Source organism: uncultured Cyclobacterium sp., assembly GCF_963977555.1.
Lineage (GTDB): Bacteria > Bacteroidota > Bacteroidia > Cytophagales > Cyclobacteriaceae > Cyclobacterium.
Genome location: NZ_CAXBPD010000013.1, coordinates 1 through 57,671 on the forward strand (window position 1 = coordinate 1; position 57,671 = coordinate 57,671).

At 38.7% G+C, this 57,671-nt stretch carries 54 protein-coding genes (1 of these 54 running past the window's edge); 23 read left to right on the plus strand and 31 right to left on the minus strand.

Annotated elements, in window-relative coordinates; all coding sequences use genetic code 11:
- Positions 1–496: 496 nt before the first annotated feature.
- Positions 497–1,444 (plus strand): hypothetical protein, encoded by a 948-nt coding sequence (locus AAC073_RS15875; protein WP_339924773.1) that lies wholly within the window; start codon positions 497–499, stop codon positions 1,442–1,444.
- Positions 1,445–1,730: 286 nt separating this feature from the next.
- Entirely contained in the window at positions 1,731–1,859 is a 129-nt protein-coding gene (locus AAC073_RS15880; RefSeq protein ID WP_339924774.1) for a hypothetical protein, read from the plus strand.
- A 401-nt stretch (positions 1,860–2,260) separates the two neighbouring features.
- Here the strand turns inward: AAC073_RS15880 and AAC073_RS15885 are convergent, their stop codons facing one another.
- The gene (locus AAC073_RS15885; RefSeq protein ID WP_339924775.1) at positions 2,261–3,412 is read right to left on the minus strand and encodes an agmatine deiminase family protein; all 1,152 of its coding nucleotides are present in this window, start codon (positions 3,410–3,412) and stop codon (positions 2,261–2,263) included.
- Positions 3,413–4,031: 619 nt separating this feature from the next.
- Between AAC073_RS15885 and AAC073_RS15890 the strand changes: the two genes are divergently transcribed.
- The 5 genes from AAC073_RS15890 (at position 4,032) to AAC073_RS15910 (ending at position 7,923) form a co-directional block, all read left to right on the plus strand.
- The gene (locus AAC073_RS15890; RefSeq protein ID WP_339924776.1) at positions 4,032–4,721 is read left to right on the plus strand and encodes a YafY family protein; all 690 of its coding nucleotides are present in this window, start codon (positions 4,032–4,034) and stop codon (positions 4,719–4,721) included.
- Positions 4,722–4,798: 77 nt separating this feature from the next.
- Entirely contained in the window at positions 4,799–5,761 is a 963-nt protein-coding gene (locus tag AAC073_RS15895) for an alpha/beta hydrolase (protein ID WP_339924777.1), read from the plus strand.
- 464 nt (positions 5,762–6,225) lie between these two features.
- Positions 6,226–7,035, plus strand: a complete 810-nt coding sequence (locus tag AAC073_RS15900) for a helix-turn-helix domain-containing protein (RefSeq protein ID WP_339924778.1) — start codon at positions 6,226–6,228, stop codon at positions 7,033–7,035.
- An 87-nt stretch (positions 7,036–7,122) separates the two neighbouring features.
- Positions 7,123–7,362 (plus strand): hypothetical protein, encoded by a 240-nt coding sequence (locus AAC073_RS15905; RefSeq protein ID WP_339924779.1) that lies wholly within the window; start codon positions 7,123–7,125, stop codon positions 7,360–7,362.
- Between the two features lie 12 nt (positions 7,363–7,374).
- Positions 7,375–7,923, plus strand: a complete 549-nt coding sequence (locus AAC073_RS15910; RefSeq protein ID WP_339924780.1) for a cupin domain-containing protein — start codon at positions 7,375–7,377, stop codon at positions 7,921–7,923.
- 243 nt (positions 7,924–8,166) lie between these two features.
- Here the strand turns inward: AAC073_RS15910 and AAC073_RS15915 are convergent, their stop codons facing one another.
- The gene (locus AAC073_RS15915; RefSeq protein WP_339924781.1) at positions 8,167–8,760 is read right to left on the minus strand and encodes a TIGR00730 family Rossman fold protein; all 594 of its coding nucleotides are present in this window, start codon (positions 8,758–8,760) and stop codon (positions 8,167–8,169) included.
- A gap of 294 nt (positions 8,761–9,054) precedes the next feature.
- Between AAC073_RS15915 and AAC073_RS15920 the strand changes: the two genes are divergently transcribed.
- From AAC073_RS15920 to AAC073_RS15955, 8 genes are all read left to right on the plus strand, one after another.
- On the plus strand, positions 9,055–9,636 hold the full coding sequence (locus AAC073_RS15920) for a non-canonical purine NTP diphosphatase (protein WP_339924782.1): 582 nt from the start codon (positions 9,055–9,057) through the stop codon (positions 9,634–9,636).
- Between the two features lie 26 nt (positions 9,637–9,662).
- Positions 9,663–10,283 carry a uridine kinase gene (udk, locus tag AAC073_RS15925; RefSeq protein WP_339924783.1) on the plus strand — a complete coding sequence of 207 codons (621 nt, stop codon included), beginning with the start codon at positions 9,663–9,665 and terminating at the stop codon, positions 10,281–10,283.
- A gap of 170 nt (positions 10,284–10,453) precedes the next feature.
- Positions 10,454–10,831, plus strand: coding sequence for a hypothetical protein (locus tag AAC073_RS15930; RefSeq protein WP_339924784.1), 378 nt, complete (start codon positions 10,454–10,456; stop codon positions 10,829–10,831).
- 108 nt (positions 10,832–10,939) lie between these two features.
- Complete coding sequence (gene secDF / locus AAC073_RS15935; RefSeq protein ID WP_339924785.1) at positions 10,940–13,897, plus strand: protein translocase subunit SecDF; 2,958 nt, start codon at positions 10,940–10,942, stop codon at positions 13,895–13,897.
- 291 nt (positions 13,898–14,188) lie between these two features.
- Positions 14,189–14,860, plus strand: coding sequence for a hypothetical protein (locus AAC073_RS15940; protein WP_339924786.1), 672 nt, complete (start codon positions 14,189–14,191; stop codon positions 14,858–14,860).
- A gap of 80 nt (positions 14,861–14,940) precedes the next feature.
- Entirely contained in the window at positions 14,941–16,194 is a 1,254-nt protein-coding gene (metK, locus tag AAC073_RS15945) for a methionine adenosyltransferase (RefSeq protein WP_339924787.1), read from the plus strand.
- A 216-nt stretch (positions 16,195–16,410) separates the two neighbouring features.
- Positions 16,411–16,992: a DUF1572 family protein gene (locus AAC073_RS15950; protein WP_339924788.1), complete on the plus strand. Its 582-nt coding sequence runs from the start codon at positions 16,411–16,413 to the stop codon at positions 16,990–16,992.
- Positions 16,993–16,995: 3 nt separating this feature from the next.
- Positions 16,996–17,754 (plus strand): EcsC family protein, encoded by a 759-nt coding sequence (locus tag AAC073_RS15955; RefSeq protein WP_339924789.1) that lies wholly within the window; start codon positions 16,996–16,998, stop codon positions 17,752–17,754.
- A gap of 7 nt (positions 17,755–17,761) precedes the next feature.
- Here the strand turns inward: AAC073_RS15955 and AAC073_RS15960 are convergent, their stop codons facing one another.
- Positions 17,762–18,856, minus strand: a complete 1,095-nt coding sequence (locus AAC073_RS15960) for a Gfo/Idh/MocA family oxidoreductase (RefSeq protein ID WP_339924790.1) — start codon at positions 18,854–18,856, stop codon at positions 17,762–17,764.
- A 2-nt stretch (positions 18,857–18,858) separates the two neighbouring features.
- Positions 18,859–19,470, minus strand: a complete 612-nt coding sequence (locus AAC073_RS15965) for a hypothetical protein (RefSeq protein WP_339924791.1) — start codon at positions 19,468–19,470, stop codon at positions 18,859–18,861.
- A 304-nt stretch (positions 19,471–19,774) separates the two neighbouring features.
- Between AAC073_RS15965 and AAC073_RS15970 the strand changes: the two genes are divergently transcribed.
- The gene (locus tag AAC073_RS15970; RefSeq protein WP_339924792.1) at positions 19,775–20,521 is read left to right on the plus strand and encodes a hypothetical protein; all 747 of its coding nucleotides are present in this window, start codon (positions 19,775–19,777) and stop codon (positions 20,519–20,521) included.
- A gap of 183 nt (positions 20,522–20,704) precedes the next feature.
- Here AAC073_RS15970 and AAC073_RS15975 read toward each other — a convergent pair whose 3' ends face one another.
- Together AAC073_RS15975 and AAC073_RS15980 are read right to left on the minus strand one after the other, a co-directional pair.
- Entirely contained in the window at positions 20,705–22,288 is a 1,584-nt protein-coding gene (locus AAC073_RS15975; RefSeq protein ID WP_339924793.1) for a VCBS repeat-containing protein, read from the minus strand.
- Positions 22,289–22,421: 133 nt separating this feature from the next.
- The gene (locus AAC073_RS15980) at positions 22,422–22,862 is read right to left on the minus strand and encodes a response regulator (RefSeq protein ID WP_339924794.1); all 441 of its coding nucleotides are present in this window, start codon (positions 22,860–22,862) and stop codon (positions 22,422–22,424) included.
- A 451-nt stretch (positions 22,863–23,313) separates the two neighbouring features.
- Between AAC073_RS15980 and AAC073_RS15985 the strand changes: the two genes are divergently transcribed.
- From AAC073_RS15985 to AAC073_RS15995, 3 genes are all read left to right on the plus strand, one after another.
- Positions 23,314–24,045: a 4'-phosphopantetheinyl transferase superfamily protein gene (locus AAC073_RS15985; protein WP_339924795.1), complete on the plus strand. Its 732-nt coding sequence runs from the start codon at positions 23,314–23,316 to the stop codon at positions 24,043–24,045.
- A 406-nt stretch (positions 24,046–24,451) separates the two neighbouring features.
- Positions 24,452–24,823 carry a BlaI/MecI/CopY family transcriptional regulator gene (locus tag AAC073_RS15990; protein WP_339924796.1) on the plus strand — a complete coding sequence of 124 codons (372 nt, stop codon included), beginning with the start codon at positions 24,452–24,454 and terminating at the stop codon, positions 24,821–24,823.
- A complete protein-coding gene (locus AAC073_RS15995; RefSeq protein WP_339924797.1) occupies positions 24,820–26,070 on the plus strand; it encodes a M56 family metallopeptidase in 1,251 nt (416 codons plus the stop codon). The genes AAC073_RS15990 and AAC073_RS15995 overlap by 4 nt, the downstream gene beginning before the upstream one ends.
- A gap of 96 nt (positions 26,071–26,166) precedes the next feature.
- On the opposite strand, the gene AAC073_RS16000 is transcribed toward AAC073_RS15995, so the two are convergent.
- Both AAC073_RS16000 and AAC073_RS16005 read right to left on the minus strand, forming a co-directional pair.
- Entirely contained in the window at positions 26,167–27,000 is an 834-nt protein-coding gene (locus AAC073_RS16000) for an alpha/beta hydrolase (protein ID WP_339924798.1), read from the minus strand.
- A gap of 165 nt (positions 27,001–27,165) precedes the next feature.
- Positions 27,166–28,356, minus strand: coding sequence for an MFS transporter (locus AAC073_RS16005; RefSeq protein WP_339924799.1), 1,191 nt, complete (start codon positions 28,354–28,356; stop codon positions 27,166–27,168).
- A 955-nt stretch (positions 28,357–29,311) separates the two neighbouring features.
- Here AAC073_RS16005 and AAC073_RS16010 point away from each other — a divergent pair.
- Positions 29,312–30,544, plus strand: a complete 1,233-nt coding sequence (locus tag AAC073_RS16010; RefSeq protein WP_339924800.1) for a DEAD/DEAH box helicase — start codon at positions 29,312–29,314, stop codon at positions 30,542–30,544.
- A gap of 451 nt (positions 30,545–30,995) precedes the next feature.
- Here the strand turns inward: AAC073_RS16010 and AAC073_RS16015 are convergent, their stop codons facing one another.
- The 14 genes from AAC073_RS16015 to AAC073_RS16080 all read right to left on the minus strand — a co-directional run bounded on the left by AAC073_RS16015 (position 30,996) and on the right by AAC073_RS16080 (position 42,882).
- Complete coding sequence (locus AAC073_RS16015) at positions 30,996–31,673, minus strand: ATP-binding cassette domain-containing protein (protein WP_339924801.1); 678 nt, start codon at positions 31,671–31,673, stop codon at positions 30,996–30,998.
- Positions 31,666–32,340, minus strand: coding sequence for a molybdate ABC transporter permease subunit (gene modB / locus AAC073_RS16020; RefSeq protein ID WP_339924931.1), 675 nt, complete (start codon positions 32,338–32,340; stop codon positions 31,666–31,668). Before modB ends, AAC073_RS16015 begins: the two co-directional genes overlap by 8 nt.
- Positions 32,340–33,110 (minus strand): molybdate ABC transporter substrate-binding protein, encoded by a 771-nt coding sequence (gene modA, locus AAC073_RS16025; RefSeq protein ID WP_339924802.1) that lies wholly within the window; start codon positions 33,108–33,110, stop codon positions 32,340–32,342. Before modA ends, modB begins: the two co-directional genes overlap by 1 nt.
- Positions 33,111–33,322: 212 nt before the next feature.
- Positions 33,323–33,817 carry a MepB family protein gene (locus AAC073_RS16030; RefSeq protein ID WP_339924803.1) on the minus strand — a complete coding sequence of 165 codons (495 nt, stop codon included), beginning with the start codon at positions 33,815–33,817 and terminating at the stop codon, positions 33,323–33,325.
- A gap of 17 nt (positions 33,818–33,834) precedes the next feature.
- The gene (locus AAC073_RS16035; RefSeq protein WP_339924804.1) at positions 33,835–34,386 is read right to left on the minus strand and encodes a GNAT family N-acetyltransferase; all 552 of its coding nucleotides are present in this window, start codon (positions 34,384–34,386) and stop codon (positions 33,835–33,837) included.
- A gap of 73 nt (positions 34,387–34,459) precedes the next feature.
- Complete coding sequence (locus tag AAC073_RS16040) at positions 34,460–35,749, minus strand: ectonucleotide pyrophosphatase/phosphodiesterase (RefSeq protein WP_339924805.1); 1,290 nt, start codon at positions 35,747–35,749, stop codon at positions 34,460–34,462.
- 517 nt (positions 35,750–36,266) lie between these two features.
- Entirely contained in the window at positions 36,267–37,076 is an 810-nt protein-coding gene (locus AAC073_RS16045; protein ID WP_339924806.1) for a DUF1206 domain-containing protein, read from the minus strand.
- Between the two features lie 278 nt (positions 37,077–37,354).
- A complete protein-coding gene (locus AAC073_RS16050; protein ID WP_339924807.1) occupies positions 37,355–38,002 on the minus strand; it encodes a DsbA family oxidoreductase in 648 nt (215 codons plus the stop codon).
- Positions 38,003–38,110: 108 nt separating this feature from the next.
- Positions 38,111–38,668 carry a carboxymuconolactone decarboxylase family protein gene (locus AAC073_RS16055; RefSeq protein WP_339924808.1) on the minus strand — a complete coding sequence of 186 codons (558 nt, stop codon included), beginning with the start codon at positions 38,666–38,668 and terminating at the stop codon, positions 38,111–38,113.
- 54 nt (positions 38,669–38,722) lie between these two features.
- Complete coding sequence (locus AAC073_RS16060; RefSeq protein ID WP_339924809.1) at positions 38,723–39,286, minus strand: TetR/AcrR family transcriptional regulator; 564 nt, start codon at positions 39,284–39,286, stop codon at positions 38,723–38,725.
- Positions 39,287–39,401: 115 nt separating this feature from the next.
- The gene (locus tag AAC073_RS16065; RefSeq protein WP_339924810.1) at positions 39,402–40,442 is read right to left on the minus strand and encodes a nucleoside hydrolase; all 1,041 of its coding nucleotides are present in this window, start codon (positions 40,440–40,442) and stop codon (positions 39,402–39,404) included.
- A gap of 288 nt (positions 40,443–40,730) precedes the next feature.
- Entirely contained in the window at positions 40,731–41,690 is a 960-nt protein-coding gene (locus AAC073_RS16070) for an NAD-dependent epimerase/dehydratase family protein (RefSeq protein ID WP_339924811.1), read from the minus strand.
- A gap of 392 nt (positions 41,691–42,082) precedes the next feature.
- Positions 42,083–42,493 (minus strand): hypothetical protein, encoded by a 411-nt coding sequence (locus AAC073_RS16075; RefSeq protein WP_339924812.1) that lies wholly within the window; start codon positions 42,491–42,493, stop codon positions 42,083–42,085.
- A complete protein-coding gene (locus AAC073_RS16080) occupies positions 42,490–42,882 on the minus strand; it encodes a hypothetical protein (RefSeq protein WP_339924813.1) in 393 nt (130 codons plus the stop codon). The genes AAC073_RS16075 and AAC073_RS16080 overlap by 4 nt, the downstream gene beginning before the upstream one ends.
- A 610-nt stretch (positions 42,883–43,492) precedes the next feature.
- Here AAC073_RS16080 and AAC073_RS16085 point away from each other — a divergent pair.
- Both AAC073_RS16085 and AAC073_RS16090 read left to right on the plus strand, forming a co-directional pair.
- Complete coding sequence (locus AAC073_RS16085) at positions 43,493–44,284, plus strand: DUF1080 domain-containing protein (RefSeq protein WP_339924814.1); 792 nt, start codon at positions 43,493–43,495, stop codon at positions 44,282–44,284.
- The gene (locus AAC073_RS16090) at positions 44,281–45,633 is read left to right on the plus strand and encodes a Gfo/Idh/MocA family oxidoreductase (protein WP_339924815.1); all 1,353 of its coding nucleotides are present in this window, start codon (positions 44,281–44,283) and stop codon (positions 45,631–45,633) included. The genes AAC073_RS16085 and AAC073_RS16090 overlap by 4 nt, the downstream gene beginning before the upstream one ends.
- A gap of 206 nt (positions 45,634–45,839) precedes the next feature.
- Here the strand turns inward: AAC073_RS16090 and AAC073_RS16095 are convergent, their stop codons facing one another.
- The 6 genes from AAC073_RS16095 to ytxJ form a co-directional block, all read right to left on the minus strand.
- Positions 45,840–47,096, minus strand: coding sequence for a serine hydrolase domain-containing protein (locus tag AAC073_RS16095; protein WP_339924816.1), 1,257 nt, complete (start codon positions 47,094–47,096; stop codon positions 45,840–45,842).
- Positions 47,097–47,307: 211 nt separating this feature from the next.
- Positions 47,308–47,925 carry a hypothetical protein gene (locus AAC073_RS16100; protein WP_339924817.1) on the minus strand — a complete coding sequence of 206 codons (618 nt, stop codon included), beginning with the start codon at positions 47,923–47,925 and terminating at the stop codon, positions 47,308–47,310.
- A gap of 350 nt (positions 47,926–48,275) precedes the next feature.
- A complete protein-coding gene (locus AAC073_RS16105; RefSeq protein ID WP_339924818.1) occupies positions 48,276–48,911 on the minus strand; it encodes a hypothetical protein in 636 nt (211 codons plus the stop codon).
- Positions 48,912–49,399: 488 nt separating this feature from the next.
- Positions 49,400–49,648 (minus strand): hypothetical protein, encoded by a 249-nt coding sequence (locus tag AAC073_RS16110; protein ID WP_339924819.1) that lies wholly within the window; start codon positions 49,646–49,648, stop codon positions 49,400–49,402.
- Positions 49,649–49,996: 348 nt separating this feature from the next.
- Positions 49,997–52,846, minus strand: a complete 2,850-nt coding sequence (locus AAC073_RS16115; RefSeq protein ID WP_339924820.1) for an outer membrane beta-barrel protein — start codon at positions 52,844–52,846, stop codon at positions 49,997–49,999.
- Positions 52,847–53,067: 221 nt separating this feature from the next.
- Positions 53,068–53,406: a bacillithiol system redox-active protein YtxJ gene (ytxJ, locus tag AAC073_RS16120; protein ID WP_339924821.1), complete on the minus strand. Its 339-nt coding sequence runs from the start codon at positions 53,404–53,406 to the stop codon at positions 53,068–53,070.
- Between the two features lie 157 nt (positions 53,407–53,563).
- Here ytxJ and AAC073_RS16125 point away from each other — a divergent pair, with 157 nt between their 5' ends.
- A complete protein-coding gene (locus AAC073_RS16125; protein WP_339924822.1) occupies positions 53,564–54,958 on the plus strand; it encodes a DUF4403 family protein in 1,395 nt (464 codons plus the stop codon).
- Positions 54,959–54,966: 8 nt separating this feature from the next.
- On the opposite strand, the gene AAC073_RS16130 is transcribed toward AAC073_RS16125, so the two are convergent.
- The 3 genes from AAC073_RS16130 to acs all read right to left on the minus strand — a co-directional run.
- On the minus strand, positions 54,967–55,641 hold the full coding sequence (locus AAC073_RS16130) for a 3'-5' exonuclease (protein WP_339924823.1): 675 nt from the start codon (positions 55,639–55,641) through the stop codon (positions 54,967–54,969).
- A gap of 1 nt (position 55,642) precedes the next feature.
- Positions 55,643–57,589, minus strand: coding sequence for a DUF294 nucleotidyltransferase-like domain-containing protein (locus tag AAC073_RS16135; RefSeq protein ID WP_339924824.1), 1,947 nt, complete (start codon positions 57,587–57,589; stop codon positions 55,643–55,645).
- A 78-nt stretch (positions 57,590–57,667) separates the two neighbouring features.
- On the minus strand, positions 57,668–57,671 hold the end of the coding sequence (gene acs / locus AAC073_RS16140; RefSeq protein WP_339924825.1) for an acetate--CoA ligase. The gene runs 1,895 nt beyond the window's last position; only the last 4 of its 1,899 coding nucleotides appear in the window; its start codon lies off the right edge, out of view; it ends in the stop codon at positions 57,668–57,670.

Sequence of the window (57,671 nt, forward strand, 5' to 3'; positions counted from 1 at the left end):
AAAACTAAGCGTAGAAAAATAACACGAAAGCCCAATAACTAAGCATTCTGACGGCTACCCTTCGCGCCCTTCGACCCTTCGACTCCGCTCAGGGACCACAGGCTCAGGGACCATTCTCGGGGTCCACTTAAGTGCCTTGGGAATTAGGATTACTATGGGGAATGGTTTTCTCCTTTTACTTTTTTAGCGTTGGGAGAATGAAAAAGTTACTGATTTTAAGTTGTTCTTTGGCCTAGGGTTCTTTGTTTTAGTAGCCATTATTCATTAGGTAAAGGGTTTTGGAGGGAGTTTGAGGCTGATTTACCTTTTGGACCTACCTGTACCATTAAGCTATGGCTTTATCATTTGCTAATCATCTATTTTAGATACAGGTGATATTAATATCTCAAACTTAGAAAAATCCGCTGAATTAAAAGCGCTAAGTAGTTCTGGTTTTCTCTATCCAATGGCTTACCTTGCTAATGGGCCTATTTTTGAGTATCATAATCCAAAAAAAATGAAACTATACAGCTACCTCCTTCTGCTATCAGGCATACTTGTTTCTGCCTGTAGTTCTCCAAAAAACAATTCGACCGTATCTGCAAAACAAGCAATTGCGCCAGAAATCACCCATTCCTTTTTTATCGCAGGCCCAGATTTTACGGGAATTTTGGGGGAGGCAGGAGAAGTCCTTTGGGATGCTGAACGTACAGCGGCGAGAGATGGCTATGTTTTGGACAATGGACATGTATTGATTTGCTGGTCTGATGAAGTACTTGAGTTTGACAAGGATAAAAAGATCGTATTTCGATATGATAAGTCAGCGGTAAACAAAGAATTGGGTACAGCTGTTCGCCTGGACAATGGCAATACCCTCATTACAGAATTAGGAGATAAGCCTCGAATATTGGAGGTAAATCAAGCGGGAGAGGTAGCTGTAGCCGTTCCTCTGCAACCTGAGACCGACAATGCACACATGCAAACCCGTATGGCTCGAAAATTAGCCAATGGAAACTATCTTGTCCCTCATTTATTGGCTTTTGCAGTTAAAGAATACAGCCCTTCAGGTGAGGTATTACAGACTTTTCGTACAGATTTACCCGAATTAGGTGGGCGAGAAGCTAAAAATTGGCCATTTACAGCAATTCGTCTTGATAACGGTAATACCCTGATCAATTTGACGAATGGGAATAAAACTGTTGAGGTGGACGCTGCCGGAAAAGTAGTTTGGAAAGTAAGCAATGAAGATTTTGAAGGGAGCCCTTTTCAAGATCCTTGTGGTGCCCAACGATTACCCAATGGAAATACGGTGATTGCGAGCTATGGCGCGAAAGAGGGGATCAAACTTTTTGAGTTAACCCCTGAAAAAGAAATGGTATGGAAGTACGAAGGAGAGAACAGGGTGCATCATTTCCAGGTTTTAACAACAAATGGAGAGGCCTTGAGGGGGACTCCATTGAAATAAGAAACGGAATAGGCCCCTTAAAAAAAGAGAAATTTTAAATTTGGAATGATGGTGCGCAGATTAAAATAAAAGCAATACATAGATGTAATGGAAATCCTTGCCAATTTAATTGAATTTGCTTGTAAGCAATTATTTCAGTGAGGGCATGTGGGAAATATTTATATATCAAAGATGCAAATTACCCTCCCAGCTGCGTATACCTAAAAGTAAGAAAAAGACATTGTAGTAAGACTACAACTTAGCATCCAACAGGATATTCTTTCCAAGCTGGTCAAGTAGGATGCCTATGGAGATATCCTATTTTGCCAAAGAAGGAATGGCCAGTCGCAGGGTGGGTTTTCACAGAATGGGAGTTCAGCAAATCGAAGGTGATAACGTCGAAAACTTAATTAGCAATAGCAGTAAAACTTACTAAAGCCTTTATTATTTGAAAGTACATTGACAATTCTGTTCTTCATATATAACCATAAAGCTAAATTTAACAGCATTGCACTGAGCTCACCCCAGATTATCAATCTTGACTAGAGAACGGTAATTATTAAATAAATTTTATTTCGACACTCTGGTATAGCGGTCAGGATTGATTTGATCCCTTTACATTTTAGGATGACATTTCATTAATAGCTGTACTTAATGGACAAGTATCTGTAATTTGGTTTAATCAAAACACGTAATCTATCACTGAAAAAGTTATCCATGATGGCAATGTCCTTGAACAATGGCCGTTGCCTATAATTGTAGAACAAGGAGACCTATACCCGAATGCTACGGTGTTTGGAAATGAAGATATGATTTTAAGTATTTCTGGGTCTCGCTTTATCCTTTCAATCTTTTAAGGGCATTATTGATTTTAAGCCTGAGCTTGGATGGCTTTTTCACTTTGGGCTTGTGCATGGTGATACAGTGCAGCCCACCACCACTGTAATTTAGTTCGGTGGCATTGAGCATCACCACTTTTCTGCTTTTAAAAACTTCCTGAAAAGCTTTTCTAGCCTCTTCATCTTTTTGCCGGATAAAATCAGGATCACCCGGATTGTAATAGGCTGGTATCACCACCAAATTATTTGTCAAGACAAAGTTTAAATAGCTGGTAACTGGCGTATAAAAGATTGGCTGCCCGTTATAATTGCCTTGATCAAATATAATAGGTGCCTGCGGTACCCTGATGATCTTAAAAGGCTTACCCTCCTGGTCCCTAGCATTTTTCAGGATTTGATAGCTTTCTTCTAACCTGTCATGCACCACCTGATAGAATGGATCCAAAGAAAGCGCTGCTGGATCTACCTGAGCCAGCAATATGGTTTGGGCATCAGCAAAGCGGCAGAATTCATCCACATGCCAATGAACGCCATTGCCATAAATATTGTCGATCACTGGTCCATGGTCAAACAGATCATCTTGCGGAATACCCTTTTTCAGCCAGATGACGTTTTTTTGATTTAACTGTTTTTTGTATTCGCTTTCAATTTCTTCTAAACTAAGGCCTGGATTAATGTATTTTTCATGTCCTTCTATCAAAATAATAGTTCCCCTGCCATTGATCTCTCGACCTCCTCCGGCACTGTACAACTTGCTCCTCATAAAAGGGATTCTCATTTTTGTTGCATACTGCTCATTGAAGAGGTTGTATTCCTGGTTTTCTTCATGGTGATATTGAAAATTAACCATTTCCTGCTGACCTTCCTCGTCCTGCATGAGTATTGGACCATAATCCCTGATCCAGATATTGTCCTTTTCCAATTTAAAGGGAGCCATTGTGACATTTTCTAAATTAATGGCTGCTTGCTTAAAAAATTTTTCTAGATTTTCAGGCTGGTGATTGCTTTGGTTGTAGAATAGCGTGACATGATCGACTTTGGCGATTTCTCGAATAAGCTTGAGCGTTATCTCTTGGAATTGGGGTGTCCAGCAGATAAAGGTGCTTTCCTGCGGATCAAATTCTCCCATAGGAATGGAAGAAATTTTCATTTCATCGTCCTGCTTGCAAGCATAGAAAAAAATGCAGGATAGTAATACAAATAGACAGCTACGCAAACCTTGAGTCCCTGTCAACCCGGCCGTGTTTTTCAATTCAGGCCCAAGCTTGGTGTCGTTTTTTATACATAAGCTAATAGAACCAGTCTAAACGATCTGATTTTAGAAAGCAATTTACATTAAGATTCTGATTAAAATCTAAATTTAATGAACAAGCAAGAAAGTATATAAATCGAACCCAGGTGGATAGAAGGTACCATTCCTAAAATCGGGTATCCTGTCTTTCCTATTTTTCCAAATTTCCCCACCCTAAAATTTATTCCAATGCCTTGGGTAAAAAAACAAAATGAGACTCCCCTACCGATGGATTCCCAAAACTTTCCTCACAAATAGCCCTTACTAAAACTTCCTATTCTGACTTTTTCTAGCCTAGGATCAAATTCAGGCGCTAATGAAAGGGCTGGTGAAACCACCTAAATTTAGGGTGTCACGTATGGAATAATTTGGTATCTTCGATAACAGGTACCCGTACATGGTACACAGCTGCACCAGACTTCATATAAAATACACGTCTAAATTGCTAACTATTGTAATCCATTAATAACATTCAAGGGTGGTAAATTCTGAATTAAATAGATTGTCACGGCTAACGGCAATCCTAGTCCAATTCCAGACTAAGAGGGTGATCACTGCTACTGATTTATCCCATAAATTTCAAGTTAGCAAAAGGACCATTTATCGGGATGTGAAAGCATTAGAAAAAGCAGGTATTCCTATTTTGACAGAAGAAGGAAAAGGATACACGCTAATGGAAGGCTATAAAATACCGCCGGTAATGTTCACCGATAAACAAGCAAATGCCTTAATACTTGCAGAACAATTAGTTCTCAAAAGCAATGATTCTTCTTTTGTAAAGGATTATTCGGAAGCCATTGATAAAATAAAATCAATTTTAAGATATGGTGATAAAGACAAAGCAAATTTACTTGCAGACAGAACTCAATATAACCAGGTCATAGCTCAAGAAAGAAACAGTAACAATCTTTCAGATTTGCAAAATGCACTTACCAATTATAACCTTGTAAAAATTGAATACACCAATAAGGAAAATGCTGTAACGAGTAGATTAATTGAGCCATTTGCCATATTGAATTCCGAAAATTGGTATTTGGTTGCATGGTGCCGTTTGCGCAATGCATTTCGGTTTTTTCGTCCAGACAGAATTCAAAAAATGGAAATTCTATCAGAACAATTTGAACCCCATAACATGACTTTACAAGAATATTTTGACAAATACCATTAATTCTTTTTAACCCTTGACAAAGGGTTGTCACCCGTCACTTTTAGGTTTGCATTCTATTAAAATTAAAAACCAAAAGAATGATAAACGTAATTAACAATGGGTTTAATCCAGCCCAATTTCCAAAATCTAAAATGATTTCAGTCAATGGTATAGAACTCGAAGTCTTTGAAGCAGGTCTGCAAAATGCAGGAAAACCTATCGTACTCTGTCACGGCTTTCCAGAACACGCCTACTCCTGGCGTCATCAGGTACCTGTCCTGGTGGCTGCTGGTTACCATGTTATCGTTCCTAATCAAAGGGGTTATGGAAACTCATCTTGTCCAACTGAAGTAACTGACTATGACATTGAACATTTAACAGGAGACCTCGTAGGACTTTTGGATCACTATGAATACGAAAATGCTACCTTTATCGGGCATGATTGGGGAGCAAATGTGGTATGGAGATTGGCTCAATTGCATCCTAAGCGGGTTAATAAAATAATCAACCTGGCGCTTCCTTATCAAGAAAGGGGAGCAAAACCTTGGATTGAGTCCATGAGGGAAGTATTTGGTGAAGACTTCTATTTTGTTCACTTCAATCAACAGCCCGGTGTCGCAGACACTATTTTGGAAGAAAACACATCTCGATTTCTTAGTAATATATTCCAAAAAAACATGGCTCCTACACTACCAGAACCAGGAATGCTAATGATTAATCTTGCAAAGGCAGAAAAACCACTTGGTGAACCCCTAATGAGCAAGAGCGAATTAGCTGTTTTCATTTCCTCTTTCGAAAAATCAGGGTTTTCAGGAAGTATCAACTGGTACAGAAATCTTGATAGAAACTGGCACTTCCTGAAGAATGTAGACCCTATCATTCAACAAGACACACTAATGATCTATGGGAATCGTGATGTGATTCCAAAGTTTGAAAGATTACCAGAATTCGTACCTAATGTGGAAGTGGCTAGTTTGGATTGCGGTCATTGTATTCAACAAGAACTTCCGGAAGAAACCAATCTATTGATTTTAAAATGGTTAGAAAAGCATAATTTCTAAAAGCAATACAAACGTATTGTTCTAAGAGCAGAACAGATTGATAATAATGGTTGAAAAAAATCATCTGACAACACAGGCCGTTTGGCTCGTTTATTATGGCCTTCAACAAAAGTTGCTACAGTAGGTCGGAGATAAGATATCGATAACACTCTGGTTTCTCCAATCGCCGAACAAACTACGCAAAAGCTTAATGTCTGGAGTTTTTGAAAAATACCAAGAACTCCAGCACATCAAGGATACTAATAAAACTCGGAAAATGCCTAGGCACAGGTTTTCAACGGCTGAAATAATTTGGTATATTCGATGGCAGATGCCCTAGTAGGTCACACACATTGGAAAAGCGCATTGTGCGCTGAACTGATAGATCTGATCATTATTGCTCCAAACAAAGATTGCGCGGGAAGAAAAGGGAGTTTCTTAGAAAACCTCAGTTCAGTTTAACGAACCCTAGTTAGCATATAAGAATGGGACCACAGACGATAAAAATATCCCCTATACTGAATAAAGTTACTTCGGGACAATGCGAAAAAGAATATTATACCTTATGCTGGATTCAAAACGGTGTTAGTCATATCGAAATAAATAAAGCGAAATACAGAAACGTTTCAAATTCTGTATTCTTTCTAACCCCAGACTTCGATTGGAAAATTTATAAAAATGAAACCAGCAGCAGCTCGGGATACCTGCTTTCTTTGCCCAAGTTTGTTTTGGACTACCCCGCTTTTAAAAACCTTCATATAACTCAAGTTCGACTTTTTAAGTCCATTGATGAAATCCCTAAAATAAATCTTTCTCCAGGCATTGAAAAAAGGGTGCAATCGATTCTCGAAATGCTCGATGAACTTACCAGCACTAACTTGGCACATAAAGAAGACGCGATACTATCACTTCTGAATACGTTTTTCGTGTATTGTGACGGCAAATGCAACATCAAAACCTACATTTCCGAAAATAGTCAAAAGGCTGTATTGGTGTATAAATTCAAAAAAATTATTGACAAAAAAATTTCAGAATTCCATGAGGTTTCTTCGTATGCAGAGCTACTTTGTATTTCAGATAAATACCTAAACGAATGCGTAAAAGAAGTATTAGGAACAAATGCCAAAAGCCTGATTGATGAAAAACTTATCATGACTGCTCGGCATGAATTAAAATTTATAGATAAGACCATAAAAGAAATCGCCTTTCAGCTTGGCTTTTCTTCTCCAGACTATTTCAGCTACTTTTTAAAAAAGCACACCAAATCAACCCCTTCCCAAGTGAGAAAGAATTAATCCTTCTCATATTCTAAGGTTTTACCGACTTTTTCACATTTTTCATAGCCAAGACCTCTTGTATTTTTGCTACCAAACAAGAGAACTATGAAAAACACCAGCGTTAAAGGAGCAACAAGCAACTTCGGCGGTGCAGAACAAACGCTTCTTCAAAACAATGGCTTCGAGGTGGCTGCTGGCGCACCCTACCATATTAACAGTATTAAAATAGAAGATACTGTTTTTGGCAAAGCGTTTATTAACAAATCCAATCAAGGTGATTTCATCTCTTTTGCAGTGCTTGATGGCAATTTTGTCTGCGATTTTTTAACAACGAATCTTCACTAAAAATCTAATGATATGAACAGGAAAAAATTTGTACAAACATCCTGCTTAGGGATAGGAGCAGCTATAACTCCCTATTTTGCCAGTTGTATGGAAGTTTTTGAAAAAGAAACTACTTTGGCCCAATTAAATCCCAAAATCATAAAAAACAATAAAGGAGAAACCTTAAATGTTTTGGGGGATATACAAACTCATAAATTGGTTGGAAGTGAAACTGATAACCAGATTGTAGAATGGGTAGATGATGTGGAACCTGGAGTAGGCATACCTCCACATATTCACAGCAGAGAAGATGAAATTTTCAGAGTCATCCAAGGAGAAATCGAAATAATGGTCGGAGGGAATACCACCATTTTAGAGGCTGGAGATACCGCCTTTGCTCCAAAAAACATAGCTCATTCCTGGACAGTAGTCGGCACCAAAAAAGCAAAAATGATTACTAGTGCCTTTCCTGCCGGTATTGAAGTGATGTTTAGAGAATTGGCGAATTTGCCATCTGGCCCGCCTGATTTTGAGAAAGTAGCCCAAATTTGCGAAAACCACGGGGTTTCTTTCGTAAAATAAATTTACAATCAATGTAACGGGGGACACCGCAGGCCTTAAGCCTGCGGAGAACGCCTGACTTGAGTCGCTCCCAAGGCATAAGCATTTGCCTCGCCAGTCTTGGTTGACTACAGTCCGGCAAGAATGAAGACTATGGGAAATAGTCAATCATCTTAATAAAGACCCGTTTTAGTTCAGCATTTTTTTAAGGACGATATCCCTGCCTTTCCATTACACCAATACTGACAAAATCACCAGGTCACCTTACCGTTGTTTTTTATTTCTAAGCCAATCAGGAATACCAGTGGGTTCAAAAGCTTCCATTTTATCCAGTAATTCCACAGGGTCAGCAGCAACAATTAAATTACTCAATTGATTGGGCTTCAAAAAGCCCTGCTCACCGACATGGGTTAAAAAATCCAATAACTTGTCATAATAGCCGGATACATTGTAAAGGGCCAAGGGTTTCTGAATGTACATCAACTGATTCAGTGTCATGATCTCAAACAGCTCCTCCAAGGTACCTATTCCACCAGGCATGGCTATAAAACCATCTCCTTTTTCGGCCATGAGCCACTTCCTGTCCCGCATCGTTTCTACTACAATTAAATCTGTGCAGCCTTGATGTGCTACCTCTATGTCCACTAGTTTTTGAGGAATTATCCCATAAACAGGGCTTTTAGAAGTTAGCATCTCATCGGCAATCACGCCCATAAGCCCTACTTTCCCTGCGCCATAAACCAGCCCTAACTTTCTCTTAACCATTTCTTTGGCCAAAACTTTGGCTTGACTCGTATATTCTGGAAGTATTCCAGTATTGGATCCGCAATAGACAGTGATGTTTTTTAATGGAAACATAATATAATAGTGTTTTGATACCTCAAGCCTAGTTAATAATAGCCAACCTTAAAAAATAGAAATCTATGATATTACCGTACATTCTAGAAGCAATTTATAATACAAGATTTTGTTGTTTTCTCTTTCATTTAAGATTCAAAGCTATAAAGAAATAAACAAACCCTGTAAATTTTACGGGCTATTGGTAACAATAAAAACGGTCCTATATGAGAAATTAGAACTGAAAAATTTCTTTTCATTCAAAAAAGTAGCCTTTAGCGAAGTTTTTTGAAAAAGCTAAGGTAATTTCGCATTATGAAAATCTGTTTTGCTACGAATAATTCGAAGAAACTGAAAGAGGTAAGGGCTGTTTTGGGCAAAGAATTCGAAATTGTCTCCCTTGAGGAAATCGGATGTAGGGAAGAATTACCTGAAACCGGTGACAAGCTAGAGGACAATGCTTTTCAAAAAGCCCGTTACGTCAAAACGCATTATGATGTAGATTGTTTTGCCGATGATACTGGATTGGAAGTAGCCGCTTTAGACGGTGCTCCTGGTGTATATTCTGGTAGGTACGCTGGAGAACCAAGAAGTGATGACCGGAATGTTGACCTACTTTTAAGAAACATGGCTGAGAAAAAAGATCGAAAAGCTGCTTTCAGAACCATTATTGCTTTGATTATTGGAGACGAGGAGTGGGCATTTGAAGGCAAAGCTGAAGGAGAACTAATCACTGCCAGGTCTGGAGAAGGTGGATTTGGTTATGATCCTATATTTAAACCACTGGGGTTTGACAAAACATTTGCCGAGTTATCCCTGGAAGAAAAAAACACCATCAGCCATAGAGGTAAAGCGGTAAGGTTATTGGCTACGTTTTTAAAAGAAAAATCTTCGTAACAATTGAATTCTGAAATTCTCAATTTATGACCAAACCATTTATCATAGGAATTACTGGTGGAAGTGCATCAGGTAAAACACACTTTTTAGACAAGCTTTTACATTCTTTTGAGCCGGGACAGGTATGTTTGATCTCTCAGGACAACTACTATAAACCGAGGCATCAGCAGCCTATGGATGAGCGTGGCATACATAACTTTGACAAGCCAGATTCCATAGACTTTGAACAATATGCCGAGGATATCCGGAAGATTCAGGACGGTCAAACGATCACACGGCAGGAGTACACCTTTAACAACCCCAACAAAAAGCCAAAAATGTTGACTTTCACTCCCGCCCCTGTGGTCGTTGTTGAAGGTATTTTTGTTTTGTATTACCCTGAGCTCGCTAATCTACTGGACTTAAAGGTTTATATAGATGCCAAGGAACACATCAAACTGAAAAGAAGAATTGTAAGAGACAAAGTCGAGCGCGGTTATGATCTTGACGACGTACTTTACCGGTATGAAAGGCATGTAATGCCTACTTACGAAAAGTACATTGCACCCTTTAAACATGATGCAGACCTGATCGTACCTAATAACAGCGATTTTAAAAGAGCACTAGAGGTAATCAAAACTTTTTTACGCGCCAAAATAGGCAGCTAACGCAATTTATTCCTCCTGATTTGTTCCTCCTTTATTACTATTTGCTGTCCTAATTTCTGACCTAGCCGGAATAAAAAATCATAAAAGACTGAATTACAGCTGGTTTGACAAACAAAATTAAAAAGGACAGCCATGCCTTAATTGAAAAAACTTTTTTATATTTGCAACCCATGAAACTGAACAGGAAAAATAAAGGATTAATGCGCCAAAGGCTTACATTACTGATAGTAATGCTTTTTTGCGTATTTGTTTCCAGTTCGGAGATAGTACTAAGCCTTGATTCCAAAGAAAACGCTTTAGAGGTACAATTGGATATTTCATCTGACAGTGAAGACGGAGAATCTGACGATACCCGCACTTTTATTCACTCAGGTATAGATGCAGTAGTACCATTTGTTATGTATGCCCTTAATTTTGCATACCACTTCATTTATGAAATTATTATTGCCGACCGGCCACAAACTAATTTTTTATTAGGAACTGATCTTGAATACAATCAATTATTCAAAATTCTTTTTGAGCAGATTATTTCTGTGAATGCACCCTGAGTAATACCCATCTTTAAATTTTTCATTTACTGCCAACAATGAATCTTGGATTCAAATGGAAAATGCTTTAAAAAATCTGAAACAACATTTAATATCTAATTTACGAACATGAAAAATAAAGGGATAATCGTCTTTTTTACGGTGGTCATTACAGCCTTATGCCTGTACTATTTATCTTTCACATTGGTTTCCAACAATGTGCACGAGAAAGCCACTACCTATGCAACTGACCAATCGGGCAATGTCGATTTTGACAAAAGACAAACCTATTTGGATTCTATCTGGAGAGAACCTGTTTACAATTTCTTGGGTCTACCATTTACTTATCAAGAAGTTAAAAATACTGAGCTTGGATTAGGACTAGACCTTCAAGGAGGTATGCATGTAACACTGGAAGTTTCACCAGTGGAAATTGTAAAAGGCCTTGCTGGAGGCAGCAAGGATCAAGTCTTCAACGAGGCTGTTGACGTTGCCAGAGAGCGCGCCAAAACGGTAAATGATAAATTCGTGAACATCTTTTACCAGGCTTGGCAGGAAAAAGCTGGTGACAAGTCATTGAACACTATTTTCGCTACAGCGGCAAATAGAGGAAGAATTTCTTTGGAAACCTCTGATACTGAAATCCTAAATATCATTGACAGTGAAGTTGAAAATGCGATTGACAGGTCTTTCAATATTCTAAGAACAAGAATTGACCGTTTTGGTACTTCTCAGCCAAACATTCAAAGAATTCAAAATACCGGAAGAATTCAAATTGAACTTCCAGGTGTAGACAATGCTGAAAGGGTAAGAAACCTTCTTCAGGGTGTTGCCAAGTTGCAATTCTGGCAAGTAGCAGAAATGGATGAGTATGGTGATGCCTTACAGCAAATCAATGCTTTCCTTGTAGAAGAAGCAAGAAGCCAAAAGGCAGCAACTTCCTCCACTGATACCCCAGCCGCTTCAGATACTACAGGATTAGAAAGTGACCTTGAAAGACAACTTGCTGAAGGTGCTACAGATGCAGATTCTTTAGGAACAGAAGCTTCACCTCTCTTTGCTTTGCTTAAAGCGAATTATGGATTGGTTTATGAATTGAGAGATACCATTGCCATCAACAGGGTAATGAAAAGAGATGATGTGAAAGCATTGTTACCAAGAGATGTTAAATTCATGTGGTCTGTGAAACCTCAGGTTCAGGACGGAATGGAATTATTGGAATTACATGCAATTAAAGCCCCAAGAGGAACGGATCAAGCGCCTTTAGAAGGTGATGTGATTACGGATGCCAGACAATCATTGGATCAAGCCTCAAGACCAGCTGTAAGCATGCAAATGAATGCAGAAGGTGCTAGAAATTGGAGAAAATTAACTTCCGAAAACATAGGCAGAAGGATTGCGGTAGTCTTGGATAATTATGTATACACTGCCCCTACAGTACAAGGAGAAATTCCTTCCGGGCAATCTGAAATCACAGGAAATTTTTCAATGGAGGAAGCCAAAGATTTGGCCAATATATTGAAATCAGGTACGCTTCCTGCTCCTACTAATATCGTAGAGGAAGCCATAGTAGGTCCTACTTTGGGTGTTGAAGCTAGAAATCAAGGAATCAATTCCATGATTGCTGGTTTGGTTTTAGTAGTATTGTTTATGGTCGCTTACTACTCTAAAGGTGGTTTTGTGGCAATTGCTGCATTGCTTTTCAATATCTTCTTTATTTTAGGTATTCTTGCCCAGTTGGGTGCTGCACTTACTTTACCAGGTATTGCCGGTATCGTGCTTACAATAGGTATGTCAATAGATGCAAACGTACTGATATTTGAAAGGATAAAAGAAGAGCTTAAAAATGGCGCAGGCATACTACAGGCAATTAGCAGTGGTTATGACAAGGCTTTTAGTGCTATTCTCGATTCAAACGTGACAACCTTCCTAACAGGAGCAATCTTGTATGCATTGGGTCAAGGTCCAGTTAAAGGTTTTGCTATCGTTCTTATGATTGGTATTGCTTCTTCTTTCTTCTCTTCTGTATTTATCACTAGAGTGATTGTTTACTGGATGAGTAAAAAGGGTGATAAAAGCAACATTTCCTTCGCAACACCGTTTGCTAAAAACTTATTCAGCGACCTTAATATTGACTTCTTAGGCAAGCGTAAAGTAGCCTACCTGATCTCTACAGGTATTATCGTAGTCGGTATGATATTGGCTTTAACGTCTGGTATCAAGTTTGGCGTTGACTTTACAGGAGGACGCTATTACATAGTTGAATTCAGTGAGTCAGTGCCAGCTTCAGAATTAAAAGTAGGACTTGACAGTGAATTTGATGGCGCGGTTGAAGTAAAAACTTACGGTGCTAATAATGTTCTGAAAGTTACAACCTCATATTTAGTAAATGAGGACAATGACGAAGCGAACAGGGAAGTTGAAGACAAAGTTAGAAATGGTATCGCTGCTGTCACAGGATTTAGTTACCTGGATGATGCTACCAAACTTTCGGGGGGAGACTTCTCCATTACAGGATCAAATAAAGTAGGTGCAACTGTTGCAGATGACATTAAGAACTCGTCTTTGGAGGCCATGTTCTTCTCCCTAGTCGCCATCTTCCTTTATATCTTATTGAGATTTAGAAAATGGCAATTCTCACTTGCGTCTATCATTGCCTTGGTACATGATACATTCTTTGTAATTGCTGCTTTCGCTATCGCAAGTGCTTTTGGTGCTACCTTTGAAATTGACCAGGTATTCATTGCTGCTATGTTGACGGTGATTGGTTATTCCATAAATGATACCGTAATTGTATTTGACAGGATCAGAGAAAACATTGCCAACAGAGGGACAAGTAAAATGGTCCAGATGTTCAATGATGCAATCAATCAAACAATGGCCAGAACACTTATTACCTCAGCTACTACCCTAATCGTAGTGTTGGTATTACTGATATTTGGTGGAGAAGTGTTAAGAGGCTTTTCTTTCGCCTTGTTGATTGGTGTATTAGTAGGTACTTACTCTTCCATTTATATCGCAACTCCAGTAGTAGTTGATTTAATGAAAAGAGAGATTGACAGTGAAAACTCGGAGACCGCTGCATAAACTAATAAATCATATTTTAATTTAATAATAAGAGCCATCCCCAAAAAGGATGGCTCTTTTGCATTGTAGCTCCATTGGAAAAAGAGATGGTATCAAATTTGTTTTAGGTCTTTCACAAAAAGTTTAACAATTTCGGGAAAATGCGCAGATTTGATCAATTTTGATAAGATTTACGAAGACAATTGGCTATCTACCTGCCATTTGGAACTAAAAATGCAAATAAAATACCCTGAACACGGTATTGTCTAAATTTTTAGTATGTGATAACTTGCATCTTTATAATGTAACCATATGCAATTGTCATTCTATTCCATCGCACTCTTACTTGGGATTTTGTTTGCAACATTGTACTTAATGTTGGGTTTCAATCCTAAAGAATATAGGAAAATTAATTTTCTAGTTATACTTATTATATTTACAGAATTGCTTTCTGTATTTATATGGACGAATTCAGAAGCGAGTATCAGAGGAAACTCTTTTTTATTCAACCTGTTGTATGTTTACATCAGGCCTACAGCCATGCTACTCCTGTTCAGCCAGTTACCTTTTAGTTGCCAACTTCAAAAAACAGTACTTCCTACAACGATTGCATTTATTTTCGTTGGTGTTTTAATCAGTCTATATGTCCAACCTATTAATTTAAAACTACAATCCTATACCTATCTTATTGGGCATGCCTTGGTATTGTCTTACAGTGTTACTTTTTTTAAAGACATATTGAAGCAAAGTAAATTTAGAGATGTTAACCTGCTATCATTGCCTTATTTTTGGATGGCTACCCTCATATTGTTCTCCTATGGAGAGCGCTACATATTTTTTATTTTAACTTACTATTATCCTTCAATAGGCGATTATGGTGTAGGGCATGTTTTTATTTGGGTGCAATTCCTTGCAGGAATTATGTACCTTTCATTGGGTCTTTCCTTTTTTGCTCCAAGAGTATTTAAAAAGTACTACACTTAAAAAGTGCTGCGTTTTGAAAATATAGTTTTTAATTTTCACCATTAGATGTAAATTTAAACTTTAATCAAAAAAAGCAGTGTATGTCCTATTTATTCACCTCGGAGTCTGTTTCCGAAGGTCACCCAGATAAAATATCTGATCAAATATCAGATGCAATTATTGATAATTTTTTGGCCTTTGACCCCAATGCTAAAGTGGCTTGTGAAACCTTGGTTACAACTGGTCAGGTTATCCTTGCTGGTGAGGTCAATTCTTCAACCTATTTGGATGTTCAAAAAATTGCACGAGATGTTATCAATAGGGTTGGTTATACCAAAAGTGAGTACATGTTTGACGGTAGCTCATGCGGTGTTCTTTCTGCTATCCATGAGCAATCTCCGGACATAAACCAGGGAGTAGACCGAGTTGATCCGGAAGAGCAGGGAGCGGGAGACCAAGGAATGATGTTTGGCTACGCTACTAAAGAAACCAGCAACTATATCCCCCTAGGCCTCGATTTATCCCACAGGTTATTAAAAGAGCTGGCAGCATTGCGAAGAGAAAGCAATGAGATCAAATACCTTCGTCCTGATTCTAAAGCTCAGGTAACCATCCAATACAGTGATGACAATACTCCTGAAAGAATAGATACCATAGTTGTATCCACCCAGCATGATGAATTTGGTGAAGAAAAACCAATGCTGGAAAAAATTCAAAAAGACATTGTTGCAATTCTTATCCCCAGGGTGAAAGCCCAACTACCAGAAGCCATACAAAAACTCTTCACTGAAGACATCAATTACCATATCAATCCAACAGGTAAATTTGTAATTGGTGGTCCTCATGGAGATACCGGGTTAACAGGCCGAAAAATAATCGTAGATACCTATGGTGGAAAAGGTGCACACGGCGGCGGTGCTTTCTCAGGTAAAGATCCCTCAAAAGTGGATAGGTCTGCAGCCTATGCCACCAGGCACATTGCCAAAAACATGGTAGCAGCAGGCATTGCTGATGAGATATTGGTACAAGTATCCTATGCCATCGGTGTTGCCAAACCAATGGGCTTATATGTCAATACCTATGGTACGGCAAATGTTTCTCTATCTGACGGAGAAATTGCCCGTAAAATTGAGCGCCTATTTGATATGCGACCTTTTGCCATTGAAAATAGACTTAAACTGAGAAATCCAATCTACGAAGAGACTGCGGCGTACGGTCATATGGGTAGGGAAAATGAGGTTGTTACTAAAACGTTTATCGCCCCTGATAAAGCGTCCATTACCCTGGATGTAGAATTATTTACCTGGGAAAAATTGGATCAAGTCTCAGCCATTAAAAAAGCCTTTGACATTTAATTTTAATCAAATGTACATTCAAAAGACAGCCTTAATGGCTGTCTTTTTTCGTTTGAGGCTCACCCAGCATTAAGTATATTTTGCAAGCATTAACACAAATTAATGTCTCGCTATAAAGCGCTAGGTCGGATTATACGCTAGTCCTATCCATGATAAAACACCCCTTTGATGTCCAGAAATTAACCAAAGCCAACTGATTTCGTTAATACAGTTGTTATGAAAAGCCATCCACAAGTATTTCTCGAAAGTAGCCTGCATCTCTTCACCTATTATAAAACAATAGGAGAGAAAGCACTGCAACAAATCCCTGAAGACAAGCTATTTTGGCAATTCAACGAGGACAGTAACAGTGCCGCCATGATTGTCAAACATATGTCTGGAAATATGCTTTCCAGGTGGACTGAATTTCTAAGTTCTGATGGGGAAAAGCCTTGGAGAGATAGAGATGCGGAATTTAATAATGACTTTAAAACCAAGGCGGAAATGATGCACGCTTGGGAAATTGGATGGAGGGCTCTTTTTCAAGCATTGGAGAACTGCGATGAAACGGATTTTGACAAAAAGGTTTATATCAGAAACCAATCACATAGTTTGATAGAAGCTATTAGCCGCCAACTTACCCATTATTCCACCCATGTCGGTCAATTGATCTACCTATCAAAAATGCTACACCTGGGTTCTTGGGAAAGCCTTAGCATTCCCAAAGGAGGATCAAAATCATTCAATAAAGAAAGATTTGATCAGCCTAAAAATGACGGGAAATTTTCGGACGATTACTTAAAGAAAGACGGGAAATAAAACATGTCGATGAATAAAGAATACATAGACCAACAATACGAATCCTTGGCCCAGAAGGAGCTAAAGGCTTGGCTAGAAAAAAACCAAAAAAGCCCTTCGATAATCAATCGAATGACCAGTGGCACACAGCGTTCCATTAATAAAATCATACCGGATAAAATTCATCAGGCAGTGACCTATGCCATAGAGAAAATGGTCAGAGGGGTGCTTCTGGGTAACAAATTTATTGCACCTAAACCTTCCATCGCTCACCAGCTAAGGGTCAAAGAATTTAAAGCGAGAAAAAGCATAAAAATTTATACCCGGACAGCCTCTGTAGAAGGCGCCGTTACCGGCGCTGGAGGCATTTTGATGGGGTTCGCAGACCTACCGGCCTTCCTGGCGATAAAGATGAAGATGGTTTTCGATATTTCTGCCGCCTTTGGGCATGACACCAAAGATTTTAAGGAGCGGTTATTTATGTTGCATATTTTTAAACTCACCTTCTCTACGCAGAAAACAAGAAATGAAACCATTGATATAATAGAAAACTGGGACAAATATTCCAGTACGCTACCTGACAACCTGGATGATTTTGATTGGAGGAAATTCCAATTGGAATATCGAGATTATATGGATTTGGCAAAATTGGCGCAAATGATTCCTATTATAGGAGCAGGAATAGGCGCAGTAGCCAATTTCAAACTTAGTAAATCGCTCGGCAAGAATGCCATCTTAGCTTACCGCCTAAGGTACCTCCAAAAGGCAAAAAAACTAAATTGACTACAGCTTACTTTAGGTAAACTCTTTCTCCTTTATTGGCACTTTCCCTGGCAGCATCAAGAATCTCCACAACCACCATGTTATTTTCCAAGGAAGATAAATCTTCAGCTGCTACTTGTATTTCTCCCTTCACGACTGCTGCCAGATAAGCAAAAGGATCGTTGTAAGGATTGCCTCTTTTAGCCAGGTTTTCAGATTTCTCTTGCTTTTGTCCTTCCGTTCTGCTTAGTAATAGGGTACTGTTTTTGGCCACCATGTATCCTGTTTTGCCATACACTTCCATGTCTTTTCGGCTAAAAGGCCAATTCCATGAGGCTTGAATTACCCCCTGAGCACTCGGATACTCAAGTAATATTGTGGCTTCGTCATCCACTTTTGGGTATACATCGGGTTTAATTTGTTTCAACTCAGCAGTTACAGAAATAGGTTTTTCTCCATCCATAAGCCAAGTCATGAGATTGGCTCCATAACAACCGAAATCAATTACCGCTCCTCCGCCATTCTGCACCGGGTCAGTTAACCAATCTAAAAATTCCTGGTTTACGCCTATTTCCATAGGACCTTCATGACCATCATTGACTATTACCCTTCTCACCGGGCCTATTGCCTTCTCTTTCAAACGTTTTCTCAACTCGTGATTACTCGCATACCAGGTAGTTTCATAATTTGTCAACAAATGAATTTTATGCTTCCTGGCCAGATCGGCCATTTTATTGGCATGTTCCTTACTCACCGCCAAGGGTTTTTCTACCATCACATGAATCCCACGTGGGGCACAGGCCTCCACCACTTCCAAATGTTCATAGATGGAACCAAATGCAGTAACCGCTTCCGGCTTTACCGCCGCAAAAAGGGACTCCATATCGGGGTAAAGTAGCTCCTCATTCAAATTATGATTGCCCATCAGTCGCTTGGCCAAAGTTTTATTTGGTTCTACTATTCCCACGATTTCAACATCACCAACGTCCTCCCTACCAAGTATCCAGTTAACATGGGAATGCGTTAAACCTACCACAGCTATTTTCACAGGGGATTGTGCCAAAAGGAGTTGAATTGGAAGCAGTAAAACAATCGTAAAAAATGCAACTATCGGCTTTTTCATGGCTATTTGTTTTTTATAGAATCGATTAAATTATGGAAAAACCCGTCCTGTTTGGCGCGTCTTTTTTGTCTGGTCCTTTGTCTTTTTTTCCTATTCTGTTTTTTACCCTTTACGAGAACAGACCTTGCAGAAATGCCAACTTGCCCACTGTACCAAGGCTGCCTACCAACGATATTTATATTTGGTTTGTAATCTAAGGAGAAATTTATTCCCAGCAAAGTAAGTTCCACCCCACCGATAAAGTCTACACCAAAGGTTCCATTCCCATAAGTCTGTATGATCTGCATGCTTTCAGGAACTTTTTGACGACTTTCTTCAATACCCATTGAAACTCCAGCCCCATAGTAATAATTTAGCCTTTTGGTCAATAAAGGCCGATGTCGTTCCAAAAGGACGTGAGCAGTCGTATTGTAGCTAAAATCAGATTGAAGAATGCCCTCTATGGTCAAGCCTTTTTGAATTCGTTGCTGCACTGTTAGGCCGAACATTCGACCTTGATCGTTGTTGGCCATTCTTGTTCCGCCACTGGTTCCATAGCTTTGGGCAATAGCCATTTGTTGTTGACCAACAAATGAAAAAATCGTGAGAATAAAGGCTAATAGCGTTTTTTGCATTCTAATAAATTAAACATCAATTATATGCACCAAAAATTCAGCCAGAATTACTTGCTGCTGTTACGAATAAGAATTTTCTAAAACCTAAGTTAGCCTCATCAAGAATTCAAAAAACAGAACCTATTAATTATCCAAACCCCTATTTCATTTTAACCAAGGGTTTTCTAATTTTAAAACACTTAAAATTCAAAATTCGATTAATGGTTTAGCCGAAAAATATATTCATGGATGGGAAATATATTCAAGCCTTGTGATATTGTATCAATAAATAATTAAATTTATGTCTAACAATAAAGCCTGAGTTATGAAATCGATCCTTTTTATTATCTGCTTTACCATTACTACTGCGGTTATGTCCCAGGAATTGGAAGGTGCATGGACATTGACCCACCAAAATGGCGAAGCGATTACCGACAAAGAATTTATAAAAATCTACCAGGATGGTTATTTTTCCTTTGGGGCAAAAGAATTGAAAGGGGATAAATTCCTTTATGCTGGAGGAGGTCAATACAATCTTGAGGGAAATGTCTATGATGAGCACCTTGATTTTTTAACACTTGACCCGGAACAAATTGGAACAACCAATCGATTTACATTGGATTTTGCCAATGATCGGCTGGTCATTTCTACCAAAATAAAGGGGGAAGACCTCATAGAAATATGGGAGAGGGTGTCTACAGAAAGTGATGACCTCACGAGAAATTGGGTAATAACAGGAAGAAAGAGAGGCGAGAAAATATCGGAAATGACACCAGGGGCTAGAAGAACAGTGAAAATTTTAAGTGGTGGCAGGTTTCAATGGATTGCTTTCAATTCCGAAATAAAAGAATTTAGTGGCACAGGCGGTGGCGAGTATGAAGCTAAAGATGGAAAATATACAGAAAAAATTACTTTCTTTTCCAAGGACGATAGTCGAGTTGGTGCCAACCTGGAATTTGACTACAAAGTTGTCGATGGGAAATGGCATCATACGGGTTTAAGCTCAAAAGGAGATCCTATTTACGAAATATGGTCCCCTTATGAAGATGCCTATAAAGCCGACAAGAAATAATAATAGGCAAACTTTTCCGCTCAATAAAAACCACAATAATCATGCGCATAAGCACAGAAAGCCAATGCTGATTTTGATGTACATTTTACTTGTTAGGAGTATTATAGAGGAGTTGTGTTTTCCAATTGGTCGGGTGAAGTGTTGGACCAGATGAAATATAAGCTGTATCCAACTTGTATGCGATTAATCCTTTTTATTACTGGTATTCTCAAGCCACATAAAAGGCAGTGTCCCAGCTGACCATTTTTCAAAGTATCTGCTATGGTCCGTCCCGAAGATCATGGAACCTAATAGTATATCCTGGTCTCCATCACCGTCGATGTCCCCAACATCCATTGCCATCCACCTACCATCTGAGCTCTCAGGGAAAGTTTGGGCTTCAAAATTCATTTCTCCTTTGTTTTCCAGAAAAATAAAACTCTCTTCTGGACTTTTTTCATAATCCGGAAAAAAACTAATTGCCGCTAGGTCTATGTCTCCATCTTTATCAAAATCAGAGGCCACTGCCTTGTAAGCCCCATTAAGTGGATAAAAGAAGGATTCTTTAAAATGATTGGTACCATCGTTGAGAAAAATTCTGATTCCATGATAAGGCTTGGCTATCGGGTCATAATCCGCATTGTCCCCAGCAGTATAGATAATATCGGCCTTCCCGTCACTGTTAAAATCAAATAATTCAAAATAACTGGAACCATAAGATGGAGGAAACCTTAGGAGTGGTTCCTCTGCGAATTTTCCATTCCCTTGATTGTGGTATATAAATATTCCCTCATCTCCTTGACCAAAAAGTGCAATAATATCCTTTTTACCATTGTTATTTAAGTCTCGGATATATGCTTTGGTTGCGCCAGGTTTATTTCTCAACATGAATTTCTGAAAATTGCCTGAGGGATCTTGCTTCCACCAAGCAAGACTTCCTGTATTTTTTCCATACTCAGCAATCACCATGTCCTCCAAGCCATCCGAATCAAGGTCTCCCATATCCATGTGCACTGGTCTTTGTAAGTTCTTTGCAATTATTTTTGTTGGCTCACCTGCAACACTGGGCAAGCGCATGACAAAACCGAGGTCCATATCTGTTGGATTAAAAGTTCCTATAACCAAGGCAAAGGTATGCTCATTCCCCTGATGAACCCATACCGTACCTTCAGGACTAGATGCAGTTTTTTGAACTTTAAATTCGTTGTCCATGATTGTAAAAGAGGACCTTCCAACATCGCTGATATACCATTGATCCCGGCCAATTATTTTAACCATAAGGTGCATCGGATTCTTGGTTTTACTAGCAGGTTTATGAAGCTTGAAATACTTTAGTCCATCTTTTATTTCCTTAATTGGAGCATCAGCAAGTTGCTTTGGCGACTCCTCAAGGTAAAAGGCCCTTATTTTATTAAAAATCAGTGTGTCTATAGTAGGCTGGTTTGGAAAGACATTCCCACGCTCTACTATTTCTCCAGCCCTTCCACCTTCTATAAGTCCTGCTCTGGTCGTATCTCCATAGATGCCAAAATAATGTCCCATCCTAGGTAAAACCGTCTCCCAAGTAGTTTTGTCCAAGAGCTGGGGTTCTGGATACAGATGGCATCCCGTACAATAAGTTCTGGCAAGTACATTTGCAGGTTTATCAAGCGGATTCTGAAGTACCTCTTTTTGTGTATTTGCTGTGGGTGAAGTTTTCTCTTCCTTTCGATTTTGAAGATCTCCACTATTACAAGCATGTAATAACACAAGTAAAATTAAAGCATAGCCGAAACGAACTATTAACATGAACATTCAAGGGTTTGGTCTGATAGACAATGAATACCAAAGATAACCAAGCTCATCTAAAAGCAAGACCATTTAAATTGTTTCGATGCCAAATACCATGAAAATCCCTACGAAAACACACCAATGCTTTAACTTAACTCGCATCCATACTCATACGCATTTCAGAAAACAAACATCCATGTATTGCCGTATGGAGGGATTCGTTGTCGAAAGGCTTTATCAACACATTGTCCATAAATTCTGTCTGTGTTTTTCCTATATCAGAGAGGTCCGCTGTTACGGCTATGATAGGTATGTTCCTATTAAAATCACCGCAAACCCCTTCACGGATAGCTTTTGCCGTTTGGTAACCATTTAAAACGGGCATATGTAGGTCAAGGATGATAAGGTCAAAATAGGACTTCTGTAATTTCTCTAAAGCCTGAGATCCATCATTTACCATCTCAATTGTAGTATTTTGCCATTTTTTAAACATGGAATTCATCACCATTCTTACTATGGGATCATCATCCACGATTAAAAATTGCTTACCCTCTAAGTTAAAAGTAGGATGGGCTAGGTTGCTGTTATTCATCGAAAAAAATAGAATTTGTGCTTATTTAGAGTATAATAATAAAAAATTAATATTTAATTACCAAATAATTACTTTCAACAACAAAAATATAGAACTCAAATTCAATTTTCAGCTTATTATTACATTACCATTTTAAAAAATTGGCAGAAAATAAAAATAGCTCTCAAACCAATTTTTTGAAAAGGATAATTAATAGTGCTCAAGAGAGGTTCGAATTATAAGCAAAAGAAGAAAAGTCAAAGGATTTCCAAAGTTTACAAGGATTCTTGAAAATCCACGACAAGAATAACCATCAAAATTACGCCGTGCGATTTATATATTTTTATATTAAGGACTTGAAATGTACTTTACTCGTATAAAAATATACTATTCTACTTGAGGGTGTTATACCTCTAAAAATAGTACTATCCACCCTATTATGGCCTCAGGGTTTAATCAATGACAATAATAAATGAGTTTGACCTCCATAAATTGTGAACATATCGCCCCAGCACTTTGGGGAGAAAACACTTTCCAAAACCTACAGAGACAGGAAGTCCATTTGTGGCGGATAGACCTACGCATAGCCTATCAAAAATTGTCCAAATTGGAAAAACTACTTTCTTATGAGGAACGTAAGAGGGCCGCTAATTACTTGCAAGAAAAGGATAGGATTCGCTTTATTTTAGGGCATGCTTGTGTCAAGGATTTAATTTCGCGCTACCTAGATATAGACGTCGCTCAAGTTTCCTTAAATAAAGGAGCAAACGGCAAGCCCTATATTTCTCCAGTACATAAGCTTTATTTCAATATCAGCCATTCAGGAGATTGGGTCCTGATAGCTTTCGGTTCAGAAGAATTAGGGGTTGATCTTGAAAACATAACAGGTGATTTTATTACTGATCCACTTATGGCACAATGCTTTCATGAGAATGAAATCAAGGTAATAAGAACATCAGATGATCCAACTGCTGAATTTTTCAAATTTTGGACCCGAAAAGAAGCATTCTTAAAAGCTACTGGCAATGGCATGGTTGATGAGCTTAACCAATTTACCTGCATGAATGCATTTCAGGAATTTGAATTCCCTTCACTGTCAAATAAGAAGAATTGGTACCTTAAAAGCTTCTTGATGGATAATAATTATGCCGTAAGTCTTTGTGCGCCCAGTCCACTTAATACTATTCTCTTTTTAAACTATTGACAATCGCCAACCCCTTTGGAAAAAGACGGTGATAGCAATATTGAAATCTAAGTCGAGAAATTTTTCTCCATAACCTGTCTTTTAAATCCGGATCAGGTAACAGGATTTCTCCGCCATGACAATAGCCAGGATATTGCCTGTACTTTGTTTACGAACAGTATTATAATGGCAATATCAGGCTCTTTGGAGATTTTAGCATAGCATCGCGGTGGTGGAATTGAAACAGTTGCAAAATAACTGATATTGTCCAACACTGCGGATCATCAGGTAATAGACTGCCTACTGCTTATTTCGATTTAAAACAAAATAAACAGTTGTAGACAGGATAAAGGCCTATTTTACGTACTTTTCGTAGTTTTACGATTTATTCGTAGGTAAACTAATTTATATTTATTACATTTAACGCATGGAAGCACTAACAAATAATGAAGAGCAGGTGATGCAGATCATTTGGGAACTAGAAAAAGCACTAGTAAGAGATGTTCTAAATCAATTTCCTGAGCCGAAACCACCCTACACTACACTCGCTTCGGTAATTAAACAGCTGGAGAACAAAGGGTACTTGGATCATAAGACCTATGGCAATACACATGAGTATTATCCACTGATAAATAAAAAGGCCTATCAACATAGCAGCTTTAATCTATTGGTTAAAAATTACTTCGAAGGTTCTGCCAAAAATGTGTTGTCTTTTATGGTGAAAGAGGATAAACTATCAGAAAAAGATATTCAGGACTTGGAAAAAATGGTCGAGAACTTTAAAAAGAAATCATCATGACAAATCTTATAAATTACTTGTGGGAGGGAGCCATATGCCTGACACTACTGTGGTTATTTTACAAAGTTTTCCTTGAGCAAAACACTTTTTTTGCTTGGAACAGGGCATTTCTACTTTGCTCACTAATTGTTGCACTAATATTTCCTGCATTAAGCTTAACGGGTATAAGCAGTCTAAATTTAGGAAACGAATCCTTTGTTGTGCAACTGCCGCAGTTTGAAATGAACGCGACCAATCAAGGGCCAAGTGCCACTTCCCCAATTTCATTGTCAAATTTGCTTTTAGGAGTATACCTAACTGGCCTGCTCTTTACTTTGAGTAGATTTATAGTAGGCATTGTATCCTTATTACTAAAAACACGAAAAGCCAAAGTATTTCACAGCGGAAGCTATACCATTCTGGAGCATTCTTCTTTTGAACCCTCTTCTTTTTTCCATTTAATTTTCTTACCGGAAGGTGCTCTTCAGTTGCAGCAAAAGGTAGATTGGATTATAGCACATGAAACCACACATGCTGATTACAGACATAGCTTGGACAAATTACTGATACAATTCGTTAAAATAATCTTTTGGTTTTATCCTATTTATCGGATGTATGAACAAGCCTTGGAGGTACTTCATGAATACCAGGTAGATGAGAAAATGACAGAGACCTATCCACTGGAAGAATACGCTAGGCTTTTACTTAACCTTGCAAAACCAAATCACTCAAGCTTACTCGTGCATAATTTCAATCAATTTCAAATTAAAAAAAGACTAACAATGATGACACAACCCAAATCAAAATGGATGGCCCGAGGCATATATGCTCTGGCGCTACCACTATTCGCCTGCTTGTTTGTATTGATTTCTTGTACACCAAATGAGGACATGCCACAAATGGACACTCAGGATGGTGAAGAAATTGTAATTACTGAGATGATAATGAAAGAAAGTGTTTTCGACGTAGTGGAAGACATGCCTTCTCCCCTAGGCGGCATGGAAGGCTGGAACAATTACCTGAGTGCAAACCTGAAATATCCGCAAGCTGCCAGAGATGCAAAAGTGGAAGGTACCGTCTACCTAATTTTCACGGTTACAGATGAAGGGAAGATAGTGAATGTATCTATTTTAAGAGGAATTGGTGCTGGCTTGGATGAGGAGGCGCTTAGGGTAGTTAGAAACTCCCCCGATTGGATACCTGGACAACAAGATGGAGAAAATGTAAATGTAAAAATGCGCTTGCCTATAAGGTTCAAGCTCAATTAAACGAAAATGGATAATTTGTAGTTGATTTTCCCGGCCGCTAGTAAACATTACTTGCGGCCGGAAATCTTACCTCACCCCAATAATATACTTAAATGTCTATTTAATAAAATTTAGAACAGCATTCACCACTTCAGGAGAACGCAATCGATGTCCTAAACCGGTAGTAGTCATTAGCTCTGCCTGAGTCCAATGTTGATGGAGCAGTCGGGCATTGCTAAAATCAGTTAAGCCATCCTTTTGGTCGTGTACAATAAGTCCAGGAATAGATAAATTCTTAGCCAAATAGGGCAAACTAATCTTATCTAAATCGTCATGGGCAATACTCTGAAACTCCTCAACTATGCTTTTTACTGTATTAGAATTCAGATGCAAAGATTTTTTATAGAAGCTAATAAATTCAGTTGCACTGCCAGGTGTTGACAAAGCAATAAGTTTATTGATATTGGGTAGTTTATGCTTTGCATAGGCATAAAAGAAGGAAAAACTTCCGATAGAATGGGTAACCACAGCATGTATGGCACCATAACCTTCTAACACCTTGTTTATAAGAGATGCATAAGCTGGAACAGTAAATTGCTTTCCTTCGCTCTGCCCATGTGCTGGAGCATCAAAGGCCAATAAAGTGTATTCTGGGTTTTTAGAAAGTAATTCGATGTATTGATTCCACCTGAAAGATGCGCTTTGCCATCCATGCAGAAACACAATTTTTTTAGGTCCATTTCCCCATCGATAGTGACGAATTAATTTGCCATTGAATTTAATATCAGTCTCTTCCGCTGTTCGTAGAAATGCGTATTGAGATTTAGTGATTTTGCGACGTGATGGGGAACAAAAAAACTTAAATCCTAATTGGCCACTTTTTGATGGCGCAACACTATTCAGGGTATTTAGAAATAATCCTAAACCCCGATAGAAAAATCTTTCGGTCATAATAATTAATAATGTAGGTGATCTGCTAATTGGGTGATTAAAAATAGATTCGGATACCCAGTCAGTAAATGTAAAATATTATTATATATTAATCAAAGATCTCAATAGAAAATTATAGTATTCTCAGTATAACAAACTTTTAACTAAGAAATCCTTACTATTCATTTATGCGTCTACCACCTTAATTCGTTTAATAAGTGGAATGCATAAAAGGCTAATGACTATAGCGATATAACCTATGTACCCGAAATTTTGCAGTTTCCCGGCGGTATTTTCGACCAATATCATTCCTCCAAAAAAAGAAGCAAGTCCAGCAGACAATTGTTGTACGGATGAGTTAAAACTTAGGAAGCTGCCACGGTTTTCGGATTTGGCAGTACCAGTAATCAGGGCTGCAGCGGGAACCATTCGACCATTGGAAGTGACAAAAAAAAAGGTAGAAACAACCAAGGCCAGCAAAATAGGTGTTGCCCCTAAATGGGTAATAATACCTATTGGTATCACGTTTAAACTCATAAATATGGTAAATATTTTAACTTTCCCGTATTTGTCCGTCAATCTACCCACCCAAGGAGAAGTAAAAACGGTGAAAAATCCTCCTGCCATATAAATATAGGTCAGTTGGAGTTCAGAAAAACCAACATTTGCCACCATAAAAGGGCTAAGGAAGGGTATGATCATAAATTGACCAAACATCATCATTATTGTTAGCGAAATAGCGCGCATTTGATTAGCGTTTCCAGTTACCCGCATGATAACTTGCCTGGGACTTGGCATGTCCTTCCCTTCTTTCTTTGGGACTTTTATAGAAGGAACAAAATTATAAATGAGCAATAAAATAACTACAGCAAGAAATGCCAAGAAGAAAAAAGGCGCATGCCAATTGGACATGCTGGCGATAAATAAACTGAAGGGCACGCCTACTACAGACGCAACAGAAAATGCCGCCATAACAAGGCCCATAGCACGTCCTCTTCTATGGTCAGGAATGGCATCACCTATAATCGCAAAGATCAGTGCGGAGGTAAGACCGCCAAATAGACCAGATAAAATTCTTGAGAACAATAGAAATGGATAATTAGGTGACAATGCACATGCCAAGGTCCCTACAAAAAAGCCTAGAAAAACCCACATTAGAATGTTTCTCCGATCATATTTATCCAAAATAAAGGCCCCGAAAAAACTACTTACTCCAGCACTAAAAGTATATGAAGAAACCAATAAGCCAAATTCCTGAGGGGATATTTGAAAAATTCGCATCAATTGAGGCCCTAATGGCATCAAAATCATGAAATCCACAATGTGGGTAAAATTGATGGCTGCTAAAGTCCAAAGCAGTAATTTTTCCTTTTGCATTCTCTAGAAATTATCTTTTTAAAACCCACAAAGGCTGCTTAAAGTTCTTAAGGATTCTTTTTATCCAAAATAGGTACTAATCTGAGTTCGAATTAAAATTGCTCTATAAAACGGTTCATCATCACTGCGAGCCTTTTATGTGAAGTTTCCAAGCTGGGTAAGCCTGAGGCAGTCTTGCCATGCTGGGCATTCCCACGGCTATCTCCACTAAAAGCCCTCTCAGAGCAAGGACCGACAAAATTTCATAGTAAAGGCTCAAATTCAGGTTATAAGAAAATTGACCGATTGCTGAAAGCTGTCAGAAATCTAGTTACACATACTGTTTTGCAAATAAAAATTTTACCGAAAGGGTTTGAGTATTTATGCCCTAAAAGGCGAATATGACTTTGCCTTTATTGTTGCATTATCATTACAATATCTAACCCTAAACCGATTTTATTTACCCGAATAATGAATCCTATTGGGTCCCTGTTGATTGCAATGGGAAGGAAGACACAACTAAGCATTCAAACCATTACCCAATTAATTGCTGCCAAACATACCTCCCAATCACCTACAATTAGGAACCGTTTGGCTTATTCCTATAAAAGAAATAGGAACACGTCCACGGTCCTCTTAGCTTGTTATTGATTTAAAACGGTTTAAGACTCTTTCAATCCAATAAATCTAGCTACCTTTACGAACTTTATTTAGTCCCTAAATACAATTGCTTTTATAGAGACAGTTGAAATTCCTAAATAATAAGGCGAGTTAGGAGTCCAGAAAAGGATTTCCCATTGTGAAGTCGGAGCTGACCAACCATCTACTGGTCTTGATTTTATTTCAAACTTATAAGAACGACAATTGAAAATAGGGACAAAACCGGCTTTTGGGCCAAATATTTATTTGCACTTTATGAAAATTATAAAGAAAGGTGCAAAATACAGGCACTAAAAGCCATCATAAAAAGATAAGCATGACATTCGAACAATTAGAACTTATATCCCCTATCCTCAAAGCACTTCAGGAAAGAAATTACAAGGAACCAACTGCTATTCAAGAACAGGCCATTCCAAAAATCCTGGCTAAAAGAGATATTTTGGGCAGTGCACAAACAGGTACCGGTAAAACCGCCGCCTTCGCTCTTCCTATCATCCAATTACTACATACAGAAAAAAACCATGACAAAGGAAGAGTGGCAATCAGATCGCTGATTGTAACACCTACTAGGGAATTGGCCATTCAAATAGATGAAAATCTTGAATTTTACGGTAAATATACTAAGTTAAGGCATGCCGTTATTTTTGGAGGTGTAAAACAAGGATCTCAAGTAAATGAAATCCGAAGAGGGGTAGACATACTAGTAGCTACTCCAGGTAGGCTACTTGACCTCATTAACCAGGGCTTTATAAAATTGGACCAGGTTAAAATTTTTGTTTTGGATGAAGCTGACCGTATGTTGGACATGGGCTTTATTAACGACATCAAAAAACTCCTGAAGCTATTACCAAGAAAAAGACAGTCTCTGTTTTTCTCAGCAACCATGCCTGACAATATCGTTTCGTTGGCAGATAATATATTAACTGACCCTATTAAAATAGAGGTTAATCCGGTTTCATCTGCTGCTGAAACCGTCCAACAGAAGGTATATTATACCAATAAGGAGTCTAAAAAAGACTTGCTTTTCCATATCCTGGAAAACAAAGAAATCGACCAGGTTTTGCTATTCTCAAGAACCAAACATGGAGCCGATAAAATCACTCGGAACTTGAAGAGTAAAAACATCAATGCTGCAGCCATTCACGGCAATAAAGCTCAAAATCACAGACAAAAGGTCTTGGGTCAATTCAAAGAGGGATCGATCCGAGTGCTTGTCGCTACGGACATCGCAGCCCGTGGAATAGATATCGACAAGCTTCAATATGTAATCAATTATGATGTACCTGAAGATCCTGAAACCTATGTTCACCGAATAGGTAGATCTGGTAGAGCTGGAGAGTCAGGAACTGCAATAGCATTGTGCGAACCAGAAGAGAATGCTTATGTTCGATTGATCGAAAGGTTAATCAACCAGAAAATAAAAGAAGTAGAAGACAACCCTTATCCTCAGACAGAAAAACCAATGTCTGCAATGGAAAAAAAGGAGTTCAACAAAGAGAAAATGCGCAAAAAGCAGGCTTTTTTCAAAAATAGAAAAAAGTCAAGGTAAACACTTCCTGTGTTTTATTACCAATGCTATTGTCTTGAAAGAGGCAATAGCATTTTTTTTGTCCTTTAATTCGGATTATGCAATAGGAATTAAGAAGCCTGTTTGGTGTTTCCTGGAATGAATTTAATCGCAGGAAAATCAGGCCATTTGTAGATTTTAGCTTCGCTAGGGTTAAATTGAAAATAGTAACGAAAGGACTGATTTTGTCCGCCGCAGCGATCGAAACGAAATAGAAGGTTTATAGCATATTTCGAGTTTAACGTAAGTTCGAATTAATATTGGCTTCTGAAGAACACGAATTCATCACATCGGACCCTTTTTGAGTAGCAATTGCGGCAGATAAGGAAGTGGCAGTCTCAGGTTTCTGGGGGTTCCTGAGATTTTTTTCCTCTAAAACTAGGCTAAGCCTGCGAAGAATTATTTCTATATATTAAAGTAGCACTTAGTTAGATTATGATGTCTTAAAAAACGATGCAGGTGTACCATCAAAGCTGAATTGGCCATTTTCCAAAACAAGTACACGTTGGGCCATGCGGGAGATTTCAGATGCGTCATGACTAACCAGCAAGGTTGTTAGTCCGTATTCTCGGTGAAATTTAACGATGTATTCCTGCAGATTTCGTCTCATCTCCATGTCCAATGCAGATAGGGGCTCATCCAGTAGTAATACTTTTGGCTTTCTTACCATTGCCCTTGCCAAAGCAACCCGCTGCTTTTGACCTCCTGACAATTTCATGGGGCTTTGCCCAGCCATTTTCTCCATCCCTATGCTGTGTAACAATTCATCCACAAAACTTTTGTTCTGTCCTTTGTCTAAAGCAAAAACTAAATTTTCATACACTGTCATGTTGGGAAAAATGGAATACTCCTGAAAAACCATCCCTATATTTCTCTTCTCAGGTTTCAAAAAAAAATTGTTCCCAGTGTCTATCCAGGTTTCATTTCCAACAACCAATAGGCCATGATCAGGGTGCATCAAACCAGCAATCATACGCAAAACGCTGGATTTACCTGCTCCCGAGGGACCATACAGCCCAACCAACTCTCCAGGTTGGATTTGGCAGGATAGGTCCAATGCTATTTTCCCCTCTGCGCCAGTAAGTGCTTTCTTAAGCGATAAATCAATCATAGGAGAGAAGATTATTTTTACGGTGGTTGATCAGGTAGGTAAGCAAAAGAACAGTAAATGAAAAGGCAATTAATAGCAAACTGTATTGATTGGCCATGGCATAATTCATACCCTCTACTTCATTGTAGATCGCAACAGAAATCACTCTTGTCTCTTCTGGAATATTACCACCCACCATCAATACAACGCCAAATTCTCCAATGGTATGTGCAAATGTGAGCACTCCTGCTGTGATCAGAGCGTTTTTCATATTGGGCAATAATATACGGAAAAGGGTAGCCCAAGGACTTTTGCCCATTGTTTTTGCAGCATCCAGCCATGCATTGGGTATTCCTGAAAAACCTGATCTTAACGGCTGAACCATAAAGGGCAGGCTGTAAATTACAGAAGCCAACACCAAGCCGTGAAAGGTAAACACCAACCTCAAGTCAAAATATTGATCTAAAAATTCACCCAGTTGATTTTCTGGGCTGAAGGCCAGTAATAGATAAAAACCCAACACGGTAGGAGGCAGCACCAATGGCATGCTCACCAATGCCTCCACTACAAATTTGATACGGTATTTACTATAAGCAAGCCAATAAGCAAGCGGAATACCAACTAAAAAAAGCAGGCAGGTAGTTAAAGTAGCAAGCTTTAAGGTCAGTATAAAAGGCTCGAAATCCATCATTTGTCGGCTTGGTTAAAACCATAAGCCTCGAATATCTCGATTGCACTTTCCGATTTTAGGAAGGCAAAAAAAGAAGCCGCATCTGCGTTGCCTCTGCCAAAAGCAGTAATGATCGCTCCTTGAAGCAAAGGGTTATGGCTATTTTCCGGTAAAAGATAAAAAGCTTTCCCATACTGTTTCATGGTTGGAGATAGTGCAAGGGACAAAGCAATAAGACCAATATCTGCCGCGCCAGTGGATAAGAATTGAGCTGTTTGAGAGATGTTTTCTCCCAATACCAGTTTGGAAGAGATTGCCTCGTAATGCCCATAAAACTTAAGGCTCTCCTTAGCTCGCTTTCCATAAGGTGCATGATTGGGATTGGCAATGGCTATTTTCTTAATATCTAAACTACTGAGGGTTTCCATAGTAGCTACATCACAATCCATCTTCCTACTCCAAAGCACCAGCCTGCCTTCACCATAAACATGAAGATCCGATCCTGACATTCCTTTAGTGATTAACATTTTGGGATAAGCGACATCTGCAGACATGTATAGGTGAAAAGGTGCCTTATTAGAAAGCTGTTCAAAGAGTTTTCCCGAAGAGCCATAAATAGGTACTACTTCTTTCCCTGTATTGCTAGTATAGACATCAATGATGTCATCTAAAGCAAATTTCAAGTCGGAGGCTGCAGCTACTCGTATGGCATTTTGACCATTTACGGGGTTAATTCCCATTAAAGAGCTCATCAAAAAGGAAGTAAGAAAAAGGCAAACACTTTTCATTTTATAAGATCGGAAATTTATCCCTAAATGCTTTTGTATGGTTGATTCAATATTATATTAAAGGTATACCGAATGCCTTTCTTTTCCAATCCGACCCCATTTTTTACGCAATCATTTGACACCTTGTTCCTCCTTACCCACATATCTTCGTGAAAGGAGTTAATTGCAATTAAGTGTAGAATAAAATTTTACCTCCTCAAGGCGATTACATTTTATTTGAGCCCGTACAAATCTAAAACAGCCCTAAAGTCAATCTCAGGAGTAATTTGGTAAAAATAATTCAATTGCCATTTCTGCGTTTGATTGGCTTGCTTGCTAGCCACCTCATCCCAACCTGGGTAGACCCTAATGGCCCTTTTTCCTTCTTTTTTGCTCGTTGTAAGCACACCTTTTTTTACCAATAAACTTTTCGGAAACACAAATTGTCCAAGCCTGCCATCATCCTTTACGTTAACGACGAAAAAATCAATATTATCGCTTTCATTAAAAGGTTCAATTGGTCCATTTTCATATCGCTTCCAAAAAGTCACAAATTGTCCCTTTTTCTTGGGTGTTATTTTTGCACTTCTACTTATAATCTGGCACCCACTTAGATTAAATTGGCAGGCATCATACTCCTGACTTTCAAGTTCAATTTTGAAGTCAGCTATCTCAAGGCCACATTTACTGTAAACTTCTCTTTCTATATGGGCTATATTTATATTCATTTCAGTTTTATGGGTATTCAGATTTTAACTTTATACAAATACATCTGCGCTGGCATTTCCTCCTTTGACTTATAGAAACCATTTTTTTCTAAGACCCTAATTGATCCCAAGTTCTCTTTTTCAACTCCCCCAGCAATCGAAGCGATTAACTCTGTATGCCTGGCCCATTCCACCAATCCATTGATTAACTCAGTTCCAATTCCCTTTCCCCACACTTCCTCGCGCAATAAATAGCCAAGTCTTAATTGCACCAAATCTTCAACATCCTTTACAGGATACAAAAATAAAAAGCCAATGATTTCAGTTGTTTCAGAAAGTACGATGCCATAAAAATTACCTTCAATTTTCCTTCGCTGTATCCAACTTTCCGCCTCATTAATGCTTTTTATATTTTGCCAATCTTCCGGAACTGCCTTGGTGGCAATTGGCGTCAAAATTTGTAATACACTTTGAATTCGCGAATGCTCAAATTCTAAGGCAGATTCTATATGATTCCAATTTAAAACGGAAACCCGATTGCTTGTGAACAGACAATTTTGACTTAATATTCCGGTTAATGATTTAGCCATTAAGCTTTTGAGGGAATTTTAGTAATGAATGATGCCGTGGCTTCAATTCGCTTTCTTTCCTGATCGACATGGTTTAATCATTTTTTAAAACGCTTTTAACCTTATTGAGTTTACCATCAATTCGTTTTGGTATGGGTAAGCCCAAAATCTCGCACATTAATGGATAAATATGTATGTTTTCTAATGAAGAGATGTTGAATCCATTTTTAAAAGCAGGACCATTGGCATAAAAAATGCCATGCATTTCCTTATTTTTGGCATCATAACCATGAACACCTATGGTTTTGATTTCCCTTTTCATAAAGGATTCTTTACGCGCTTTTGGTAAAAAATAATAGCCGTAATCTGCTACCAATTGGATGCCACCCCAATCCCTATTCTTGGGTTTATATTCAAAACCTGGAGTTTTTTCAGTCCTATAAACTTTAAAATAAGCTTCTTTTGGCTTTAAATGTGCCATCACTTCTTCTATTTCAACCCCCTCTTTAGGATGAATATTTACTATAGTACCATTGTCTAGGGCTAAATATAAACTGTCATTCAGAATGGTCTCTGTAGGGATAATTTTAGAGGTAGATAGATCTGACATGCCATGATCAGAAACGATCAGAATATTTACCGGAAGACCAGTAGCTTCAACTCCTTTAAATAAATCACCCAGGCTTTTATCCAGTTCAAATAGCGCTTCTTTTATTTTCTCTTCGTTACCTGGACCATAATCATGGCCAGTCTTGTCCATGTCACCAAAGTACATTAAAATTAAATGCGGCTTTTTTTCTTCAGGCATTTCCAGCCAATCCAAAGCTTGGTTCACTCGATCCTTATTTTTTATACTTGGATCAAATGTATGGTAATAGGTAGGATGGACACCTTGTATAGCGGCTTCTGTACCTACGAAAAAGTAACTGGCAGTCACCATATTGGCTTTATTTGCCTCCAGCCAAATTGGAGACCCTTTATAAAAGCGTCCATCTGTAGCTGTTGTCTTATCTTTATAGCTAAAATCCACACCATTCTCATTGCTGCTGAAGACATTGCCTAAAATACCATGCTTGTCAGGGTACAAACCTGTAGCAATTGAATAATGGTTTGGAAAAGTTTTAGAAGGAAAAGTTGGGACTAGTGATTCCGCACTTACACCATTATCAATAAAAGCACTTAAGTTGGGTGGCTTGTATTTATCCATATAATCCCATCGAAAACCATCCAAAGAAATCAACAAAAGGTAAGGCTTTTCTTGCGCCGCTTTTGAGTTTGATGTAGCTATTGATTGTGGCGAACCAAGCATCTTTTTATTACAGGAAATGACAGAAAACATCCCCAATACAAAAATCGATACAATTCCAGTTAATCGTCTTGTCATGTTAATAAAGTGCCCTACCTTTTGCCTTAAGGCGAAGGAAATGATATGATTCTCGAAGTTTACTTAAGCTTCGCATACTTCAAAGTTATTCCTTTACTTTTTTAAAAGTATATCCAGAAGGCCTTTTTGTGTAGATCATGCCCTGCTTTTTTACCATAATTTGTTCACAAGTAAGTGCAATTCCATTTTTAGGCACCAGGTAGTCTTTAATTTCTTAAAAAGTCCAATTGAGGTATGCTCTTTATCTACATGGAGTTTTTTATAAAGTGTGGGGATGTTCATTAGTAAGGAAAATTACTTGTAATTATTAGCACTGATAGTTAAAAACAAAATTTTCACACTTCTAATCTAAACAATTTTAGAAAAGCCAGCTAAAAATACCGGCATACAAAAAAAATAAGCAATCCTTGCTCGAATTTGTGAGGCAATATAAAAAGCTATTGCCTTATGTGAAGAAAAATTTTACCTCAGCCTAGAATATTTCAGACACTTCACTGGAACAAAAAATCATTCTGATTTAAAAATTCATTTTATGATTACTCGCCTTAATGATCAAAAAGACACCAAAGGCCAACATTCCCAATGCCATCACTCCTAAGACCATTCTACCAAATTCATTTTGGATAAAATTAAAAGCATCTTCTGTTCCGCCTGACTTCGAGGCGTCGTAAGTGATTGCTGCACTAACCGTAAGGTAAGCAATGATGCCAATTACCAAACCTCGAGCAGTATACCCAACACGACCAGAACTGATCATTAATTTTTGTGTTTTATCATCCATTCCCTCCTCTTTCACCTTTTTCTTAAAGTTTCCAGAATAAGCTATGAATATTTGCATCAGGGCTCTTCCTAAGAAAATAAGGGCTATTGCAGCTACCATCCACCGACCGTACTCTTGTTGTAAAAGTTTTTGAATCATTGATTCTTGTCCTCCACCACCGCTGCCCCCGCCTCCAGCGATTAACAACTGAACTGCATTATAAATAATAAAGAGGTAAAAAATACCACTTGAGAAATAGCTTAACCTTTGAGCCACACCCTTGGCATCAGATCCCTCTTCCTCAGGGTCATTAAAGGTTTGATACATGCGCCAAAAAACATAACCGGCCAATCCTATTACCAAGAGACAAAGCATCACCTGACCGAAAGGTTGACTAATTAAGAATTTAAAAGCACCGTCACTTCCCGTTTTTTTACCTCCACTTCCAATTGCAGCCCATGCAGTTAATCCTCCAATTAAAATATAGACTACTCCTTTTGTTCCTATTCCGAGGCGAGCAATCTTTTTCTTTTTTCCTTTACTGGGATTCAAATCTGATTTTTCCATAGTTGGGTTGGTTTCAACTTAAAATTTCAAATTTGATGCCAACTTAAATTGTTTTTTATTCAACTGATTGAAATCTCAACATTTATGTTGGTATTTAAGCAGGCCACTTGCTGATCCACTACCACAAAAATTAGCAAACAGCAATAATTTTAAAAACACAATAGCAGGTAGAGGATAAGCATACTGCTCCGATTATGGCATTGCAGCTTGAATCAAAGTACAGGACGCACATTATATAAACACCCTTATTTATCGGTCTAAAATCACATAAACCACATTTAGGAAGTTGCCAACATTTCGGTCAATACTTTCTTAAAAACATCAATGGGCTGCGCTCCTGTCACGGCACTTTTTCCATCAAATACGATAGTAGGCACCGATCTAACACCAACATTTTGCCAGTAGGCCTGTTTATTCCTTACTTCTTTGCGTGCTTCCTGATCTTCAAGTTTAGCCAAGGCCTCATCAGCATTTAGACCAACATCCATCAAAGCTTCCTTTAAAATTGCTCTATCAGACACATCCTTTCGCTCACTAAAGAAAGCTTTGGTAAGTCGCATTTTTAGCTCGGTTTGTCTGCCGAATTTTCTGGCGTATTCCAATAGAACATGTGCTTCAAAAGTATTCGACATGCGCATACCTTCAAAATAATCGAAGGTAAACCCTAATTCTTCCCCTGCATCTGTCATGGTTTCCTGGGAGGCCTTCTGTTGTTCCATAGTACTGCCATACTTTTCAGCAATATGCTCGTGCAGGTCTTGTCCCTTAGCAGGCATGTTAGGATTCAACTCAAAAGGTTGCCATTCCAGGTCTATTCTGTCGGCTATTCCTAGTTCGCTAATCGCTTTTTCTAAACGCTTGTATCCTATGGTGCACCAGGGACACACCACATCTGAAACGATATCAATTTTTAATTTATCTTTCATTTTGAATTCAACAGTTAATAGTAAGACTATAGTATGTTTAGGATTATACAACCTTCCGCAAAAAATGCGGAAGGTTGCTAGAGGATATGCGGTATAGCAAAAATCAACTTATACTGTCTCTTTTTCCCAGGCAAATTTCTGGAAAGGTGCATCTACAGGTGTATTTGCAATATGGTTGGTATAGTTACTGATCACTTTTTGAGACAAGCCCAAAATGATTTCTAATACTTGTCTTTCTCCATATCCAGCAGCATAAAAGGTTTTCAAATCTTCAGGACTTACTTGGCCACGGTTGCGAACGATTGTTAAGGTCATGTCCCGTAATGCTTCCAATTTTGGATTTTCAAGAGGCGTTTCATTGCGCAAGGCTTCTGTGATGGCATCGTCCACTTTCATCATTTTGGCAATACCCGTATGCGCAGGTACGCAATAATGACAGGCATGCTCTACATTAATCGCTTGCCAAACCACTGTTAACTCTTCCTTATCAAAAGAGGACTCTGTAAACAGTTTATGAATCGTTTGGTAGGCTTCAAGTATTCCCGGGGCTCCTGCCAAAACTCCATGTAATCCTGGAATCATTCCGTTGGCCTTAAGTGATTTTTTTAATAGGTCTTTGCTACCTTCTGGTGCTGTTTCAATATTGTGAATTTTCAAATTTGTCATAGTTTCAATTGTTATTTTTTCTAAACGTTTGTTTAGTTATGGTTCAAAAAAAGGTTAAAATTTATTAAATGTCATTTCTATAAAGTCTTCTATTTCTGCTAAGCTGTTAACTCTTGTAGCTGCCGCAAGGCCGTGTTTGGCTACCACTAAATAATTCGCCTGTTTCAATAGGGTAGCGTCATCTTCAATGGAATCCATTTTTAATTTTTCGATAAACAATTCCTTCAAGTTATTCATAAAAGAAAGAACCTGACCGTTTACGCTTGGATCTTCAATGTCCGAAAACTCATTGTAGGTATTGGTCAGTAAACAACCTTTTTCGTTTCCTTCTTGGGCACAAATCGCCACCGAATCATAAAAGAATTGTTTAATATCAGCTACGCCATTCTTGCCATTTTTGAATTTCTCAAACATGCCACCTACTTTTAATTTGTAACAGTTGAGGCTTTCAATGAAAACGCCGTGCTTGCTTCCAAAACTAGAATATATAGAGAATTTGTTGATACCCATTTCCTTTTCAAGCATCTGCATAGAGGTACTTTCATAGCCATTGCGCCAAAACAAACGCATCGCTTTTTCAATAACTTCTTCTTCTATATATTCCTTTTTTCTTGCCATTGTTTGTTTTCACTTCACAAATCTAACCAATCGTTTAGAAATAAAAAACTTTTAACTGTTTTTTATTTTATACTCAAAAATGGCAAGAATGATAGTTACCATAAAAACCATCCTTTCAATCCCTATTTTTAGGTTTAGTTGTAATGATTTCAATGAATTCCCTCTTTAAAACAGCAGCTTGTTCTGCAAATACTTTTAAATATTGAAGCTTTCCATCCGGAGTTTCCACAAAACTCGTGTATCCTTCATCGTCCACTGAAATTTGACCGTTTTTGCTAGAAGTAAAAAACTCACTCCCACCCTCCAAAACATAAATCATTGAGGTCAGGTCCCAAGTCGGCCTGTCGTAAGGCATCTCCAAATAATTCTCGTAGGCCACTACCAAAGGATGAGGCGTCGCCCAGGTAAAATCTTTCTCAATACTGGAAGCAGGATATTTAATTTGGTACCCAAGCTCAAAAGGGCTGGCAACAATTTGCGTAGGCCATTCCTCAAAAACTTTTTGAGCAGCTTTGATGTCTATTTTGACATTAAACTCTTGCATGCTATTTTCATCAAAACTGCCAGCCATAACACTGAGTAATTTTACTTTTTCATTTACAAGATCTTTACCTGTCAATTCAGAAAAATTATCAGAAGGAGAATCCAGCAACCTGGCTAAATTTGTTGAAAAGCCCACAGATACTATGGTCACTGAATTTTTCGGCTGTTGAGATAAAACCTCACGGTACAAGTCTACAGCTTCTGGAAACTGCGTACCTTCTGTAGCGCCTCCAGGAAATGCCCGCTTTCCATCTACCTGATATTCCCAAGTGGTTTGGGCATAATTGCTACCATCATCACCTGAATAGGCCCCATTGGTCACTGCGCCAATAGGAATATCGGGATAGCCATACCAACTATTCATCAGGTCGATAAATAGCGGAGCATATTTATTGTTTTTATTAACAGTAATGGCTAAAATCTCCATCTTATTTTGATCAGCATACTTATACAGCATGTCCAATGCCAAGGCATCATCAACATCATTCCCCATATCGGTTTCAAAAATGACTTTAATAGGTGAGGAGCCATCGCTTTCTACTACCTCTTTTTCAACAGCTCGGCTTGTACAGCTGATTGTAAGGATAGAAACCACTGCGAAAATAATAGTCATAAGGATTGAAATATTAAATTGAAATAGAGCGCATTTTACTGTATTCACGTTCATATAAAGACTTTTCTTATTTTGGTTTATTATTATTTTCCACAAAATTCAATGGTATTGCCAACCTATATTTTTAATTCCATTTATTCGGATTTTATGCATTAAAGCTTAGTCTTTTAAAGTAAGTTTCGCCAGATTATACAATAGGGTTTTCCTGCCTTGACAATAATCAGGGGTAAAGCCTATTCTGTGTTTACTGGAAGTGTTCTAATCGATAGAAATTTAGACTGTTTGTTCTTAGCAATCGATTTTTATTCCTTCCTTATCAAAATAATGATCGACTGCTTCCTGAATAGCTTGCAGCGAACTGTATTTTGGTTGGTAATGAATTAACTCCTTTGCTTTAGCGATACTCCCACATGGACTGTGGGCAATGTGATCATAGGTAAATCCCTTATCTTTTTCGTTAACTGTCTTCGCCCACTCTTCCCAGGGCAGAAATTTAAGCTTGGCTTCCTGCCCAAACTTTCTGGCTATTGCCTCTGCATATCCTCTCAATGTGAGTGCTTGTTCAGAAACGACATGAAAACTCTCACCGACGGCATATTCTCTATTTTCAATCGCCCTGATAAAAGCTTGTGCCACATCATCCGCATGGACATGGTGTACTGTTTCCATCCCAAAATTAGGCAATGCAACTTCTTCTCCATTGGCCAAACGAACAAAAGTCTCCGGATTGAAATTTCCTGTTGGGTTGACGGGTAGCCAGCCTGGACCTACAATATGACCAGGGTGTAAAATAGTAACAGGAAAACCACTTTCTTCGTGATAAGCATGTAGGTATGCCTCTATTTTTGCTTTATCTATTCCATAGTCACCAAAAGGTTTTCTTACTTGGTCTTCTGTAGTGGGAACTTGCTCAGTGTAACCATGCACCCACATGCTGCCACAGTGTAAAAAATGTTTTATGCTACCATTTAGCGCTTCTGCCAATTTCCGAGCACTTTCAGCAGTAAAGCAAATTAAATCAATAACGACATCGCCATTAAGCGCTACAATTTGAGAACAAAAATCACCCTTTTCTTCTGATTTTACCCTATCAATGGTAACCTGTTCCACTGATTTCCAAGCTTCGTGATCACGATAAGGGTTGGCTTGTTGCCTACTAACACAGACCACTTTATGGCCAGCCTCCACGAGACCAGGCACCAAATACGTTCCAATATGACCTGTACCTCCTATAATTATTACTTTCATTCTCTATTTTTCAATTAATTGTTACCGATAATAATATACGGAGCGGGTATTGGTAAGTACTAGCCTTGTCGCCAATTCAAGGTCATAAAATCAATTAAGCCTAACCAATGTGGGGGCTTATTTCTATTAATTTATCAAATAATCAGATTTGGTAACGTATTTCTTTCCAATCGAATAGCTTCCCGTCTACTCTATTTTTATCAGTCCAAAATAGTTTAAAAACCTATCAAAGGTCCGCAGTGAATAACAGCATGTAGCTTGGTTTTCTTCCTTCAAACTCCGCATGTCTAAAGATACTAAATTTCTTTCCCAAGGGTAATTTTTATTGCCCAATACAGCATTAATTAAAATGGGGAAGCTACGAAAATGGTTATTGCTAATTGAGTAGACTTTTAAGCCTTTTGTTGGAATTGAGGCCAAACCCAATGGGCCATTATTCCTCCTGCCACCAATAACACTAGTTGGAACAATAAACTTGGCGCTGTTTCCAGGAATCTCCCTCCTACGAAAAGTAACAACACTAGGGAGAAGAAAGCAAACAGTCCGTTAACTTCCTTTTTCTTATCACTGGTTTTTCTGTTGTAAAAAATCTTGGCCATCAACCCGCCGTAAAGAAAGGTAAACCAAATCAAACGGTGCCTGAGATTCTTGACCACAAGGCTGAAAGTAGGGTAATCTTTTCCTTCCATGGTAACCAATACAATATCGATGAGCACCATCAAACCCAGCATAGATGCTACAATAATTTTGATCGTTCGGATTTCAGACAGATGCCTTTTTAAAAAGCTTTCAAGTTTACTCATGGCCTTACCAGATAGTTCATGGACCAAAAAAAGTGTCCAAATAAAACACCCGCTAATAAAATAGCGGTTAGGAAAGTTTTGGATTTTATAAAGGAGACTTTAAAACCTATTGCGACCATGATTAGGGTCAAGCCAAATATTATCAAAACCGGATACATGCCATTCGACATTTTAAAGGCAATATTAGAGGTACCCAAAAACAGGTGGCCTGCAATTGCACCTAAGGCAAAAGGTATAAAGAAAGACTTGCCCTTTGACCACCCCAATAGCAATATATTGGAAGTGTCATTGTCAACGTCATTGAGTAGCAGGAGGATTTCGATGATAAAGTAGACCACAGTCAACCCAATCATAATACTGATTACAACTGTATACCCTGTACTTTCCATATACCTACAAGAAAATTCAAACTCAATTTAAGGGATTTTAAGACAAAATGTTATATAATCACCCTGTATTTTCACAAAATAATATGTCCAATCACCTTAATTTACAAAGAGGATTTACCGCTTCCTGATAGGTTGTCGCCATCCTTTTTCCGCATTTTGTAATGCAAACTCAGAAATCGCATCCCATAGATGTTCAGGTTATGATCTGCCCTTAGCATATAGTCTGTGTCTTGGTAAACCCTAATCCACGAAGACCATAACTCAATTTCATAAATGGAGCTGTGTTCATAGAAGTCAGCACCCTGATGGTTGAGTCTTTTTCCTTCAGTATCCCACTTTAATTATTGCATTTAACAGTTTTAAAATGAGGAAGGCTATCACCTGAAGTGGCACAGAATAGCTAATATATTAATCCATGCCTATTCCACGGCCTGAGCAATTCTAACTTCATGCTTTTGATCAATGCCACTCCCATTCGTTTTCATCGAAATCAAACCATTAATAATAGGCGGACTGTAGTTTAAAAAAGAATCAAAGGCTCAGGCTATTCAATTTTTGCTGAAGTAGACAATTCGATATATATTTATGGCTGAAAAATTAAGTCTATAATATGAAACAAATCATTTATTCCTTGCTTGCTATGGTAGCGTTAAATGCTTGCAGCAGCAGTACAACAACGGAAAACGAAAGTAAAGCGCAAGAAGAAAAAAAAGATGACTGGATAGTTCTTTTTGATGGTACCTCAACTGAGGGCTGGCGAGCCTATAACGGTGATGAACTCCCTCCAGGCTGGGTAATAAAAGACGGAGAGTTGACGTACGACACCGAAATGGGTTTAGAACAAGACTACACTGGTGGTAAAGACATTATTTACGGTGCAGAGGAGTTTGAAAACTTTGAATTGTACTTAGAGTGGAAATTACCAAAAGGTGGTAACAGTGGCATATTCTATCACATACCAGAAGTAAAAGAAAGTTCGGGACCTTCAGGATTGTCCCCGGAATACCAACTTATTGATGACGAAAATTATGCTTCCATACATGATTTGACTTCCTACAATAAAAAAATGGGAGAAACCGAAAACTTGGACCAACTTCAAGATTGGCAAAAAACTGCCTCTGATTATGCAATGTACCCTGCCGATCAATCCCAAGTAGATTTAAATCCTGTGGGTGAATGGAACAGCTCCAAAATAGTTTATACACCTGAAAAAGTAGAATATTGGCTTAACGGAAAGGTGGTGGTTTCATTTGTCCCTGGGTCTGAAGATTGGGAAACAAGGAAAAACTCTGGTAAATGGAGCGGTGCACCTGATTATGCGAAAGCCAAAAAAGGATACATTGGCCTTCAAGATCACGCAAGTCCAATATGGTTTAGAAATATTAAAATAAAGAAATTATGAATCAAAAGTTGATAAAAAGAAGAGATTTATTGAAAGGTGGGGCGACTGTGGCCGTTGCATCTATGATCCCTTCATGGGCATGGGCTAACAATAAAAATAGCCGCCTTAGAACTGCCCACGTGGGCTTAGGTGCTATGGGAAAAGCCGACTTGGAATCCATTTCCTCCCACAAGCTAGTAGATGTGGTGGCTCTTTGTGACGTGGATGCAAACATGCTTGCACCGCTCAAAGAAGTCTATCCTAAGGCCAAATTGTATTCGGATTATAGGACTATGCTAAAAGAAATGGCGGACGATATAGACGCTGTTGTAGTCTCCACTCCGGATCATACACATGCTCCAGCTTCCATGTTGGCCATGGATCATGGCAAACCTGTTTACTGCCAAAAACCCCTTACCCATCATGTGTCAGAGGCCAGAGCAATGCATAAAAAGGCAGCAGAAAAGAATTTAGTAACCCAAATGGGTATTCAGGTGCATTCTTTTTATGACTACAAACTGGCTACCCTACTGATACAATCTGGTATTATTGGTAAAGTAAAAGAAGTAAGGGCCTGGTCTCCTAAAAACTGGGGAACGGACGATCCCAAGCCACAAGGATCTGACCCTATACCAGAAGGGCTTGACTGGAATCTATGGCTAGGTACTGCAGCCGATAGGCCTTATAAAGAAGGGCTCTACCATCCTGGCAACTGGCGTAAAGTACTCGACTTTGGTTGTGGTACTTTGGGCGATATGGGCGTCCATATTTTTGATACCCCTTACAATGCCCTGGCATTGGATGTCCCAAAGACCATTAAAAACAAGTGCAGAAAGCCCACAGGCTTTGGCTTCCCTGAAGAGAATACAGTAACCTATGAATTTCCGGGGACGCAATACACCACCGAAAAGTTTAAATGGGTATGGTATGACGGTGTAGATGCACCAAAGAAAAATAAAAACCTAAAGCTCCCCAATAAAGAAGAGCTTCCGGACCAGGGAGCCATGTTTGTGGGAGAGACAGGTAATTTATTATTGCCTCACTTTATGCAATTGCCAAAACACATTGTAAAAGGAGAATACAAAGAACTAGACCTCACTGAGCTCAAAAAGTCAGGGAAAATAGGTGATGTAATCAGGGATTATGAAGTAGAAGGCAAACGCCACTATCACCAATTTGTGGATGCTTGCTTAGGTAAAGACGAGACTACTGCCCCTTTTTCCTACGCTTCCAGGTTAACAGAGACGATACTGTTGGGCGTGATTGCAGGAAGGTTCCCAAATAAAACCTTGCACTGGGACAATGCCACAGCACGTTTTGAAGAAGAGGAAGCCAACCAATTCTTGAACGGCACCTATAGAGCATTTTAATTAGTACTGAAAAACTGCTAGAATAATAGTAATTAATTAAAGCCGTTCCGGGTTATGGGCTAACGCTCAATTTTCCGGAACGGCTTTTTTATTAAATCGGGCAGGATTCAGATAAACTTCTGATAAAGCCCGATTCTGTTTAGTAACCCCAATGTTTAGAAATTGCTCCAAAGCACGGCCCCTTAGCCTATCTGAGGGTGAGATTACTAATTCATTCCCCTCAATCCTTTTTTGTTCCTTACTCGAATTATGATTATCGATGAAAAAAAAATAATCAAATAACCAATTACCAATAAAGACAAAAGAAAGGGTTTACTACGTTGAATCACAACGTAATCCGCAATACCGGTTTTCCAAAAAATCCATTCATCGCCTAATTTTGTGGCAAAGCCAGGGTTGCCAGTTTCGAGAATGATGATTCCATCTTTACTCTTGAGATTAATTCTGGCAGCGGTATTGATTGCAGGTCGATTACCTCCATCATGCCCCACGATAAAGTCTCCTGAATCATTTCTCCCAAATATCATTGGCCCTAAGCCGTGGGTGTTCTGATTAGCTGCTGTATGAATTTTATTCATTGTAGCTATCGTTTCAGGTCGCAAAACACTATTATGGGCAAAATTTGCTTTAAGGAATAAGCTCAGGTCTTCAGTACAGGTGTACAAAGAGGCCGCGGCCAGTGCCGTATAGCGATAATGCGGAGCAATCGTTGAATCGCTATCATAAAAGGTCACCAAATCTGAACCCAAAGAATCTGACCAATTAAAGGTTGAATGAGCCATTTTAAGTGGCTTAAAAACGGCTTCAGCCATGTATTCTTCAAACAATTGGCCACTGACTTCTTCGATAATTAATTGTAGTATGGTGTATCCTGCACCTGAGTACCTGTATTGGCTGTTCGGTGAGTTACCCACTTTCGCTACCCCCTCAGACCAAAACCCATCACTTGCTTTTGTTAAGGACTCCTCTATGCTCTGAACCGAGTCTTTGTCTACAAATCCTCCATACCCCAGACCATCAACTAGTCCTGAAGTATGGCTCAGTAAATTGCGAACAGTAACTTCCTGATTGTTAAAATTACTTTCTGGTAAATGCCATCTTGTAAGATAATTGTCGATCGGCTCATCAATTTTTATTTTGCCTTCTTCCACCAAAGCGAATATCCCCCAGGAAGTAATCCATTTACTTACAGAGGCCATTTGAAAAACGGTATGCTTATTAACAGCTTTGTCGATAGAATAAAAGAAATCCTTTGAAACAGCTCCGTTTTCTATTAAAACCATTGCCATATTTCCTACAAACTCGTTTTCAATCCTCTCTTTTGTAGCCTCAATAAAAGATGCTGAACTACTTCCTTTTGTAATTGGCCTCAACAAGGAGCCACTAAAAGTTCCGTAACCAACGAAGGCAGTCCATGCCAATATTAAGACCGTTATTAAAAGTAGGTATTTAAAGGTTTTCATCTAATTGGAATGTTCTTCTTTACGGCTTAAGAAGGAAGGGTAAGTTCTTGTGTTTCATTTATGGTAGCCCAACTATGTAGTGCGTATCTTGAAGGGTATGTACTATACAAACTATTAATGGTTAGGATTTTTCTTATTACTGGTTAATGAACTCACTTTTGGTCGGCTTATTTATTAGGTCAAGTCGGCAAATTTGTAGACACCGTATTACTTATTTTTCATTAAATAATATCCCAAATTCTTCAAAGTCAAGACTTTTATTTTTAATCAGATCCAAATCAATTTCAATATCTTTAAATAGATTATTGAAGGTCTTGATGTATTTATTATCTGATTTTTTAAACGCGTCAAAAGGAATAGAGAGGACAAATTTTTCGTCATTATCGAATACCCCAAAAAGCTCATCTTCAAGACCTAGCACATTCTTCAAATTGTAGTTGTTGTAAATCGCATAGGATAGACTGTCACTTACTGAAAGTCCAATTGTTAAATCCGCATAGTTATTGTCTTCTGGTGGAAATCCTAAAAACCAATAAGCGATGTTGTGAAATCCATAATAGTCTTGAAAGTCAGAAGGCATTTTTATTATTGACCAGTCTCCAACCTGTGCTTTTGAAAATTGGTAGGTATAAGAATTCCCTTTTGCTGGTAATTCTCCATAGTCCTTTAATTTTGATTCAACTGATTTAAGATTTTCCCCTTTTACTAAGATATACCTTTCAAAAATCTCTGATTTCAAATTGTCATGGGAACAGATCCTTTCTTTCTTAATTATCAATTCTTTTTGCGCTACTTTTTCTATCCCGAAGAGTTTGTTAAAAAATCCCATATTTGATGTTTTAGATAGAATTAAAATCAGTACTTATCCAGTAGGTATTAATTAATACGTCGTCTGCTTTTTCATTGTCGGTTTCTCTGTTTTATTCGATGGTTTACTTCCGTTTTTTCACTATGCCACCTAAACCAACTGCATTTCCCTTATCAAATTAGGGATTTAAGACAAGAAAACCAGTCCTGCCGTTACTTTTTCATCCTCCAAGCACTAACAAAAATGGGAACCATTCCCAATAGTAACCCCAATTCCCAACATTATGAATTGGCAGAACCGGTCCCTAAGCTTGTCGAAGGGGTCGAAGAGCTAACCGTCAGACTGCTTGATAATTCTACGTAGTTTTCTTTTTAACCACCAAATACCTCCCATTTAATCCCTAGGTTTTCTTTGCTCTCAAAGAATTCGAACTTTTTAATTAAAGATTCCCTATGTGCAGATCCACACATAAAAACGCCTTTTTTAAAAGAATTGAGCTTACAATATGAATAGATATTTTGAATCATTGAATTTTCGTATTCCTCAAGTTTTACATCATAAGTTTTTAAAAATTCTTCACCTAGTAGAAGACTGTTTTCAAAATCTCTCATTTTTGAATGTAGAGCCATGCCCTTGGCACTATTTAAAAACTCAAACCCTTCGATGCTCTCTAAATTGCTGAATTCAAAAAGCATTGCTTTCAATTCATTATTTTCAGGAATACTGTCGTATTTCTTATCAAATAGATTCGTGAGTTCATTGTCCAAAACAGGTACATATTCGAAAGAAAAATGTGCTGAAAGTTTCTGTAAAGCTTCTATCTCAAGTTTGTGGTGATAAACTCTAAAAGACGAAAATTTGGTACTGTCATATTGGGAGTATGTGGTTTCAAGTGCTTCTAGAAAAATCACTTCAGGTCTTTGGATTTCCAATAGGTTACAGAGATTATCAGCATTACATTTTCCATTTTTTTTGTGCCTAGTGCTGATAAAATTGATCTTTGTCATTGAAGTACTTTTTATATTCGTATCTCTAAAGCAGGACCTATTTCCTATTTATGCTTTTGTTCAAACTACAATCATAGGTACTATGGGCTCCTCCAACTTCTCTCGTTTCCTTGCTGAATTTCGCTATGCTTTTATCAGCCCGTTTAAGGTTGCCAACCTTTGAAACAAGAGACCTCCCACAGCTTCGAGGCATACCAACCGACCCGTATTTATGGCGGCTGCGGTTTTCGAAGCCGTATTTATCCCCGTGGGCCGAAGGCAATTTAGTAAAACAAAAGTTCATAAATACACGTCAAGCCGCAGCTGACCATAAACACTTTGTTGCCAACTGTGCGTTTCTGTCGACCGTTTTAATTTGTCGATTGTCATTCGTCATAGTCATTTAGTCAATAGTAATTCATTAAGTCTTGAGTTGAATTTAAGGTCGGACTGAAACGCTATCCGCTGTTTTTTTTAGTTCAGTGTCCTGTTTTATTTGGTCAAATTTGTCAGTGGTTAATAATATGAAGATTCTTTAATGAGCTTAGCTCTTCAATTCTTTTTCTTATTTCAATCATAAGTCTAAACTTAATTAAAAGTCGCTTTATCCAATTTCTTTCTTTTAAAAGAGTCAGAGAGTATTTGTACCTTAATTCTTTTTTTATCTCGTCTACTTTACTCTTAAAACTGTCTGTTTTCTCCCAGTTCTGTTTACCTCCGTCAAAAAGATTAGTCTGTCCAGTTTGTTTTGTACTCATTTTATATTTGTTTGTCGGTGTAGATAATTTTATCGCAACATGGTTGGCAACAATTGTATAAAACTATGTTTAATCAAGGAGTTATGCATATATCACCCATGCCCCCAACTCCTCCGCTTTATTTCCCCCTGTCAAATTAACAATTTAGGACAAGAATAACAGTACAATAGGCGCATTTACAACGAAACCTTCAAAATAAAGTTGTTTACTCTTATAATTATAGGAAATTATGTGTCTCTATCAAGCAATTACACAAAACCATTAAAAAAAGCCGAACAGCAAAAACTGTTCGGCCCTTAGGTCTCTAAATATTTAGTAATCCGCTAAAGGGATATACTACTCGATAACTTACCAGCTTCTGGCACCGCCTCCTGGTCTTCCTCCTCCACGTCTTTCTCCACCATTGTCTTCGGGAAGGTCTGATTTCTTGAACTTACCGATGATATAGGTAAAGGACACCATTGCATATCGGGTCATTACATTGGAGTAAACATCGGAAACGGATACATCGGAAATGGTCCTTGACACACTATTGTTTTGTTTCAGCAAGTCAAATACATATACCTTAAGCTCTCCTTTGTTGTTTTTAAGAAAACGATAACCTGCCTCTATATTCCACAACCAAATCGACTGGTCAAAACCTTCTGCAAGCCCACTGTAAAGTACATTGCTCACATTATTGGAGATAAAGGTTTTTCCATCATTGGGAGAGTAATAGAATTGCAAATTACTGGTCTGCGTGTAATAGTTGTTATCCAAAGCAGTTTGCAAACTACTGTTCACGATAGAATAACTGCCTCTGGTGGTCAAGTTAAAATCCACATCCTTGCTGATATTACTGGCAAAAGTTATACCCTGAGTAATGTCTATGCTTTCGTTGATATTGGTTTGTCCATTGATCATCCCAGGTGTTCTGCTATAGCTTACGCCCGGATTAAGGTTAACCTTTGTTTTCCATTTCGGAATGCTGGTACCATAGTTCACAAATAGTCGGGTACTCATTTGGCCGCTTAAGTTAACAGGTGTAGTGATCTGCCCGCCTCTGCTTAGCAATACATCATTGTTGATCAAGGTATCCTGAGGGGCCACAAAGGTACTTGTACCTATATAGTCGTTGGTAAAGGAGCCCAATAAAAACATAAAGAAGGTTTTATTGGTTTCCATGTCAAACTTCGAAATATTGGCAAAAATACTGTTATTGTAACTTTGACCCAGTGTAGGATTACCAACGGACAGGTTCAAAGGATTGGTATTGTCAATTACGTTTTGCAACTGGTTCACACTGGGCTCATCCGTTCTGGTTCGGTACCTGAACCTAAAGCGTGTGCCAGATTCATTGCGGTAGTTCATGGTCACCGTTGGTAGCACGTTCCTAAAATCCCTGTTAAAAATCCCCTCAGTTGGATACACACTTTCATTGTTGAGCTTTGCATATTGATAGTCAACATTCATGTTGATGTTCAGGCCCTCGTTGTTGTAGCGATAACCCAACCCAGCTTTTTGGGTAAGGAATTTGTTGTCAAACTCATTACTCAAAGCGGTATCCAATACCATGATTCCTTGCTCATTGGCCAGCTGAAACGTCTTCTGGTCGGCAGCACTTTTGTTATTGCCAATCTGATAGGAAGCTGTTGCTACCGATCTTTCACTAATGGGCTCCGTATAGGTAATATTGGTCCTGTAGTTGAATCCATCCGACAAGGCATTGGTTTGTTGAACCAGGGTGTCGAATGAGTTTCTTACATAATCCTTATTGGCGGAAATCAAATCTGTAAGCTGATCCCTTTTGTTCCAGGAAGTACTTAGGTCTGTAGATATGGTCCTTCCTTTTTTATCAAATTTATACCTGTAGGTCAGGTTATTTGAGATGGAATAGCCGTTGGTATTCATCCCCGTTTCGTTTCGGGTATCACTCAAACTGTCCAGGTTTTGATCCAGGTTTAAACCTGCAAGGTTGGTAAAACTGCTGTTGTCCTGGAAATTTATACTTGGGCTGATGATCAAAGCATTCTTTTCATTGATATCGTATTCAATTCTGGCATTTGCCCTATGGTTGTTATTGGTAATATTACTGATTTGGCTTTCTTGATAGACCTGGCTATTCTCTTCGGAAATGACCGTTTGTCTGTTGGTATTGTCTACAATGGCGTTTTCGGTAGCATTGTAAAAGTAACTTCCGGTAACATTGATTTTATCACCCCATTTGTCACTGTAATTAAGTCCCAGTGAATTGGTTGTAACGATCCCATTGTTTTGGGACACGCCGAAATTACCTCCTCCACCTTGATTGCCTCTTCTACGGCCACCACCGAGTCCACCGCTCACTCCCAGCATATCGTCTGAGGAGAAATTTTGTTGGTTGACATTGTTGGCCATACCTATTATGGAAACCCTACGTGCGCCATTGAAGAAATTTATATTTCCTCCCACAGAATACCTGTCATCTGTTCCGTATCCTCCATAAACCCTACCAAAGTAGCTGTTTCGCATGTTTCCTTTGGTAATAATGTTGATGGTTTTGGCATAGTTTCCATCGTCTAAACCTGTCAACCTTGACTGGTCTGATTTCTGATCCAAAACTTCTACACTCTCAATGGCATCTGCTGGTAAATTCTTAAGTGCAATGGAAGGATCGCTTCCAAAAAACTCTCTACCGTCTACCAGTATTTTTTGGACATCCTCTCCCTGAGCCTGTACTTTTCCATTTTCAATGGTCACTCCAGGAAGTTTGCCTATTAGGTCTTCCGCCATGGCATTTTCCTTGGTTTTAAAAGCATTGGCGTTGAACACTGCCGTGTCTCCCCTCATTTCACCTACCGCATTTTCACCTTCAATGGTCACCTCACCAAGCAATTGACTGTCTTCGCCTATGCTTATTTCACCAAGATCCAATGGCATTCCACGACGAAATTCCTTGGTCACTTTCTCAAATCCGATATAAGTGATTTCAATTTTGAAAACAGGAAGTCGTGGATAGGCGATGGAAAAACTACCATTGGCCCCTGTGGTGGTATTGCTAATAAGCGAATCTTGTTGATTCCTCAGCAATATATTGGCCCCAATCATGGGTTCCTTGGTGGTTTTGTCCACTATGGTTCCTTTAATCACCGGTGAACCACCCTGCCGGTTTTGTTGTGCCAAAAGTGGGGTCAAAACCAGACTTAAGGCGAAGAAGGTAAGAAAAGTAAAAATCCTCATATAGTATTCTGTTTAAACATGAGGATTAGACCATTCCTTTTGGCAAAGGTTTAATGGCTAATGCAAATATGTTTAAAAGGAAATTTTACCCATTAGACGGTAAATACAAGGATTAATAGGTATCAAGAAAACAATGTTCAACCCACGTTAGGGTTGTGAGAAAAATGGATGAAAATGAAAACCAGCCCTTCAAGGGTTTAAAACCCTTGAAGGGCTCCGGTTCAGACCTCTAATGAAACAATCTCATTGTAATTGATCCCCATATGGCTATTGTTATAGACCGCTTTTCCGTCTTTGACAACAATCACTTGTGGAGAAGCATGGGTGACTCCAAATTCATCTGCAATGGCGCTCGACAATGCCCTGTAAGACAAAAGGTCAAGGTAATAAGGCGTAAATTTATCACTATCAGCAGCTTTCCAGTTTCTCTGCACCCTGTTCCAAGCCATTCCACTTATCGAACAACTGGTAGAGTGCTTAAAAATAACAACAGGTTTTTCATTGCTCTCTTCTTTAATTTTATTCAACTGAGCAACGTCCTCTAATTTTATCCAACTCATAATTTTTTCGACTTATATTAAAACCAATAACCCAGACTAAAGGCTTTAAAGTTCAAAGGACTGCTATTTTTTTTGATTTCTGCTATATTTCCCTTACCTCTGCATTAAAATCCCATTTTATCACCACTAGTCTTTTCATTAAGACGTTATAGTCAATATGCCAAGATATTCACTCATTATAATAACCATCCTTTTCGCAGCTTTCACAAGTTGTAGCAGTCTTAAATTAAATGGACCTGAAGCGCAAGCCCCTCCACCAGAATTGCCCAAAGCAGCAATGTCCATACACCTTGGGCTTGAAATTCCTTTGTCCTATTTGCAAGGGCGAATAAATGAGAGCCTTAATGAAAAGTTATTCAATGAGGAAGGACTGGATCTGGGAAATGGCCTATTTGCTGATGTAGATTTAAAAAAGAATGGCAACCTAAGCCTTGCAGCTACGGATGATGGTAAATTGCTCGTCGGCCTACCCGTATATCTGGATGGCAAAGTAAGGTTAGAGAAAAGGATTTTTGGACAGAAAATCTCCTCGGCAATACCATTTCAGGAAAAACTCTCCCCCCAGATAAGTTTCATTCCTCAAATCAATAGTGATTACAGTTTCGGAATCGAAGAGCTTGACATCCTCTCTTGGGGAAAATCCCTACAATACGATTTACTGGGATTCAATATCGATTTCGAACCCCTAGTGAAGAATAAAATGATTGGGTTAATGGAAGACCAATTGTTGACCGGCTCATTAAAATCGGTAGACATCAAAAGTATCGCCAATGATTTTTGGTCTACTTTTGGCAAACCAAGGTACCTGGACAACGGGCTTTCGGCAAGTTACCTCTACAGCCATCCTGAAAAAATAGCCATTCAGGATGAATTTACAAAAGACCAAAAACTAATGTTAAACATAGGTCTGGAAGGCGAAATCTTACGGCAAACGGACCGCCCTTTGGCTACTCAATTGGCGACTCTTCCACCAGTAACCCAAGAAGAAGTAGAAGGGAATGATTTTAACCTAACCTTGCCGATCTATATTGGTTTTGAAGAGATGGCTACGCTATTAGAGAAGCAACTTAAAGATAGCCTTATCAAGGTAGACAAGAAAACAATGCTTCTGCCACAGGCTTTTAACCTGCGCCATTTTGGAGAAAGAACGTTGATAACAATGGAGTTTATCGGAAAAAGGACTGGCAAAAAGGATTTGTATGGGATTTTTTACCTGGCAGGAAAACCCGTTTATGATCCACAATTACAAGCCTTGGTGCTTGATGAGGTGGACTTTAAACTCGTTACAAAAAGTTTCTTGGCCAATACTACCAATTGGATGAAGCGAAGAAAAATATTGAAGGCCATTCAGAAAAAGGCGATTTTTCCAGTGGAAGAACAACTAGAGAAAGCCAGGGCTACCTTGCTCAAGGAGAGTCAGGTGAAATTAAGCTTGTTTGCCATTTCCTTACAATCCCCAGAGATTTTTATTGATGGCATATATCCCTCTACCACTGGCCTGGATATTTATGTGAGGGCAGTTGCAGGAGTCAAGGCCCAATGGAATCCTTAATCTAGCTATTAAGCCATAAGGTCCCCGAAGGTTTTTATCCCTTTTCTCTCTGCTACCTTCAAGAGTTTTAACAAAAGTTGGGAAGTCAATAAAGCATCTCCAGCAGCAGTATGTCGGTCATCAAGAGCTATTTTATACCGCTCGCAAAGTTTGTCTAAGGAATAATCCTGGGCAGCAATGGTGTGAGGATCATGGTATTTCCCGTTTTCCAAACGGACAGCCAATTCATAGGTATCCAAGCTAGGTTGTTTGATTTTCCTCAAACCAAGTGTTTTCCCTAGTTTTTCCAACATGGCAAGGTCAAAGCCCAAATGATGCCCCACCAGAATCTTATTGGAAGCATCTTCTAGAAAACTCCTGATCAATTGTTCTCTACTGACATAAGGCCTTACTTGTATCAAACCATGCACCTTCACGGCTTCTTTACTGCGTTTTTTGGGACGCATATAATATTCTTTCGACTCAGAGATTTTCATCCTATTGTTACTGACAAGCACAGAACCATAAGAAAGCACATAATCTTTTCTAACATCCAAACCAGTAGTTTCAGTGTCTAATACCAAAAAATCCAATTCCCTGATGGGTTTTGCTTTCGATGTTTTTTTTAATAATGTCTGTTCATAGGCCTTTATATAGCTGGGCTTAGGCAACGAAGGAAGACCAAAAATTGATTTCCAATCCATATCATTTACCAAAATAATCCAGCTGAAACCTTACCCTTAAAATCTTTTGGATTTCATCAATGGGAAAAAAGGCGTTCTTCAGCAGTTGCCGCTGCAGTTTCCCCAAAGAATCTGGTTGAATAAACCTCCCTGAACTTGAAGCTGAAAGTCCCTCCAAGGCCCTAATTCTCATAAAAATCTCAAAAGCTTTACCCGCATCCTTGAATAACTCCGCTTGATTGGGCTCAAGTTCGGCTAGTTTTTCAAAACGCTTGAAAGTATTGTTGACTCCTACCACCTGATGGTTGAGCACCAATACCCTGGCCGCATCAGCCAAAGGCATCATGGCCCTAAGTTTAATGTCAAATTTTTCGGCATGCTCCCCTGATTTCTCAACCATAAAGTTCCTAAAAAACCCTAAGGGTGGGGGATTCAACAAGGCGTTTTTGGCAAAGAAATTAAGGAATATTCGTTCTTTGCCAATTTCTTTATACACATGTTCTGTTAGCGCTTCCGCTAAGGAAACTTTACCTGAAATGGCCCTGAAATCAAAGAATATGGAGGCCATCAAGAGGGATTCCTGATCAGGCTTACTGATCCAGTGACTGAAATAGGTTTTCCATTGAGACAAAGGCTGACACCATTGAGGATTATTGGCCATCATCTCAGCGGGGCAGGATTGAAAGCCACAGGCGAATAGAATATCCATAATGTCCCTGGCTAAAAGGTGCATAAACCTTCTGGTTTTTTCCTCTAGCTCTGCCGGCACATCTTCATAGACAATGGCATTGTCCAGGTCTGTTCTTAGCAACTGCTCCCCACGACCTTCTGATCCTAGTCCCAAAAAGCAAAATGGTGTATCATACACTTCCGGAAAATCTTTCGAATGCCTGGATTTTGCGATAAATATGGCCCGCTGAATGATGGTGTCGTTAATCTCTGTTATGATCCCTGCAATAAAATCAATGGCCAATTCATTTTCCAGAAAGTAAACCAACATTCCTTCAGCTTGATTTCTCAATTTTGCGATCTCATGAACATCACTGCTGTCCTGTAAAGCTTTGATTAGTACTGCCGGACTGTTCCCTTGGGAAAGCAAAATGTCATGGTCAGATATAATCCCTATTACCTTGGAATGATTGCTCCCGTCCTCTGTAAATACGAGGTGGTGCAACCTGTTCTTTACCATGTTGAGATAGATTTGGGAAAATTCAAGGTCTTTTTTCGCTGTAATAACGGGCGAACTCATGATATCCTCAACCAGGGTTTCATAGGGCAGGCCTTTAGCAATCAAGCGATTTCTAAGGTCTTTGTCTGTAATAATACCCTGAGGATAATCATTGTCGTCCACAATAATGATAGAGCCTACTTTCTCTGCACTCATTTTTGCTACCGCTTTGGAGATGCTGTCTCCAATACGACATTGGACTACTGGCTGAGAATAGCTAATGGAAGTCTGGCCAGGAAAAAGCAAAAGGCCATTTTGAGGAGAATTGTTGCCTAGAAGGCTACGCACTTTCTGCGTTTGAGAAAGATCTGAACGTACCACTACTTGTCCGGAGGCAAATCCTGAAGCAAAATACAAGCTCACCTGGCTATTTTCCGTTAGAATTTTATCGAAAATCCCTACTGGAACTGCAATGATTAAGCTATTTTCATTTGCTTTGGCACTCAATATATAAGGCCTTTTCCCCAACAAAGCCAGCACTCCAAAAACATCTCCCTCATCACATAATTCTATGGTCTGCTCTTCGCCATCAATTAAATCGGTCAACTTAATTGCTCCGTCTTTGACCACGAAAAAATAGTTTTTGGCCGGTTCTCCTTTTTGAAACAAAAATTCATCCTTTTCAAAATAAATGAGATCTACCTCTTTCGCTACTTGAGTAAGAAGCTCAAAAGATAAAAAACTGAAAGGAGGAAATTTTTTCAGGAAATCAATAACCCTATTAACGATGACATTGCTCATATGGGAATTGGGTCTGGGAAAGGATAATGTAAGGCATGGAACCCATACCTTACATTATTAGGTTATAGGAGGAAAAGGTTAT

What these genes read in the sequence shown, in the direction of transcription:
- AAC073_RS15875 (WP_339924773.1), top strand. Translation starts at nt 497, where the DNA reads ATGAAACTATACAGCTACCTCCTTCTGCTATCAGGCATACTTGTTTCT.
- AAC073_RS15880 (WP_339924774.1), top strand. Translation starts at nt 1,731, where the DNA reads ATGGAGATATCCTATTTTGCCAAAGAAGGAATGGCCAGTCGCAGGGTG.
- AAC073_RS15885 (WP_339924775.1), bottom strand. Translation starts at nt 3,412, where the DNA reads ATGAAAATTTCTTCCATTCCTATGGGAGAATTTGATCCGCAGGAAAGC.
- AAC073_RS15895 (WP_339924777.1), top strand. Translation starts at nt 4,799, where the DNA reads ATGATAAACGTAATTAACAATGGGTTTAATCCAGCCCAATTTCCAAAA.
- AAC073_RS15900 (WP_339924778.1), top strand. Translation starts at nt 6,226, where the DNA reads ATGGGACCACAGACGATAAAAATATCCCCTATACTGAATAAAGTTACT.
- AAC073_RS15905 (WP_339924779.1), top strand. Translation starts at nt 7,123, where the DNA reads ATGAAAAACACCAGCGTTAAAGGAGCAACAAGCAACTTCGGCGGTGCA.
- AAC073_RS15910 (WP_339924780.1), top strand. Translation starts at nt 7,375, where the DNA reads ATGAACAGGAAAAAATTTGTACAAACATCCTGCTTAGGGATAGGAGCA.
- AAC073_RS15915 (WP_339924781.1), bottom strand. Translation starts at nt 8,760, where the DNA reads ATGTTTCCATTAAAAAACATCACTGTCTATTGCGGATCCAATACTGGA.
- AAC073_RS15920 (WP_339924782.1), top strand. Translation starts at nt 9,055, where the DNA reads ATGAAAATCTGTTTTGCTACGAATAATTCGAAGAAACTGAAAGAGGTA.
- udk (WP_339924783.1), top strand. Translation starts at nt 9,663, where the DNA reads ATGACCAAACCATTTATCATAGGAATTACTGGTGGAAGTGCATCAGGT.
- AAC073_RS15930 (WP_339924784.1), top strand. Translation starts at nt 10,454, where the DNA reads ATGAAACTGAACAGGAAAAATAAAGGATTAATGCGCCAAAGGCTTACA.
- secDF (WP_339924785.1), top strand. Translation starts at nt 10,940, where the DNA reads ATGAAAAATAAAGGGATAATCGTCTTTTTTACGGTGGTCATTACAGCC.
- AAC073_RS15940 (WP_339924786.1), top strand. Translation starts at nt 14,189, where the DNA reads ATGCAATTGTCATTCTATTCCATCGCACTCTTACTTGGGATTTTGTTT.
- metK (WP_339924787.1), top strand. Translation starts at nt 14,941, where the DNA reads ATGTCCTATTTATTCACCTCGGAGTCTGTTTCCGAAGGTCACCCAGAT.
- AAC073_RS15950 (WP_339924788.1), top strand. Translation starts at nt 16,411, where the DNA reads ATGAAAAGCCATCCACAAGTATTTCTCGAAAGTAGCCTGCATCTCTTC.
- AAC073_RS15955 (WP_339924789.1), top strand. Translation starts at nt 16,996, where the DNA reads ATGTCGATGAATAAAGAATACATAGACCAACAATACGAATCCTTGGCC.
- AAC073_RS15960 (WP_339924790.1), bottom strand. Translation starts at nt 18,856, where the DNA reads ATGAAAAAGCCGATAGTTGCATTTTTTACGATTGTTTTACTGCTTCCA.
- AAC073_RS15965 (WP_339924791.1), bottom strand. Translation starts at nt 19,470, where the DNA reads ATGCAAAAAACGCTATTAGCCTTTATTCTCACGATTTTTTCATTTGTT.
- AAC073_RS15970 (WP_339924792.1), top strand. Translation starts at nt 19,775, where the DNA reads ATGAAATCGATCCTTTTTATTATCTGCTTTACCATTACTACTGCGGTT.
- AAC073_RS15975 (WP_339924793.1), bottom strand. Translation starts at nt 22,288, where the DNA reads ATGTTAATAGTTCGTTTCGGCTATGCTTTAATTTTACTTGTGTTATTA.
- AAC073_RS15980 (WP_339924794.1), bottom strand. Translation starts at nt 22,862, where the DNA reads ATGAATAACAGCAACCTAGCCCATCCTACTTTTAACTTAGAGGGTAAG.
- AAC073_RS15985 (WP_339924795.1), top strand. Translation starts at nt 23,314, where the DNA reads ATGAGTTTGACCTCCATAAATTGTGAACATATCGCCCCAGCACTTTGG.
- AAC073_RS15990 (WP_339924796.1), top strand. Translation starts at nt 24,452, where the DNA reads ATGGAAGCACTAACAAATAATGAAGAGCAGGTGATGCAGATCATTTGG.
- AAC073_RS15995 (WP_339924797.1), top strand. Translation starts at nt 24,820, where the DNA reads ATGACAAATCTTATAAATTACTTGTGGGAGGGAGCCATATGCCTGACA.
- AAC073_RS16000 (WP_339924798.1), bottom strand. Translation starts at nt 27,000, where the DNA reads ATGACCGAAAGATTTTTCTATCGGGGTTTAGGATTATTTCTAAATACC.
- AAC073_RS16005 (WP_339924799.1), bottom strand. Translation starts at nt 28,356, where the DNA reads ATGCAAAAGGAAAAATTACTGCTTTGGACTTTAGCAGCCATCAATTTT.
- AAC073_RS16010 (WP_339924800.1), top strand. Translation starts at nt 29,312, where the DNA reads ATGACATTCGAACAATTAGAACTTATATCCCCTATCCTCAAAGCACTT.
- AAC073_RS16015 (WP_339924801.1), bottom strand. Translation starts at nt 31,673, where the DNA reads ATGATTGATTTATCGCTTAAGAAAGCACTTACTGGCGCAGAGGGGAAA.
- modB (WP_339924931.1), bottom strand. Translation starts at nt 32,340, where the DNA reads ATGGATTTCGAGCCTTTTATACTGACCTTAAAGCTTGCTACTTTAACT.
- modA (WP_339924802.1), bottom strand. Translation starts at nt 33,110, where the DNA reads ATGAAAAGTGTTTGCCTTTTTCTTACTTCCTTTTTGATGAGCTCTTTA.
- AAC073_RS16030 (WP_339924803.1), bottom strand. Translation starts at nt 33,817, where the DNA reads ATGAATATAAATATAGCCCATATAGAAAGAGAAGTTTACAGTAAATGT.
- AAC073_RS16035 (WP_339924804.1), bottom strand. Translation starts at nt 34,386, where the DNA reads ATGGCTAAATCATTAACCGGAATATTAAGTCAAAATTGTCTGTTCACA.
- AAC073_RS16040 (WP_339924805.1), bottom strand. Translation starts at nt 35,749, where the DNA reads ATGACAAGACGATTAACTGGAATTGTATCGATTTTTGTATTGGGGATG.
- AAC073_RS16045 (WP_339924806.1), bottom strand. Translation starts at nt 37,076, where the DNA reads ATGGAAAAATCAGATTTGAATCCCAGTAAAGGAAAAAAGAAAAAGATT.
- AAC073_RS16050 (WP_339924807.1), bottom strand. Translation starts at nt 38,002, where the DNA reads ATGAAAGATAAATTAAAAATTGATATCGTTTCAGATGTGGTGTGTCCC.
- AAC073_RS16055 (WP_339924808.1), bottom strand. Translation starts at nt 38,668, where the DNA reads ATGACAAATTTGAAAATTCACAATATTGAAACAGCACCAGAAGGTAGC.
- AAC073_RS16060 (WP_339924809.1), bottom strand. Translation starts at nt 39,286, where the DNA reads ATGGCAAGAAAAAAGGAATATATAGAAGAAGAAGTTATTGAAAAAGCG.
- AAC073_RS16065 (WP_339924810.1), bottom strand. Translation starts at nt 40,442, where the DNA reads ATGACTATTATTTTCGCAGTGGTTTCTATCCTTACAATCAGCTGTACA.
- AAC073_RS16070 (WP_339924811.1), bottom strand. Translation starts at nt 41,690, where the DNA reads ATGAAAGTAATAATTATAGGAGGTACAGGTCATATTGGAACGTATTTG.
- AAC073_RS16075 (WP_339924812.1), bottom strand. Translation starts at nt 42,493, where the DNA reads ATGAGTAAACTTGAAAGCTTTTTAAAAAGGCATCTGTCTGAAATCCGA.
- AAC073_RS16080 (WP_339924813.1), bottom strand. Translation starts at nt 42,882, where the DNA reads ATGGAAAGTACAGGGTATACAGTTGTAATCAGTATTATGATTGGGTTG.
- AAC073_RS16085 (WP_339924814.1), top strand. Translation starts at nt 43,493, where the DNA reads ATGAAACAAATCATTTATTCCTTGCTTGCTATGGTAGCGTTAAATGCT.
- AAC073_RS16090 (WP_339924815.1), top strand. Translation starts at nt 44,281, where the DNA reads ATGAATCAAAAGTTGATAAAAAGAAGAGATTTATTGAAAGGTGGGGCG.
- AAC073_RS16095 (WP_339924816.1), bottom strand. Translation starts at nt 47,096, where the DNA reads ATGAAAACCTTTAAATACCTACTTTTAATAACGGTCTTAATATTGGCA.
- AAC073_RS16100 (WP_339924817.1), bottom strand. Translation starts at nt 47,925, where the DNA reads ATGGGATTTTTTAACAAACTCTTCGGGATAGAAAAAGTAGCGCAAAAA.
- AAC073_RS16105 (WP_339924818.1), bottom strand. Translation starts at nt 48,911, where the DNA reads ATGACAAAGATCAATTTTATCAGCACTAGGCACAAAAAAAATGGAAAA.
- AAC073_RS16110 (WP_339924819.1), bottom strand. Translation starts at nt 49,648, where the DNA reads ATGAGTACAAAACAAACTGGACAGACTAATCTTTTTGACGGAGGTAAA.
- AAC073_RS16115 (WP_339924820.1), bottom strand. Translation starts at nt 52,846, where the DNA reads ATGAGGATTTTTACTTTTCTTACCTTCTTCGCCTTAAGTCTGGTTTTG.
- ytxJ (WP_339924821.1), bottom strand. Translation starts at nt 53,406, where the DNA reads ATGAGTTGGATAAAATTAGAGGACGTTGCTCAGTTGAATAAAATTAAA.
- AAC073_RS16125 (WP_339924822.1), top strand. Translation starts at nt 53,564, where the DNA reads ATGCCAAGATATTCACTCATTATAATAACCATCCTTTTCGCAGCTTTC.
- AAC073_RS16130 (WP_339924823.1), bottom strand. Translation starts at nt 55,641, where the DNA reads ATGGATTGGAAATCAATTTTTGGTCTTCCTTCGTTGCCTAAGCCCAGC.
- AAC073_RS16135 (WP_339924824.1), bottom strand. Translation starts at nt 57,589, where the DNA reads ATGAGCAATGTCATCGTTAATAGGGTTATTGATTTCCTGAAAAAATTT.